This window comes from Pantoea rwandensis (assembly GCF_000759475.1).
GTDB lineage: Bacteria > Pseudomonadota > Gammaproteobacteria > Enterobacterales > Enterobacteriaceae > Pantoea > Pantoea rwandensis_B.
The window spans coordinates 4,252,837-4,310,507 of the sequence record NZ_CP009454.1; the positions used below are offsets into that span (position 1 = coordinate 4,252,837).

Annotated in this window: 58 protein-coding genes and 1 tRNA gene (2 of these 59 only partly in view); 12 read left to right on the forward strand and 47 right to left on the reverse strand. The window is 50.3% G+C overall.

Features of this window, described 5'->3' with window-relative positions:
- From groL to LH22_RS19530, 3 genes are all read right to left on the reverse strand, one after another.
- Window positions 1-1,444, reverse strand: the 5' portion of a protein-coding gene (groL, locus tag LH22_RS19520; protein ID WP_038649541.1) for a chaperonin GroEL. Its footprint begins 209 nt before the window's first position; 1,444 of the gene's 1,653 nt are visible here — the first part of the coding sequence; its start codon is at window positions 1,442-1,444; the stop codon falls past the left edge of the window.
- Window positions 1,445-1,489: 45 nt separating this feature from the next.
- Window positions 1,490-1,783 (reverse strand): co-chaperone GroES, encoded by a 294-nt coding sequence (locus LH22_RS19525; protein ID WP_021507766.1) that lies wholly within the window; start codon window positions 1,781-1,783, stop codon window positions 1,490-1,492.
- A 195-nt stretch (window positions 1,784-1,978) separates the two neighbouring features.
- Window positions 1,979-2,431 (reverse strand): FxsA family protein, encoded by a 453-nt coding sequence (locus tag LH22_RS19530; protein WP_038649546.1) that lies wholly within the window; start codon window positions 2,429-2,431, stop codon window positions 1,979-1,981.
- 375 nt (window positions 2,432-2,806) lie between these two features.
- Here LH22_RS19530 and aspA point away from each other — a divergent pair, with 375 nt between their 5' ends.
- The 5 genes from aspA to LH22_RS19555 all read left to right on the forward strand — a co-directional run bounded on the left by aspA (window position 2,807) and on the right by LH22_RS19555 (window position 8,406).
- Window positions 2,807-4,243, forward strand: a complete 1,437-nt coding sequence (gene aspA / locus LH22_RS19535) for an aspartate ammonia-lyase (RefSeq protein WP_007886584.1) — start codon at window positions 2,807-2,809, stop codon at window positions 4,241-4,243.
- 117 nt (window positions 4,244-4,360) lie between these two features.
- Window positions 4,361-5,662: an anaerobic C4-dicarboxylate transporter gene (locus LH22_RS19540; RefSeq protein ID WP_038649549.1), complete on the forward strand. Its 1,302-nt coding sequence runs from the start codon at window positions 4,361-4,363 to the stop codon at window positions 5,660-5,662.
- An 83-nt stretch (window positions 5,663-5,745) separates the two neighbouring features.
- Window positions 5,746-7,446, forward strand: a complete 1,701-nt coding sequence (locus tag LH22_RS19545) for a protein-disulfide reductase DsbD (RefSeq protein WP_038649552.1) — start codon at window positions 5,746-5,748, stop codon at window positions 7,444-7,446.
- 66 nt (window positions 7,447-7,512) lie between these two features.
- Window positions 7,513-8,091, forward strand: a complete 579-nt coding sequence (gene dicD / locus LH22_RS19550; protein ID WP_038649555.1) for a division control transcriptional repressor DicD — start codon at window positions 7,513-7,515, stop codon at window positions 8,089-8,091.
- Between the two features lie 239 nt (window positions 8,092-8,330).
- Window positions 8,331-8,406 (forward strand) — tRNA-Phe (locus tag LH22_RS19555).
- 281 nt (window positions 8,407-8,687) lie between these two features.
- Here LH22_RS19555 and LH22_RS19560 read toward each other — a convergent pair.
- Both LH22_RS19560 and LH22_RS19565 read right to left on the reverse strand, forming a co-directional pair.
- Window positions 8,688-9,653, reverse strand: coding sequence for a tyrosine-type recombinase/integrase (locus LH22_RS19560; RefSeq protein ID WP_038649558.1), 966 nt, complete (start codon window positions 9,651-9,653; stop codon window positions 8,688-8,690).
- 36 nt (window positions 9,654-9,689) lie between these two features.
- On the reverse strand, window positions 9,690-11,252 hold the full coding sequence (locus tag LH22_RS19565) for a TraI domain-containing protein (RefSeq protein ID WP_038649560.1): 1,563 nt from the start codon (window positions 11,250-11,252) through the stop codon (window positions 9,690-9,692).
- Between the two features lie 205 nt (window positions 11,253-11,457).
- Between LH22_RS19565 and LH22_RS19570 the strand changes: the two genes are divergently transcribed.
- The 4 genes from LH22_RS19570 (at window position 11,458) to LH22_RS19585 (ending at window position 15,085) form a co-directional block, all read left to right on the forward strand.
- A complete protein-coding gene (locus tag LH22_RS19570) occupies window positions 11,458-12,018 on the forward strand; it encodes a hypothetical protein (RefSeq protein WP_038649563.1) in 561 nt (186 codons plus the stop codon).
- A 175-nt stretch (window positions 12,019-12,193) separates the two neighbouring features.
- Window positions 12,194-13,102: a conjugal transfer protein TraE gene (locus LH22_RS19575; protein WP_156102808.1), complete on the forward strand. Its 909-nt coding sequence runs from the start codon at window positions 12,194-12,196 to the stop codon at window positions 13,100-13,102.
- 194 nt (window positions 13,103-13,296) lie between these two features.
- Window positions 13,297-14,505, forward strand: coding sequence for a conjugal transfer protein TraF (locus tag LH22_RS19580; RefSeq protein ID WP_038649566.1), 1,209 nt, complete (start codon window positions 13,297-13,299; stop codon window positions 14,503-14,505).
- A gap of 46 nt (window positions 14,506-14,551) precedes the next feature.
- On the forward strand, window positions 14,552-15,085 hold the full coding sequence (locus LH22_RS19585; RefSeq protein WP_038649569.1) for a hypothetical protein: 534 nt from the start codon (window positions 14,552-14,554) through the stop codon (window positions 15,083-15,085).
- A gap of 849 nt (window positions 15,086-15,934) precedes the next feature.
- On the opposite strand, the gene LH22_RS19590 is transcribed toward LH22_RS19585, so the two are convergent.
- The 19 genes from LH22_RS19590 to LH22_RS19685 all read right to left on the reverse strand — a co-directional run bounded on the left by LH22_RS19590 (window position 15,935) and on the right by LH22_RS19685 (window position 36,871).
- On the reverse strand, window positions 15,935-17,131 hold the full coding sequence (locus LH22_RS19590) for an MFS transporter (protein ID WP_038649572.1): 1,197 nt from the start codon (window positions 17,129-17,131) through the stop codon (window positions 15,935-15,937).
- Window positions 17,112-18,212 (reverse strand): cytochrome P450, encoded by a 1,101-nt coding sequence (locus tag LH22_RS20475; RefSeq protein WP_052059461.1) that lies wholly within the window; start codon window positions 18,210-18,212, stop codon window positions 17,112-17,114. Before LH22_RS20475 ends, LH22_RS19590 begins: the two co-directional genes overlap by 20 nt.
- A complete protein-coding gene (locus tag LH22_RS19600; RefSeq protein WP_038649575.1) occupies window positions 18,205-19,596 on the reverse strand; it encodes a coproporphyrinogen-III oxidase family protein in 1,392 nt (463 codons plus the stop codon). The genes LH22_RS20475 and LH22_RS19600 overlap by 8 nt, the downstream gene beginning before the upstream one ends.
- 9 nt (window positions 19,597-19,605) lie before the next feature.
- The gene (gene speD, locus LH22_RS19605; protein WP_038649578.1) at window positions 19,606-20,004 is read right to left on the reverse strand and encodes an adenosylmethionine decarboxylase; all 399 of its coding nucleotides are present in this window, start codon (window positions 20,002-20,004) and stop codon (window positions 19,606-19,608) included.
- A gap of 892 nt (window positions 20,005-20,896) precedes the next feature.
- Complete coding sequence (locus LH22_RS19610) at window positions 20,897-21,580, reverse strand: hypothetical protein (RefSeq protein WP_038649580.1); 684 nt, start codon at window positions 21,578-21,580, stop codon at window positions 20,897-20,899.
- 125 nt (window positions 21,581-21,705) lie between these two features.
- The gene (locus LH22_RS19615; RefSeq protein ID WP_038649583.1) at window positions 21,706-22,656 is read right to left on the reverse strand and encodes a DUF1281 domain-containing protein; all 951 of its coding nucleotides are present in this window, start codon (window positions 22,654-22,656) and stop codon (window positions 21,706-21,708) included.
- A gap of 95 nt (window positions 22,657-22,751) precedes the next feature.
- Window positions 22,752-23,735: an ArdC family protein gene (locus LH22_RS19620; protein ID WP_038649586.1), complete on the reverse strand. Its 984-nt coding sequence runs from the start codon at window positions 23,733-23,735 to the stop codon at window positions 22,752-22,754.
- A gap of 77 nt (window positions 23,736-23,812) precedes the next feature.
- A complete protein-coding gene (locus LH22_RS19625) occupies window positions 23,813-24,424 on the reverse strand; it encodes a hypothetical protein (protein ID WP_038649589.1) in 612 nt (203 codons plus the stop codon).
- Between the two features lie 80 nt (window positions 24,425-24,504).
- Window positions 24,505-24,813 (reverse strand): hypothetical protein, encoded by a 309-nt coding sequence (locus LH22_RS19630; protein ID WP_038649591.1) that lies wholly within the window; start codon window positions 24,811-24,813, stop codon window positions 24,505-24,507.
- Between the two features lie 149 nt (window positions 24,814-24,962).
- The gene (locus tag LH22_RS19635) at window positions 24,963-25,322 is read right to left on the reverse strand and encodes a hypothetical protein (protein WP_052059463.1); all 360 of its coding nucleotides are present in this window, start codon (window positions 25,320-25,322) and stop codon (window positions 24,963-24,965) included.
- Window positions 25,323-25,408: 86 nt separating this feature from the next.
- Window positions 25,409-25,825 (reverse strand): hypothetical protein, encoded by a 417-nt coding sequence (locus LH22_RS19640; RefSeq protein ID WP_038649594.1) that lies wholly within the window; start codon window positions 25,823-25,825, stop codon window positions 25,409-25,411.
- A gap of 539 nt (window positions 25,826-26,364) precedes the next feature.
- Window positions 26,365-27,255, reverse strand: a complete 891-nt coding sequence (locus LH22_RS19645) for an integrase domain-containing protein (RefSeq protein ID WP_038649597.1) — start codon at window positions 27,253-27,255, stop codon at window positions 26,365-26,367.
- Between the two features lie 1,008 nt (window positions 27,256-28,263).
- Entirely contained in the window at window positions 28,264-29,115 is an 852-nt protein-coding gene (locus LH22_RS20660) for a hypothetical protein (RefSeq protein ID WP_038649600.1), read from the reverse strand.
- 476 nt (window positions 29,116-29,591) lie between these two features.
- On the reverse strand, window positions 29,592-31,112 hold the full coding sequence (locus LH22_RS19660) for a conjugal transfer protein TraG N-terminal domain-containing protein (protein WP_038649606.1): 1,521 nt from the start codon (window positions 31,110-31,112) through the stop codon (window positions 29,592-29,594).
- 10 nt (window positions 31,113-31,122) lie between these two features.
- A complete protein-coding gene (locus tag LH22_RS19665; RefSeq protein WP_038649609.1) occupies window positions 31,123-31,461 on the reverse strand; it encodes a hypothetical protein in 339 nt (112 codons plus the stop codon).
- A 1-nt stretch (window position 31,462) separates the two neighbouring features.
- Window positions 31,463-32,818: an integrating conjugative element protein gene (locus tag LH22_RS19670; RefSeq protein ID WP_205625009.1), complete on the reverse strand. Its 1,356-nt coding sequence runs from the start codon at window positions 32,816-32,818 to the stop codon at window positions 31,463-31,465.
- A gap of 79 nt (window positions 32,819-32,897) precedes the next feature.
- Complete coding sequence (locus LH22_RS19675; RefSeq protein WP_430905175.1) at window positions 32,898-33,863, reverse strand: TIGR03756 family integrating conjugative element protein; 966 nt, start codon at window positions 33,861-33,863, stop codon at window positions 32,898-32,900.
- Window positions 33,864-33,865: 2 nt separating this feature from the next.
- The gene (locus tag LH22_RS19680; protein ID WP_038649615.1) at window positions 33,866-34,273 is read right to left on the reverse strand and encodes a TIGR03757 family integrating conjugative element protein; all 408 of its coding nucleotides are present in this window, start codon (window positions 34,271-34,273) and stop codon (window positions 33,866-33,868) included.
- A gap of 174 nt (window positions 34,274-34,447) precedes the next feature.
- Window positions 34,448-36,871: an ATP-binding protein gene (locus tag LH22_RS19685; RefSeq protein WP_038649618.1), complete on the reverse strand. Its 2,424-nt coding sequence runs from the start codon at window positions 36,869-36,871 to the stop codon at window positions 34,448-34,450.
- 129 nt (window positions 36,872-37,000) lie between these two features.
- Between LH22_RS19685 and LH22_RS19690 the strand changes: the two genes are divergently transcribed.
- Window positions 37,001-37,234 carry a PerC family transcriptional regulator gene (locus LH22_RS19690; RefSeq protein ID WP_038650295.1) on the forward strand — a complete coding sequence of 78 codons (234 nt, stop codon included), beginning with the start codon at window positions 37,001-37,003 and terminating at the stop codon, window positions 37,232-37,234.
- Window positions 37,235-37,325: 91 nt separating this feature from the next.
- Here the strand turns inward: LH22_RS19690 and LH22_RS20775 are convergent, their stop codons facing one another.
- From LH22_RS20775 to LH22_RS19750, 13 genes are all read right to left on the reverse strand, one after another.
- Window positions 37,326-37,478 (reverse strand): hypothetical protein, encoded by a 153-nt coding sequence (locus LH22_RS20775; RefSeq protein ID WP_167540453.1) that lies wholly within the window; start codon window positions 37,476-37,478, stop codon window positions 37,326-37,328.
- On the reverse strand, window positions 37,444-37,989 hold the full coding sequence (locus tag LH22_RS19695; protein ID WP_052059467.1) for a hypothetical protein: 546 nt from the start codon (window positions 37,987-37,989) through the stop codon (window positions 37,444-37,446). The genes LH22_RS20775 and LH22_RS19695 overlap by 35 nt, the downstream gene beginning before the upstream one ends.
- Window positions 37,990-38,287: 298 nt before the next feature.
- Window positions 38,288-38,692 carry a hypothetical protein gene (locus LH22_RS19700; protein ID WP_038649622.1) on the reverse strand — a complete coding sequence of 135 codons (405 nt, stop codon included), beginning with the start codon at window positions 38,690-38,692 and terminating at the stop codon, window positions 38,288-38,290.
- Between the two features lie 11 nt (window positions 38,693-38,703).
- Window positions 38,704-41,502 carry a conjugative transfer ATPase gene (locus LH22_RS19705; RefSeq protein ID WP_038649625.1) on the reverse strand — a complete coding sequence of 933 codons (2,799 nt, stop codon included), beginning with the start codon at window positions 41,500-41,502 and terminating at the stop codon, window positions 38,704-38,706.
- Window positions 41,502-41,918: a TIGR03751 family conjugal transfer lipoprotein gene (locus LH22_RS19710; RefSeq protein WP_038649628.1), complete on the reverse strand. Its 417-nt coding sequence runs from the start codon at window positions 41,916-41,918 to the stop codon at window positions 41,502-41,504. The genes LH22_RS19705 and LH22_RS19710 overlap by 1 nt, the downstream gene beginning before the upstream one ends.
- Complete coding sequence (locus tag LH22_RS19715; RefSeq protein ID WP_038649631.1) at window positions 41,905-42,165, reverse strand: DUF7446 family protein; 261 nt, start codon at window positions 42,163-42,165, stop codon at window positions 41,905-41,907. Before LH22_RS19715 ends, LH22_RS19710 begins: the two co-directional genes overlap by 14 nt.
- An 11-nt stretch (window positions 42,166-42,176) precedes the next feature.
- A complete protein-coding gene (locus LH22_RS19720; RefSeq protein WP_038649634.1) occupies window positions 42,177-43,697 on the reverse strand; it encodes a TIGR03752 family integrating conjugative element protein in 1,521 nt (506 codons plus the stop codon).
- Window positions 43,697-44,602 (reverse strand): TIGR03749 family integrating conjugative element protein, encoded by a 906-nt coding sequence (locus LH22_RS19725; protein ID WP_081946747.1) that lies wholly within the window; start codon window positions 44,600-44,602, stop codon window positions 43,697-43,699. The genes LH22_RS19720 and LH22_RS19725 overlap by 1 nt, the downstream gene beginning before the upstream one ends.
- Complete coding sequence (locus LH22_RS19730) at window positions 44,602-45,246, reverse strand: PFL_4703 family integrating conjugative element protein (RefSeq protein WP_038649637.1); 645 nt, start codon at window positions 45,244-45,246, stop codon at window positions 44,602-44,604. The genes LH22_RS19725 and LH22_RS19730 overlap by 1 nt, the downstream gene beginning before the upstream one ends.
- Window positions 45,243-45,617, reverse strand: a complete 375-nt coding sequence (locus LH22_RS19735; protein WP_038649640.1) for a TIGR03750 family conjugal transfer protein — start codon at window positions 45,615-45,617, stop codon at window positions 45,243-45,245. Before LH22_RS19735 ends, LH22_RS19730 begins: the two co-directional genes overlap by 4 nt.
- A gap of 9 nt (window positions 45,618-45,626) precedes the next feature.
- Entirely contained in the window at window positions 45,627-45,989 is a 363-nt protein-coding gene (locus LH22_RS19740) for a TIGR03745 family integrating conjugative element membrane protein (protein ID WP_038649643.1), read from the reverse strand.
- A gap of 12 nt (window positions 45,990-46,001) precedes the next feature.
- Window positions 46,002-46,247 carry a TIGR03758 family integrating conjugative element protein gene (locus LH22_RS19745; RefSeq protein WP_034948937.1) on the reverse strand — a complete coding sequence of 82 codons (246 nt, stop codon included), beginning with the start codon at window positions 46,245-46,247 and terminating at the stop codon, window positions 46,002-46,004.
- Window positions 46,238-46,555, reverse strand: a complete 318-nt coding sequence (locus LH22_RS19750; RefSeq protein ID WP_038649646.1) for an RAQPRD family integrative conjugative element protein — start codon at window positions 46,553-46,555, stop codon at window positions 46,238-46,240. Before LH22_RS19750 ends, LH22_RS19745 begins: the two co-directional genes overlap by 10 nt.
- Before the next feature lie 276 nt (window positions 46,556-46,831).
- On the opposite strand from LH22_RS19750, the gene LH22_RS21000 reads away from it, so the two are divergent.
- Both LH22_RS21000 and LH22_RS19760 read left to right on the forward strand, forming a co-directional pair.
- On the forward strand, window positions 46,832-48,016 hold the full coding sequence (locus tag LH22_RS21000) for a PAS domain-containing protein (protein ID WP_038649649.1): 1,185 nt from the start codon (window positions 46,832-46,834) through the stop codon (window positions 48,014-48,016).
- Window positions 48,017-48,773: 757 nt separating this feature from the next.
- Complete coding sequence (locus LH22_RS19760) at window positions 48,774-49,262, forward strand: hypothetical protein (RefSeq protein ID WP_038649652.1); 489 nt, start codon at window positions 48,774-48,776, stop codon at window positions 49,260-49,262.
- Window positions 49,263-49,623: 361 nt separating this feature from the next.
- Here the strand turns inward: LH22_RS19760 and LH22_RS19765 are convergent, their stop codons facing one another.
- From LH22_RS19765 to LH22_RS19810, 10 genes are all read right to left on the reverse strand, one after another.
- Window positions 49,624-49,878, reverse strand: a complete 255-nt coding sequence (locus LH22_RS19765; protein ID WP_038649654.1) for a biofilm development regulator YmgB/AriR family protein — start codon at window positions 49,876-49,878, stop codon at window positions 49,624-49,626.
- 64 nt (window positions 49,879-49,942) lie between these two features.
- Entirely contained in the window at window positions 49,943-50,218 is a 276-nt protein-coding gene (locus LH22_RS19770) for a hypothetical protein (RefSeq protein ID WP_038649657.1), read from the reverse strand.
- Between the two features lie 148 nt (window positions 50,219-50,366).
- On the reverse strand, window positions 50,367-50,624 hold the full coding sequence (locus tag LH22_RS19775; protein WP_156102809.1) for a hypothetical protein: 258 nt from the start codon (window positions 50,622-50,624) through the stop codon (window positions 50,367-50,369).
- 825 nt (window positions 50,625-51,449) lie between these two features.
- Entirely contained in the window at window positions 51,450-51,980 is a 531-nt protein-coding gene (locus tag LH22_RS19780; RefSeq protein ID WP_038649663.1) for a GNAT family N-acetyltransferase, read from the reverse strand.
- 451 nt (window positions 51,981-52,431) lie between these two features.
- On the reverse strand, window positions 52,432-52,764 hold the full coding sequence (gene iraP / locus LH22_RS19785) for an anti-adapter protein IraP (RefSeq protein ID WP_038649666.1): 333 nt from the start codon (window positions 52,762-52,764) through the stop codon (window positions 52,432-52,434).
- 455 nt (window positions 52,765-53,219) lie between these two features.
- Window positions 53,220-53,981, reverse strand: coding sequence for a TIGR03747 family integrating conjugative element membrane protein (locus tag LH22_RS19790; RefSeq protein ID WP_038649669.1), 762 nt, complete (start codon window positions 53,979-53,981; stop codon window positions 53,220-53,222).
- Window positions 53,962-56,079, reverse strand: coding sequence for a type IV conjugative transfer system coupling protein TraD (gene traD / locus LH22_RS19795; RefSeq protein ID WP_038650301.1), 2,118 nt, complete (start codon window positions 56,077-56,079; stop codon window positions 53,962-53,964). The genes LH22_RS19790 and traD overlap by 20 nt, the downstream gene beginning before the upstream one ends.
- Window positions 56,076-56,852: a hypothetical protein gene (locus LH22_RS19800; protein ID WP_038649672.1), complete on the reverse strand. Its 777-nt coding sequence runs from the start codon at window positions 56,850-56,852 to the stop codon at window positions 56,076-56,078. Before LH22_RS19800 ends, traD begins: the two co-directional genes overlap by 4 nt.
- Before the next feature lie 2 nt (window positions 56,853-56,854).
- Entirely contained in the window at window positions 56,855-57,229 is a 375-nt protein-coding gene (locus LH22_RS19805; protein ID WP_038649674.1) for a hypothetical protein, read from the reverse strand.
- Window position 57,230: 1 nt separating this feature from the next.
- Window positions 57,231-57,671, reverse strand: partial view of a restriction endonuclease gene (locus LH22_RS19810; RefSeq protein ID WP_052059471.1) — the 3' portion only. 213 nt of this gene lie beyond the right edge of the window; only the last 441 of its 654 coding nucleotides appear in the window; its start codon lies off the right edge, out of view — the gene reads right to left on this strand; the stop codon is at window positions 57,231-57,233.

The following is a 57,671-nucleotide window of genomic DNA, read 5'->3' on the forward strand; positions in this document are numbered from 1 at the left end:
CGTTGTAGCCGTAGTTGCCGTCGCCCGCTTTCACGTTGTTAGCAACAACAGATGGCTCTTCACCGGCGTTAGAAACGATCTGACGCAGTGGTGCTTCCATTGCGCGCAGCGCAACTTTGATACCCACGTTCTGATCTTCGTTCTGACCTTTCAGGCCAGAAGCAGCGATTTTCGCTGCAACGCGAACCAGTGCAACACCACCACCAGCAACCACGCCTTCTTCAACCGCAGCACGGGTAGCGTGCAGGGCATCTTCAACGCGTGCTTTCTTCTCTTTCATTTCAACTTCAGTGGCTGCGCCCACTTTCAGAACGGCTACGCCGCCTGCCAGTTTCGCTACGCGCTCCTGCAGTTTTTCTTTGTCGTAATCAGAAGTGGCTTCTTCGATCTGCTGACGGATCTGAGTGACACGGCCCTGGATTGCGCCCTGATCGCCCACGCCATCGATGATGGTAGAAGTATCTTTATTGATCACAACGCGCTTAGCCTGACCCAGGTCTTCCAGGGTGGCTTTTTCCAGGTCCAGACCGATCTCTTCAGAGATAACGGTACCGCCAGTCAGGATAGCGATATCCTGCAGCATTGCTTTACGACGGTCGCCGAAGCCTGGTGCTTTAACCGCAGCCACTTTCACGATACCGCGCATGGTGTTAACCACCAGTGTTGCCAGTGCTTCGCCTTCAACATCTTCAGCGATGATCAGCAGTGGTTTACCGGCTTTTGCAACCGCTTCCAGTACTGGCAGCAGCTCACGGATGTTAGAGATTTTCTTATCGGCTAACAGGATGAATGGAGCATCCAGTTCGATAGCACCCGTCTCTGGCTTGTTGATGAAGTACGGAGACAGGTAGCCGCGGTCGAACTGCATACCTTCAACCACGTCCAGCTCGTCCTGCAGGCCGGTGCCTTCTTCAACGGTGATAACGCCTTCTTTGCCCACTTTCTCCATCGCGTCAGCGATCAGAGTACCCACGGATTCGTCGGAGTTAGCAGAGATGGTACCTACCTGAGCAATCGCTTTAGTATCCTGGCAAGGAACAGACAGCGCTTTCAGCTCTTCAACGGCTGCAGCAACGGCTTTATCGATACCGCGCTTCAGGTCCATTGGGTTCATGCCAGCCGCAACAGCTTTCAGGCCTTCGTTCACGATAGACTGAGCCAGAACGGTTGCAGTGGTGGTGCCGTCGCCCGCAGCGTCGTTCGCTTTAGAGGCCACTTCTTTCACCATCTGTGCACCCATGTTTTCGAACTTGTCTTCCAGCTCGATTTCACGCGCAACAGAAACACCATCTTTGGTGATGGTCGGTGCACCAAAAGATTTATCCAGAACCACGTTACGGCCTTTCGGGCCCAGGGTAACTTTTACTGCATCTGCCAGTACGTTCACGCCACGCAGCATTTTTACGCGCGCGTCATTACCGAATTTTACGTCTTTAGCTGCCATTTCAAATATCCCTTAAATTCGTTTCGTTCAGTGAATTACGCGTAATTACGCTTCGACAATCGCCAGGATGTCGCTTTCAGAGATGATCAGAACTTCTTCGTTGTCGATCTTCTCAGTTTTGGCGCCGTAGCCTTCGCTGAAGATAACCAGATCGCCAACTTTCACGTCCAGCGGCTTAACATCGCCGTTTTCCAGGATGCGGCCATTACCCACAGCCAGAACTTCACCACGAGTTGATTTGCCAGCTGCAGAGCCGGTCAGAACGATACCGCCAGCAGATTTAGCTTCAACTTCTTTACGCTTGACGATAACGCGATCGTGCAACGGACGAATTTTCATTTGGTAGCTCTCCTTTGAGAAATCCAATCATTCAGTTTTTTGGGTTGAGCCGGACTGCATGGCTTCCGGCCTCGTGGAGAGAGAGATAGGGTCACTAAAAAGGGCTTTCAAGGGGAAAAAAATAAAAAATTTTCGTTTGCGTAACAGATGGCGAAAAAGGCAGCAAAAAGGCGGCTTACGCCGCCTTGGTTAGACTCAGTGATCTTTATCGTGGCCAATACGATCCTGATCCTTTCGTTCGTATTCACCATCCATGGTATAGCCACTGTCCGGCCCTGCGCCGGGTCCGCGCCACACACGCAGATGCGGCATTAATTTCAGCGTCAGGTGCTTCTGTACCGGCGGTAACAGCAGCAGCAGGCCAAGAAAGTCAGTAAAAAATCCTGGCAACAGCAACAGAAATCCTGAGATGATCAGTGAAACGCTTTTGGTCATCTCCGCCGCTGGGCTTTCATTGCGCGCCAGCTTCTCCTGCATCAGACGGAAGTTCTTCATACCCTGGTTCTTCACCAGCGACACACCGATGCACGAGGTGAAGATCACCAGTAGCATGGTGAGCAGCACGCCGAGGGCATGTGCAACCTGAATGAAAATTGAGATCTCAATCCAGGCCAGAACAAAAAAAATCACGAACGGTATCCAGCGCACCGATATCTCCTGTGAGTAGGGCTGCCTCGCTTCTTGCCAGGCAGCAGAAAGGGATGGTCTGTCTGACCGTATAGATAGAGATGGGCATCTCAACCCGTGATTTCAACCGATCCTGCCAAATTTTTCCCACTGACTTAAAATTGCGAACTACATCACATATCGTTATTACCGCTGGGCCAGTAAATGCCCGTAAAGTGATCTGTGCACAAACAATTCTGTAACAACAGAATATGATCGTGCCCGCCAGCCCGAAGATGGATAATATGTCGGCACTGGTATTCCACGACAATATAATTGCTTCACCTGCACAGTAATTGTCGCCCGACCATCCCGGTCGCCCGGCAGTGACACCGCAGAAATAATAAGAAGGTAATCATGGCGAACAACATTCGTATCGAAGAAGACCTGTTAGGCATGCGCGAAGTCCCGGCAGACGCTTACTACGGTGTTCATACTCTGCGTGCGATTGAAAACTTCTACATTAGTAACAACAAAATCAGTGACATACCGGAGTTTGTCCGCGGTATGGTGATGGTGAAAAAAGCAGCCGCGCTCGCCAACAAAGAGCTGCAAACAATCCCTCGCAACATCGCAAACACCATTATTCAGGCCTGTGATGAAGTGCTGAATAACGGTAAATGCATGGATCAGTTCCCGGTTGACGTCTACCAGGGCGGCGCGGGTACCTCGGTTAACATGAACACCAATGAAGTGCTGGCGAACATCGGCCTGGAGCTGATGGGCCACCAGAAAGGTGAATACCAGTACCTTAACCCGAACGATCACGTGAACAAGTGTCAGTCCACCAACGACGCTTATCCTACCGGTTTCCGTATCGCGGTTTACGCCTCCATCCTGAAATTGCTGGATGGCATTAGCCAACTGAGCGAAGGCTTCCAGCGTAAAGCGGTCGAGTTCGAAAATATCCTCAAGATGGGTCGTACTCAGCTTCAGGATGCGGTACCGATGACGCTGGGCCAGGAGTTCCACGCGTTTAACGTGCTGCTGAATGAAGAAACCCGCAGCATTCTGCGCACGGCTGAACTGCTGCTGGAAGTAAACCTGGGCGCCACGGCAATCGGGACTCGCCTCAACACGCCGGATGGCTACCAGCAACTGGCGGTTCAGCGTCTGGCGGAAGTCAGTAATCTGCCAGTGGTACCTGCAGAAGACCTGATTGAAGCGACGTCCGACTGCGGTGCTTACGTGATGGTGCACTCCGCGCTGAAACGTCTGGCGGTGAAACTGTCGAAGATCTGTAACGACCTGCGCCTGCTCTCTTCCGGGCCACGTGCGGGTCTGAACGAAATCAACCTGCCAGAACTGCAGGCCGGTTCGTCAATCATGCCAGCCAAAGTGAACCCGGTCGTGCCAGAAGTGGTGAACCAGGTGTGCTTCAAGGTTATCGGCAACGACATTACCGTGACCATGGCGTCCGAAGCGGGTCAGCTGCAGCTGAACGTGATGGAACCGGTGATTGGCCAGGCGCTGTTCGAATCGATCAGCATTCTGACCAACGCCTGCTTCAACCTGCTGGAAAAATGCGTCAACGGCATCACGGCTAACAAAGCCGTATGTGAAGCTTACGTGTTCAACTCCATCGGTATCGTCACTTATCTCAACCCGTATATCGGCCACCATAATGGCGATATCGTCGGCAAGATTTGTGCGGAAACCGGTAAGAGCGTGCGTGAAGTGGTGCTGGAGCGCGGGTTGCTAACCGAAGCGGAACTGGATGACATCTTCTCGATTCAGAACCTGATGCATCCGACCTACAAAGCCAAACGCTACACCGACGAAAACGAACAGTAATCCGTTCCGGATCAAGTCGCAAAAAAGCACGCTTGTATACACTACGGCGTGCTTTTTTCTTATTGGCGGCTACAACTTTAAGAGTCAGGATCTCCCCCCGACTCAGGAGCGGAACGAATGGTGGTAGTGGAATTACTGATTGTCCTGCTGGCAATCTGGCTTGGTGCGCGTTTAGGCGGCATTGGGATTGGATTTGCTGGCGGTTTAGGTGTGCTGGTGCTAACGCTGTTCTGCGGCATGAAACCAGGTGCGATTCCTTTTGATGTGATCGAAATTATTATGGCGGTGATTGCCGCGATAGCCGCCATGCAGATTGCGGGCGGGCTCGATTACATGGTCGGCCTGGCGGAACGCCTGCTGCGCCGCCATCCACGTTACGTCACCTTCCTCGCGCCACTCGTCACCTATGTAATGACGCTGCTGGCGGGTACCGGACACACTGCGTTCTCGACGCTCCCCGTCATCGCCGAAGTGGCTAAAGAGCAAGGTGTACGCCCTTCACGCCCACTGTCGATTGCGGTGGTCGCCTCACAAATCGCCATTACCGCTTCACCGCTTTCTGCGGCGGTGGTGTTCTTCGCCTCAATTCTTGAACCGCGCGGCGTCAGCTATCTGGCGCTGCTGGGCGTATCGATCCCTGCCACGATGGCCGCGATATTCTGTGCCGCCGTGATCACCAGCTTTCTCGGTAAAGAGTTAAAGGATGATGAGGTTTACCAGGCGCGACTCGCCAAAGGCGAAGTCACCCTGCGAGGCGAGCGCGTCTATGAGATTAAACCCGGGGCCAAGCGTGCCGTGCTGCTGTTCCTGATCGGCATCGCAGCGGTGGTGCTCTACGCCACGGCCATCAGCGACAGCGTTGGGCTAATCAGCAACCCAGTGCTGCCTCGTAACGAAGCGATTGTGGTGTTTATGCTCACCGTTGCCACACTGATTTGCCTAACCTGCAAAGTCGATACTGGCGAAATCCTCAGCGCCAGTACTTTCAAATCCGGCATGAGTGCCTGTATCTGCGTGATGGGCGTGGCATGGCTGGGCGATACCTTTGTCAAAGCCCACCTGGCGGACATCCAGACTGCAGCTGGCGATATGTTGCAGAGCTACCCGTGGATGCTGGCGTTGATATTGTTCTTCGCTGCTACCCTGCTCTATTCACAGGCAGCGACCACCAAGGCGTTGATGCCTGCGGCACTGATGCTCGGCGTTTCCCCGCTGGCCGCAGTCGCCTCCTTTGCCGCGGTTTCGGCACTGTTCGTGTTGCCGACCTATCCCACCTTATTGGCAGCAGTAGAAATGGATGACACCGGTTCGACCCGAATCGGCAAGTTTGTGTTTAATCACTCCTTTATCATTCCCGGCGTGTTGGCGATTGCCTTCTCGGTGGCGTTTGGCTTCCTGTTTGGGAGCCTGATTCTGTAGCGCCGTTACATCCTGAAAACCTCGTGGCGAGGCGGCCGTGCTATCATCGCGGCTCATTCGCCACCGGAGCTGATTACATCCTCATGGCTGCACGACTTTCTCGCCTGATGGGCCTTTGCCTCGCATTGCTGTTTTGCTTTTCAGCACAGGCCAATATCTTCTCACCTCACAATAACAGCCGCTTTGTGCCGGTGGATCAGGCATTTGGCTTCGATTTCAGCCAGCAGGGCAACCAACTCACACTGAGCTGGAAGGTGAAGGACGGCTATTACCTTTATCGTCAGCAGATTCATGTGACGCCGCAGAAAGCACAGATGGCACCGCTGGCTCTGCCGTCAGGACAGCCGCATGAGGATGAGTTCTTCGGCAAGAGCGAAATCTATCCGCAGGATTTACAGGTGCCTATCACTCTGCATCAGGCTGAGTCCGGTGCCACGCTCACGGTGACCTATCAGGGCTGTGCGGCCGCCGGTTTCTGCTACCCGCCCGAAACCCGCTCAGTGCCGCTCACTCCGGTTGCCGCCAATCACGATGCACCCGCCGTGAACGCGCAGCCTGCGCAACAGCGTACGCCACTGCCGTTTTCACCGCTGTGGGCGCTGCTGATTGGCATCGGCGTCGCCTTCACGCCGTGCGTATTGCCGATGTATCCGCTGATCTCCAGCATCATTCTCGGTGGCCAGCGTCGCTACTCTGCTGGACGCCTGTTCGCGCTGGCGATGGTCTATGTGCAAGGGATGGCGTTGACCTATACCGTGCTTGGCATGGTGGTGGCCGCTGCAGGGCTGCGTTTCCAGGCTGCACTGCAGCATCCATACGTGTTGATTGGCCTGTCAGTGCTGTTCATGGTGCTGGCGTTGTCGATGTTTGGCCTGTTCTCACTGCAACTGCCTTCCCGTCTGCAAACACGCCTGACGCTGTGGAGCAACCGTCAGCAAGGCGGTTCATTGCCGGGCGTATTTATGATGGGCGCACTGGCGGGATTGATCTGCTCGCCCTGCACCACCGCGCCGCTGAGTGCCATTCTGCTGTATATCGCACAAAGCGGTAACCTGTGGGCCGGTGCGGGCACGCTGTGGCTGTATGCCTTCGGCATGGGCCTGCCGCTGATTGCGGTCACGATGTTTGGCAATAAGTTGCTGCCGAAAAGTGGTCCGTGGATGCAAAGCGTCAAAGAAGGTTTCGGCTTTGTGATTCTGGCGCTGCCGGTCTTTTTGCTGGAGCGAGTCGTTGGCGATGTCTGGGGATTACGTCTGTGGAGCCTGCTCGGCGTGGCCTTATTTGCCTGGGCGTTTAGCCTCAGCCTGCGCGCTAATGGCAAATGGCGCATTCTGCAAATTGTGATGCTGGCGGCAGCACTGGTGGTCGCGCGTCCGTTGCAGGATTGGGCCTTTGGCAGCAGCGTCACTGCGCAATCTGTCGCACATCTGCCGTTTAAAACGGTGGCCAGCAGCGAGCAGCTTGATAGCGCATTGCAGCAAGCACAAGGCCGCATCACCATGGTCGATCTCTACGCTGATTGGTGTGTGGCGTGCAAAGAGTTTGAGAAATATACCTTTAGCGATGAAGCCGTGCGTGCCGATTTAAGTCAGGTACAGTTACTGCAAGCCAATGTCACCGCAAATAATGCACAGGATAACGCCCTGTTGCAGCATTTACAGGTATTAGGCTTGCCGACCATTCTGTTTTTTGACGCGCAAGGCAAAGAAATCCCTGACTCTCGCATCACCGGTTTCTTGAGTGCCGCCGACTTCCGCGCGCATTTGCACAATCTGTCGCGTTAAACGACACTGGTTGCAGGACACTGCCCGTTCGTGCGCGAGCGGGCCCGCACTCCAGAGGAGAGTCACTTGCAACGTGAACAGATTCTTGAGCATGCGCTGAATGTGCTTGAGCAAAGCGGCCTTGCCGCCACCACTTCCCTGCAGCAACTGGCGGGGGAAACCGGATTAGCACCCGAACATCTTGAACGATATTGGCCCGATCGCGATGCCCTGCTGTATGACGCGCTGCGCTATCACGGTCAGCAGATTGACAGCTGGCGCCGCCAGATACAGCTTAATGAACATCTCACGGCCCAACAAAAACTGCTGGCGCGCTATGACGTGTTATCCGAACACGTGAGCAAAGGACGTTTTCCTGGCTGCCTGTTTATCGCCGCCTGCAGTTTCTATCCGCAGCCTGACCAACCCGTGCATCAGCTTGCCGAGCAGCAGAAACGCAGCTCATGGCAGTTCACTCATGAGATTCTGGTGGATTTGGCACTGGATAACCCGACCATGGTGGCCGATCAAATGGAGCTGATTCTTGAAGGTTGTCTGAGCAAACTGTTGGTGAAACGCAACGTGCAGGATGTCGCCACCGCGCGTCGTCTGGCGGAAGATGTACTGAGCATTGCGCTGTGCCGGCAGAATGGGGCATTAACCTGAACAAAAGGCTGCGGCAGAGTCGTCCGTTTAACCCGCGACAACGTACAATCTTGCCATCAATCTTATTGCCAGTTCAGGTGGAGATACTTCGAGCCTCTTCACGGCCAATACGATCGCCGATGCGCACGTTGAGATTTTGCACGACCTGCCTGAAAAGCAAGCAATCAGTCACGATTGCTACGCTTTTTTGACGAAAGCCGTTGACGGCTGAAAGCCATTAAGGTTTAATGCGCCCCGTTGCCCGGATAGCTCAGTCGGTAGAGCAGGGGATTGAAAATCCCCGTGTCCGTGGTTCGATTCCGCGTCCGGGCACCAACAACTTCAGAGCCTGCCTGTTAAGAGATGAGATCCTTAACAGGCATGACAATTTCCCTGACCGTCATCATGCAGCATGAGGCAATTCGTTCTGCATCTGGGGGTTTAGGGATTAAGAATCCGGATGGTGTTCCACCACCATCCGGATTTCTCACATCCCAACAATTTCAGTTACAGGTATTTACCTTTTCAGCGCGGCTCTGTCAACGATCTGTAAAGGAAAACTGCCTTTTTTTCCCTTTTTCATATCAATCCCTTATGAATTTGCCTTAAGATTACTCCTAAGCAGCATACGCTGATTCAAGGTTCCTTCTGAGGTTATCCATATTCGCTTCAACGTATTCCAGTGTCACGGCTACGCTGGAGTGTCCAAGCAGCATCTGTACGTCATTCAGACTCCTTTCCGGGCGTTTCATCAGGTCTGTGGCTATCGTATGTCTGAACCGATGTGGACTGACATCACAATGACACTCTTTTGACAGCCTTCTGAAAAAGGCCCGAAGGGGAGGATGATCCATATTTTTGGCTTTAGTCATTCTTTTTTTATTTTGAGTAAACCGATTGATATTAAACAACTGATCTCCTTTTTTGGCCCCTCTCTGAACGGCCCTGTGATACAGCTGTTCCAGACGTGGTCTGAGTCTGGCCGTTACGGGAACGCGATGTTCACGATGATTTTTCGAGCCTTCGGCACGCAATTCTATTATTCCGAGTTTTAAATCTATGTCACACAGACGTAGATGAAGAAGTTGATTCTGCCGCATCCCGGTGTATTTGAGCGTCTCAATTACAGTCATCCAGAACCATGCAGGTTCAAGAGCATTAGGCCTCGGGTCATTCACGCCCATGTCTTCAAGTTCTATCTTTCTCTCCATGATTAAATCTATTTTTTTCATTTGCTCGCCAGACAGCGTTTTTTTTCGTTTGATATCCGGTTTAACGATAACCTGATTAAATGGGTTATCCGGGATATTAATCATACCATTGCTGATTGCATGATTATAAATTGCTCGCATGTGAGTTACTTTATTATTCCACGTGCGTTTACTTAATCCCTGGTCATTCAGGACATAACGACGCCATTTCAGGACATCAGTCCGGGTAACGCTTTCTGGAAGAATGTATCCCTTGTTAAACTCGATAAAAGTCTTTACAACTTTCCTGTAACTCCATTCTGTAGCCTCACGAAGAAATTTATTAAGGAAGTAATCTTCCAGAATAGCTTCAAATGTCATAGCATCTTTCATAAAGACCCCATTCAGTTCTGTCAATTTATAAAAAAATTATTTTTTAGCTGAAAGCCATACGCTGTCCGGAGGGCAGCACCCTTTTTTGAAGATAATGTCGGCTTTAATCATGTAGCCTGACACTTTCGTAAAACGACCGCTTTTATCCGGCGAATCGTATTGATGGTAATGGAACAGTCCCTTACCATTTCGTGAATGATGTACGCTCAGCGACTCGAAATTTTTCTGAAGCCGGTCCTTATCAGCTGCTTCTTCACCCTTTGCTGACATGTATCGGTAAAAACAGCCTGGAGAAACAAGAAATACAAACTGTGCCAGTACATGTAAAACACTGTCTTTTTCATTAACGCTTATCGTGCCATCCTCAACGCTGTCCCTGAGCCAGTCCAGATAGATTTCTCCGGGGTGGGCTTCGCTGTCGGAGGATTTACCCGCAGACCGCTCGTCTGGTGAGGGTGCCAACCCGGGAGTTGAGGAGTGAACCGCTCTCTCTGCCGGAGACTGGCCATGTGCCATCAGATCCAGCATTGACATGAGGTTTTCAGTAGAGGCATGGTGGTCTGCTCCATCTGACGAAATCTCCACTTCAGGCTCGGCCTCTGTTTCTTCCCTGCTCAGTGCAGATTCCAGCACCAGACTGAGTTCGGGTAGCGGCACAACTGCAGACATTGTCGTTTCTGCGTGCGGAGCACTATAGGAAACAACCGCACTTTCAATTGGTACTGATTCAGCGATTTCTGTACCCTGACTGGACAACGGGATCGCTTCGGTTTCATATAATTTTGGGGGCGTATCATCTGCCCCTGATGAAACCGGTGTTGGTGACAACTCAGAGGACAGTACTCCGGCTGTGGTGAGCCCTGTTGGCATGCCACAGCTGATAATGACATCACTGATGATGCTGTTAAGTATCCCCGATTCCTTTCGCCTTCCTGACAGGTAAAGCAGTAGGCTGTCTGACAGAGCTGGCCAGCGCTGCAGCCACAGCATACCGGTGTCCGGCAGCAGGCTGAGAGCCATATACAAACCATTCATCTCTCCCCCCTTTTTTTGCACAGGGCGAACCCGCCAGGCCACGTCGGGGACACTCATTCCCGGATACCAGACGCGTCCGTTCTTAAGCCCCCCTTCCATTTGCGACAGCCAGTTGAGGTGATGGAAGAGTCCGGCCCAGTACACAGCACAAACCCAGCCAGGGGCCTGCTCTGACTGCTCTTCAGGCGAGGCTCCCGGTGGCAGCATCATACCGCGCACCAGCCTGACGGCACGCGTGGCCACCGTGAGACTCAGGTCGGTAAATCCCCCGGGGCCTGAAAAGGGGCCGTTCCATGCTGCCGGGCAGGCCTGAACGCGGGCAGCCATCTGCTCTAGGGGACTTAGCCACCATGCGTCTGTTACGGGTTTCGAAAGCGGACTGTTTTCTGACAATACTTTGATGAGCTGACGTCGATCCCTTGATGCTAAACAGGCTGCAGCGCTTTGGGCAGGATGCCAGCCCGCCTCTGACGTCTTTATTTGCTCTCTGATATCAGAGTCAGCCTCAGTATCAACACTGTTTTGCTGTCTGTTCCTGCCTGTTAACCAGTTTAGTCCGCGCACCGTTACCTCCTCAGGTTTCAGCCTGATAAAATGACGTTACGCTAAAAGCCCCTGCCGCAATTGCAATGAAAAACCCGGTATTAGCCGGAGCAGAAATCTCACTTGCTAAAAATCTTCATAACCGGTTCACGGTTTTTGACTGTCAACCACTCACCTTATTGTTTTAATGCCCCCCTCTTTCCTTCTATCGTGCAGAGTTTCATTTATGCAGCAGATGATTGTCTTTATCACCCTGACTTCATGGCTGGTCCTCTCCAGTCTGATGAGCTGCAGCTTTACCGGCGGCAGCAGACATGGCGTTTTTGTCACGGTCTGGGCGCTGCTTGCCTGCATACCTTTCATGCTGAAACCACTTGCCCGCGCAGAACGTCAGTTCAGGCCGGCGTTAACGCTTATAAGCCACAGACGCACGCGAGGTTGGGTGCATCTTGCTCCCTGGCAGCCCACCACGAATCTGACGCCGGAGAAGGTCGGCCAGTTCTGGAACAGCGTTAACACCTCTGCCTGTCAGGCGCTGCAGACTCACCAGACCGTCATCATCTCCTCCCATCTCCTGACCGGTATCCGCGCCCGCAGGGTGATGGCTCACCTGGAGAAAAGCGGCTTTGATGTTCGCAGCCGGACATACAGCATTCCCTTTACCCCGGCCAGGAAGGCAGTGATGCAGCTGGAAATCCTTTTCCGACAATGGCGCTGGCGCACGGAATTTCGAAGTGTCTGGCCTGTGCTGGTTCTGAAACGAAAATCTTCTGATGCGCAAAAATAATTTCCACTATCACCGGACTGCGCAGCAGCTCACACTGGCTACATGCGTGTATTCGATCTGAACGATCGATTTAATCCGTTATACAGGTGCCGCACAGCCAGGTAACGTAATCACAGCGGCTACAAATGAGCCTGACATAAGTCAAATCATGACGTTAGCCAGCACCAGGGAACTTATGAAGCGAAATAATATGACAACCATACTCTCCCGTATTGCGCTGGAGCAGGATGAAGAAATGCAGCAGCTGGTCCGACAGTTTGCCGACGGCAAAAAAACAGCGGGCACGCCCATGGCCATCCGCTTTCGTCCTGCCGTGCGGGAGTTCATCTCGCGGGTATCGCAGAGCCTGGGTATTTCCACCGCCGAGCTGGTCAACGTTTTGATGGAGGGGATAATGCTGGAAACGCTCGCCCCACGTCAGGCCACAGTGACGCGGATTTATGAACGTTTCTGGCAGCTGATGGATGCGCACCGGCTTAGCGTTACCGGGGTGGCCACGCTGCTGTCTGGGTTGAACATGGGGCTCAGCGTACTGGAGAGCCGTGAGCGCACGCTGGACTATCTGACGGCGCCAGTAATCCATCAGTTAGCAGAATGGTTCGGCGTGTCTCCTGACTGGCTTAACGGTTCTGAGGAACAGCCTGTCAAACAGGTGACGTTCACCTGCTGGCAGGATGTCGCAGATCGCCTCCTGCCTGAGGTCTGCGCCGGAACCGTACTGCCTGCCATTACGCTTGTTCGCCAGGAAAGTAGTGTTGACCGTATCGGCGGTAAAAATGAAACGCTCGTCTATATTCGTCAGCTGAAACAGATTAACAGAATAACCCTGAGAGTCGTGACCTGCAGTGGCATTATTACGAATGAGATTGTAGCTAATTACAAGACAAACGATTTTCTGACTTTCTGCGAAACGATGAGGGAAATATCCCGGCTGGGAGATATCGAAACGGCATCAGTGCCTGAGCATATATTCACTCAGTTTATTCGCGGAAATGAATTGCCCGTTTCATTGCTATCAACACTCAGAACTTTTGTCGAAGAACAGAAAGACAAGGGTGTTAACTGTCAGTGGGGTAGGAAATAAAAAAATTAACTAACCGGAAAATATCGCTCGTTTGAATAGCTCACAGGCGTGAGGAAAAGATTAACTCTTAACGATACATTGCTGTTTCATCCCTCATTATTAAATGGCGGCAGCAGAATTTTACCCTTATTTATTGGTGCGTCAGTACCAGGGATTAGCTTTATCCAAAAAATACAACCGATGAAAGGAAATAAATGATGAAAGTATCCATGATTACACACGGAATAACACTGGCGCTGTTTGCGACTGCTTTGCCGGCGGCTCAGGCAGCAGGTTCCTGGACCGAGGCGCGTAATGACGCAATGGGCGGTACTGGCGTGGCCTCATCCAACTACACGTCGGCCGCGCTGGCCAACCCGGCGCTGATGACACGCCATGATGCCAGTGACGATTTGGGCATTATCCTTCCGGGCATCGGGGCACAGATCAGCGATCCGGATAACTTGCAGGACGGCCTTGATCGCGTAAAAGACAACTGGAAACGCCTCAGTGACTTTGCTGGCAGTGGTAACAGTGCAGCACAGTCCGCAGCGCTCAAAAAATCTCTGCAGGACGTCTCAGGTGACAGCGGTCACGCCAGCGCTGGCGTGTCGGCCGTGATTGCCATTCCGAACGACACGCTGCCCTTTGCCCTGGTGGTGAAAGGCTGGGGACAGGCAAAGGCCCGTGCAGTAGTGACCGATCACGATCTGAAGTATCTCGATACCGCGCAGACCGGCATTTTCTCGCCCACGCAAGACGATCTGGACCAGCTCACCTCTCGTGCAGAAGGGGTGGCGGCACTGGTCAGTGAATACGGCCTCGCAATGGCCCATCAGTTTACGCTGGCCGGCACACCGGTTTCGGTGGGGATCACGCCAAAATTTCAGCGGGTCGATACCTGGAACTATAACGTGGCCATTAATAACTACAGCACCTCTGACTTTCACAGCGGTGAGTGGAAACGCTCGGAAAGTGGCGCCAACATGGATATCGGTTTAGCCACGCAGCTGACACCTGAATGGACGGTGGGCCTGACCGGACAGAACTTGTTCTCACGGAATGTGAGCACCCGTGAAGTGAATGGTCTCCAAGACACTTTCCAAATTCGCCCGCAGGCCACGGCAGGTACCTCCTGGAGCAATGGCCTCATCACGCTGGCGACAGATGTTGATCTGACACCATCCAGTGACTTTGCCTCCGATGAAAAAGAACAGTATGCCGGTGTAGGTGCCGAACTCAACGCATGGGACTGGGCCCAGGTGCGCGCTGGCTATCGGGCAGACATGCGCAACAGCGACAACAACGTGTTTAGTGCTGGCATCGGCATTTCGCCCTTTAGCGTGGTCCATCTCGACCTGACCGGTATGGCCGGAACCGACCGCACCTATGGTGCGGCGGCTCAGCTTACCTTCACATTCTGATAATTACGGGCTGCTTCATGCAGCCCTTCACTGAAAGGTTAATAAAATGAAAAAAATGTTCTCTGCTGTCTTCTTTACAACTATCCTTATGGCGCTGACAGGCTGTAGCAATAACGCCTTAAACGAATTCGGCCTCGGCAATCTGAATTCGCTCCTCAATTCCCCCAGCCAGCAGCCAGCGACTGAGAACGCAGAATCGACACGTCGTGACTCGGTGACCTGGACCTCAGGAACTTTTTCGGTTCGAGTTGATGTGGTTGCAATGCGACTAAAACAACACTACGGATTTGTGTCGGATACTGATATCGCCGCTGCGCGTAATAGCGGCCAAGGAAATGCTGGCTGGTCAGCGTCAGCCATATCAGAAGGCGCCAGCTGGGAGGCACAGCCGGGCAGCTACTATCGCATGAGCCGGAACTGGGCCGGAAATGACCGCCTGACGCTCGAAGTTCGGGGGAGCAGTAAAGAGAGCTTCATTACAGCAACCTATATATCTTCCAATCCGGAGCATCTAAAGAAAACCTGGACATCACGTCTGTGGAAAAAAATTCCGGACGTCGCTGGCGGTTCTCTAAAATAAATAAGGGGGGCATTTCATGATTGAGTTATAGACTCAACTTGATGCAATCCGCGACCGGATTGCAGATGCGCAGGATATTGCGGCACGCAGGGTACGCTCCGTTAGACGTGCAGAGCGCAATCTTGAAATTGCAGAAGACAACCTTACTGAGTTGCAAAACAAACGTGATAAACTGCTTATTGCTTCATGGGGAGACATACCGAACTGGCAGGTTATTTTTGACATGGTTAATCCATGTATGAATATAAAGAACAATGGGCCGGGGAAAAAGGCCTTCGCACTGCCGGGATGTATAACTGCAATACAAACCAGGGAGCTTTCTCTGTTGGTTTTACCACAAACTCCGAACATGAGTTGCATCAAAATATCCGCATGGTTGAATTCGTCATGCAATATCTACGGGCTGACCGTAATAAAAAAAGTAATGATTGTATATAACGTCCCGACGGATAATTGTTGCTAAGATTTTGTTTTTAATACAGCGACAGGAAAGTGTGGAATTACCACTGACAGCTTTATGTGCCGCAGTAGTATTATCGAATTCTCAACAGCAGAATAAGCGCTGCGTTATCTGCAAAGCATTTCTGATACCGATATCGTCCCTGAGCCAGAATGCCTTCCCGGAACAGAAATATATCCTTCCGGAGGTGAAAAATGACACTTACCGTGCGGCCTGGCGTGATCTTGACCCGCCATCTCCAGATAGGTATTGTATCTTAAGTTAACGATGCCAGCTGCCGTCGGTATTCCCTCGGGGAATGATATCCCAGCACGCTGTACGTATGATTTTCATTGTAATAGCGTCACTAAAATGAATTTTTTTCGCTATCAAAGAAAATCATATTGCCTTCATCGGCTAGTCGATTTTTTAATTCCAACTAAACTCGATAAAATAATCAAAAAAGCCATCGTTATAAATGAAGAAAATAACCCTAATGCAGCAAAACAACCTGCAATAAGTCCAGAGCTCGCTTCTGCAGTATTCGCTAAGGTAGAAAAAGTACCAAAGCTCTTTCCTATATTATCTTGTGCGGAATAAGATTGAATGGCTGAGACTAATGTTATATCAACAAGTGCGCCTATAAAACCAAGCGCTAAGGCTAAAGCTATGACTAATGAAATATTTATTAAAGAGACAACAGGGAGAGAAAGCATTACGACACCGTAGCAGAACCAGAATAGCATTAACTTATAAACACTTGTGTTGTAGACAATTTTCGTATAAAAAATGCCCCCTAAAATAGTACCGCAAGCGCTAGCGGAGAAGATGTAACTAGTAATTATTTCATTCCCTCCATTTTCAAGAACATATGCTGGAATTATAAATCTTAAAATAGATCCTGTAAAAAGTATACATACCGCTGAGCCGAAGATCGCAATAAATAATTCCGCTTTAGAGTGATAAATCTCCTTAAGATATAGGATATTCTCTTTATAAACCCTTGATAAATTAAATTCAACATCACTCGTCGAGCTTTTATATGTAAATTGCATCAGTATAACTATAGAAGTGAAGTATGTCACAGCATTAAATAGCATAACGTACCGCTTATCTGATAAAGATATAATCAATGTGCAAATTAAAGGGCCAATTACAGATGCTGACTCCTCTATTATTTGCATTATTCCATTAACACGAGTCAAATCTTTTTTGAAGAATAGATTTGGAATTGCCGTCTGAAAACTGGGCTGAAAAATGCTCCTGCCGATTGTGGTTAATATTGAGGCTAACATCATTAACTCGACGTTTAAAAAGTCGCAGTAGTAAAAGATGAAGATTAATGATGTTGCAATTAACCTTATTATTTCGCTATAAATAACATTAGATTTTATTTTTCTATTGTCAGCAAGCCAACCACCCAGCGGACCAAAAAAAAGGAAGGGTATAAATCTGAAAAAATACACTATCCCAATCAGCCAGAAGTTATTGTTAGTAATCTCTAACAGAATAAATACAAATGCAACTTCATAGGCATAATCGCCTGTTTTAGAAATGAATAAAGATGATGCCAACAAATTAAAGTTTTTATTTTTTAATAGCGACATTTTTCTCAACCTCAATTACAAATTTTTCAGCACCTAAAGCTGAAAATCCTTCAGATATTGCAGAAATTGATAATTCAAAGTTTTTACTTCTGTCAACTATCAATTGTACAACCTTTGATGCTATAGACATTGCAACGCCCATCCCAATACATAAATGTACTCCTGCCCCGAATGACAGTGGCCTTTTTTTTCTTCCATGAATGAAGGAAAATGGAGATTCAAAAACGTTAGGATCAAAATTAGCCAATCCAGTCATAAACAATACTTTATCACCTTTTTTAAAGCTAACTCCCTGATATTCGAAGTCCTGATTAAATACACGACCTACAGATAAAACTGGCGGATGAAGACGGGAAACCTCTGTTATGAGGGCGTTGATTGAACAGGGAAATGGAAGCAAATTAAAATTTTTTATATCGAATAACGCGGCAACAATCAATTGCATTGTGGTTTGATGAGCTGCAACGAAAGCTATTGTTAAATCAATAGAGTCAATATCATAAGATTCTTTGCTAATATTAACATTAGAGTCTTGGGATATTTCATAATAAATCTTTAGAAAAGACTCCATTATATCCACAAAGTGATCACGCCCTTGCACCTTACCATCAAATAGATTTCCAACATTTTCAGCGTGGCGAGATATGTTTCCTGAAAAACTAATCCCAGTTAGCAACTCCGCCAGCCTATTATTTAATGCTCCTAAATGCTGCTCGGTAATTACTTTATCTTGAATAAATAACGACAATTCTTCAAAATTGATGCTCTTATAGTTTTCATGAATTATATTAATAACGTTGCTTTTACTGTGATCCCTAAAAATCAGTGACTTAGTAAGCAAAAATTGTGCTTTTTCAACAGTGTATTTCTGGCTATCATCAAATAAATCCAAGGGAACTTGCATCCTGTTCTTCGTCAGAACGCTACTGTTCAATAACTCCACACAGCTATTGTAACCATAGAAAATCCAACTTTTTTTCTCTTCGTCAAATACATACCCCCTAGAAAGAATATCTCTTGAATTCAGTTCAAAATATCTTTTCTTAAACTCGTCTATTAAGTTTTTAGAGACATTAGACATACATTAGCTCTTTTTTTGCGATGAATTTACCTGGTGTATTCAATTGTTCGGTTATAAATCTTTTCATGGCCACCTGATCAGCTTCGGGCATAAGCCAATACATGATATTTGTATACCAATACCATCCCAACTTAGTGAGATAAAAACTTCCGCCGGTATCAATAATTAATTTATTCTGGATGAGGATCTCGATTTTTTCTTGCAAAGCGAACGGTATCTGGTTCATCTTCACTTTATCTTTGCTGATAACCCCATGATACGGAAGGCGTAAAATTATTGGTTTCATCTCATCCAAAATTGGTGGATGCTTGCTGATAGTCGCCATAACCTCTCCCTTCTCAAGAGAAGTCAGGTATTTGTTCCTGCTGGATGTATTGGTTATAACATGTTCTCTTATAGAGCTGACGGCATTGACTCCAAAACCATGTAGGTCATGATCTGAATATCCATAAACATGCTCATGATAAATAAAACTGTATTCGTCAGTTACAACTTCATTGGTGACATTTTTGCATCTAAAATAGCCATGCCCATTATGAGGCATAAATCCCTTACTTCTCATGTATGCATCCACTAACATATTCATAGTGAATTTTCTAGTAGCCGTTGTTAGCGGCAATTCCCTGTTTTGAATTGCCTTATGCAACTTGGCCTGAGTCATAACGTTATCTATTGGATATATGTCAATATTAGTCGTCCCTAAATCAATAGCCTTTTCCAAGTCCCTAATTATATCCTCCTCATCTTGACCATTCATGCCATATAAAATATCAAATAGTACATTATTGAAATTTTTGTTTAAAATTTCTGAGGCAAATTCGATCTGCTCAAATGTTGATGTTAAATTAAATAATTTCCGCCACTCTGGATTGAATGTCTGAAGACCAAAACGAGGATGGGTAACCCCCATTTCTTTTAATGCGTTAACTTTCTCTTCTGTTAGGCTCTTAATTTCTATTTCAAAAGAAAACTCACATCCCTCTGAAAGGTTAAAATGTTTTTTTATAGTTTCACCTATGCGAAAAATATTTTCCGGGGATAGTAATGATGGGGTGCCACCTCCAAAAAATATTGACCTTACAGGAATCGCTTTGTAATCGTTGAAATTTGATTTTATTTCTAATTCTTTGATTAACATTTCGGTGTATTTATCAACCAACTCAGCGTCTTTGTAAGCTCCTCTTGTGAAAGGACAGAATGTACATATAGTTTCGCAGAAGGGTATATGAAAATATAAAGCTCGAGACTTTATATTCTTATTGCTGTTGGAAAGAACATCTTCCAGGCTCAAGTTTGCTATGCTTTTCCCTTGATTTGGGAAGAAGAAATTATATACAGGAAATTGATAATCAAACTTAAATAGGCCATTGTCTTTAATGTTCATAATAAATCCTTAATTGAAAGTTTCTATATTCACACCTTTCTCTATATTGTATTTAGAAACGCTACCCCCCCTTTCAAGATAGCGAACTAGCAGCCTTTTGCTTTCACCTAATTCTTTCTCAATTTCTTTGATTGCTAACAAACAGTCTTTACCACATGTATATAGATCAATACTTATATAATTATTTTCAGGGTATGTATGAAAGGAAAGATGCGATTCACTCAAGAGATACACACCCGTAACTCCTTCACCTCCTGAATCAAACTTGTGAAATATTGAACCAAGAATAGTAAATTCTGTTCGATTCAATATTCCCGTGAAAATTGATTTTAATGAATTCTCGCTTCTCAGTAATTCTGAGTTTTCGAGGACTATATCAAGTACGTAGTGATGACCTGTATCATCCATACAATCACCTTTATGTATTACCAAAGGCAAGGGCAGAGACCTGCCCTTGCCTTTTTTTACCAAGCTACGCCGTTAAAGTCATAGTTTTCAGTTGAAGATTCAGTTACGAACAGTTCGATTGCACTTTCCATAATAAACCTCTCATATTGGGTAAAATTTAAGTTTATGCAGCAGTCAATATCATTAACAACTGCACGGGTAATTATATAAACCAAAATAATGGTTAAGTGATCATACGATTTTCCAATGCGTGATAAATGTCACATAAAATTAAACTATAAAATAGCAAGAAAATAATTTACATGTTTATTATTTAAATCGAAATCAAACGCACGCACCTTGCAAGCCCCTGAAATATATATAGTATAAAGTCAATGTCTTCCTTTTTAGTTTCAATCAATAACCTCTCCTAATTCCAAGGGAGGTTTTAAATAACATCACTGTTAAGATTGACAAACCTTTGACAGGGCTAAAATTTTCCCATTGCAAACGAAAACATAAGTCATGCAACTGTATGATTCGGTTTTATGGATGATCGTAAGCAAGATTTATCTGGGCTTTGATATTTATGTATCAACAGTTGTTGAAATCCTAAAAAAGTTTTAAAGATTATCAAGGGCCGTCTGTTTAATGAGTTCGAGTACGTTATTCGGGGGTGATGACTTGTGTCTTCTTACCCCCTTGGTGAAGAGAATACGCCACCCTTGAGGAAACATTGTTATCTAAAAGCTGATAAATACACGGCCAAAGCTTTCTCTGTGGTCGCTCAGTAAGGCCGGATAAATCGGTTCAGAAAGTGCTACCGTCAAGCTAGCGTGAAACCAATTAAAAATAGAACGTTTTTAAAATGACTAAAAAACGCTCCCGGGGGAGCGTCTGGTTTACAATGATTTTAGGCAACCTCAGTTAAAGCAGTACGCAGTCGATGTGACCAGTTTCCCTGGAAGTGTGCAGGCGTAAGTAATACTCGCCGGCGCTCATCATTCAGTGAATTACCGATCACCACCTCACCGGCCACACCACACAGCGAAAGTTGTATATACGCCATACCGGCTGCCAGCGGATCGATGTCGGTGGCCGAAACCCATAAACAACGATGAGGAGAGTAGCCTGCCTCACGTAAAACACTGGCAAATGCCAGCGTCATACAGCCGGCGCCACAGGCTGGTTCGGAAAGCGTAATAAACGCCTTGTCTCTGAAATTTTCTTCGACGTTGCCAAGCTGTATTCTGGCCATCATTATCGCAACGCTCCAGGGGGTAAAAAACTGAGCGCGGTACTTATCGCCCATCTCAAGCTGCATAAAGACCCGCCCCAGAAAATCACCCGGCTCCTCCTCAAGCCCGTTTAGCACATGGGCCAGCAGATGCGCCATGTTCTCCACGTCGGGCTTTTCATACCGTGACACGATGCGCAGATACTTCTGCTCGCGCTTTTCGCAGAACTGAAGGCGATTTTCCAGTGCAATGACACTGCAGCTGATGAAATCTTCAAACACCTGGTGCCGGCGGTGGTAACGGGCCGTCTGGCTGAAGAGAGAAAGAAAGGCTTTTTCGTGGTTTATGACTTGTTTCATGCGTGCTTCCTCGTGCAGAGGGAACACGCACCCGGAGGGAAACGGTGTTCCCTTCAGGGTGAAAAAAAGCCACAGCTCTCGCTGTGGCCGGTCAGTGAAGCCGGATAAACCGGTTCAGGTTGGTGTTATGCACGGATACTGCCGTAATGTGCTGCGCCGGACGCAGGCACTGCAGCCGTTTCTGGCGTCACCAGATACATACGGGCCCCATCACTGGCTGCTGACTGGCGCAGTTCCTCTGCCGGGTAAGGACCGCTGTCAACGTGGTCGCCCCGGTCAAAGCAGTTGTAGCCTGATGTCCCGGCTTCCGGTGAAATCCAGTAGTGCCGGATTTCACAGTCAAACAGCTGCGACATCTCGCCCATCACCTCGCCTGAAGGCGGATACCAGGGAGATGTAAAGCTCAGAGTCAGTGAGCTGACTTCATCCCGATTCCAGATGGCCTGATGGCCAGCCGGAAACGCCATGCCATACAGCTGCAGATAAAGTTCTGATGTCGTGCAAAGTCCGGTGAACAAACCACTTTCGCCGTTGAGCTCAGTGGCCAGACGTGACGGCATCACCATCAGCATGTCGCAGGGGCAGGTTGCCTCCGGCATGATGCTGAGCCATTCCCAGCGCTCCTGCGGGTCGAAGTGACCGCCGGCGCCGGCAACGCCAAACCAGTCGGCATAGTGCACGGCCATCAGCTGCGCCATTATCTGCCGCGCTGAAAGAGGAACAGCTTCCCACTTCAGCGCATCGATGCCGGACTGCAGCCAGATTTTTTCCATGCGGGAAACCGTTTTAGTGTCGATCCATGCATCCTGCTCCAGCAGCTCAATGAAGTGCTGGAAAGCCTGGTTGGGTGAGGTCTGCGCACCCGCGCCATATGCGGTAAGCATTGGGTAAGGTGTGTATTCCACCGCCCTGACGGGCTTCAGTATGCCGGCACAGCCGGCCAGAAACAGCTTTGTAGCCTGCCGTATGGCCTGCCGGTAAAGCGGTTTTTCCGTGCCGGCAATCCAGGGCTGCATCACATCGAGGCAGACCGATTTGGCGGTGATTTCCAGACGGTTATGGCACCATGAAAACATTGTGAAACTCCTCTTGTCGGTTAAAACGAAAAGAGGGCATCCCCCTGAGGAAGATGCCCTCAGGGGGATGATGGCGGCCGCAGCCGCCGGTTCAGTTATGCCGCCTGTTCTGTATTCCGGTTCAGGGGCTCAAGTAAGTATTCCGAGGCTTCCCGGGCGAAACGACAGGCCCGGAAAATTGCTCGTTTGTCTTCACGCAGCGCTCTCAGCCAGCCGGCGAGGTAGCTTTCGTGCTGCACGTCGCCGGTAATACCCAGTTGCGCGCAGAGAAAAGCACTGCCGGTTTCCGCTATCAGCTCTTCGAAGGCGTACACCGGGTCACCAAACTGCCGTGATGAAGAGGTGATCCCTTCCCGGTTGAGTCGGCTCCCGTGGCCAGTGGCATGCACCAGCTCGTGCAGCAGCGTGGACCAGTAATCCGCCTCCGTAAGGAACTGCGGCGCCGTCGGCATCACGATGCGGTCTGCGCCCGGGCGATAATACGCCCGGTCCTGCCGGCGATGGTCACACCCGACGCAGGTTGCGCTGAGTATCTGTTGCACCTGCTTTAGCTGAACTGCGCTGAGATAAGAGTGCTGCCCGGTCGGTGCAGTATGAGCAACCGTTCCGGTAACAGATTCAGGTAACCCTTCGCACTGATGAACACTGAACAGCTGCAGTTGTTTGATCATGGCCAGTTGCTCCATGACAGGTTCACCGTCCCTAAACAGCAGGTTATCGCTACTGTCCCGGGCCTGTTTCTCAAACGGTTTGTAAATGATGGCCAGCGCGCTGGTTTCGCCCTTTCTTACGTATCCGCCGGCGTCTTTCGCCTGCCGGAAGGTAATCCAGCGGTCGGAGGCGTAACCGTGCTCTTCAGCAGCCATCCACAACAGCGGAACATTGATACCACTGTAGGCACGGCCGGTGACGGCATTCACCGGCAAACTGCTGCCGTGCACGCCTTCAGCCGAACGCCATGGCCGCCGCCAGGGGGGCACGCCGTTCTCCAGCGCAACAATAATTTTGTCTGTGACCTGCTGGTACAGGTCGGGAGTGTTAAGTTCTGCCGCTTTACGCCGGCCAGAAGTCGTTTTCATCAGATGCTGCCTTTTAGTAAGGGGCGCATCCTGTCCAGTGGCGGACAATGCGCCACCAGTGAGTGGAAAATCAGTTATCAGGAGTAGCGTAAGGAGCCGTCTGACATAACGGTACGGATGCGATCAGTTACGCTTGCGACTGCACGATTAAACATCTCCCGATCTGCGGGTTTGGCCCGTTTTGAGTCCAGGCGTATTACCTGATCCAGAACACGCAGTGCCTGTGAACGCCAGCTCAGACGTTCAGCATTACCCACGCAGGCATGAAAGTGGCGCAACGACTGGTCATAAAGCCACTGCACACTATCCCGGTATTGCCCCACCGGCACATACATCTTCAACGGAGGTTGCGTTTCTTTTTGAAGAGTCAGCGCATTACTCAGGTCACTGATAACGGGGGTTATCAGCAGGTCACAATGTTTACTCAGCACCGCATCGAACATGCTCTGTGCCAAGAAAGTTTTGAAAGAGAATTCTTTATCTGGGATCAGCCCGTCGGCGACATCTGACCAACCAGAATCTTTTGACGGATTACAGCCTTCAGCCCAAGCTTTCATCCACTCGCCGGGGCGTCGGTCATCGGGTATGCGGATATAAATCCCCAGGTTCTTTTCGAGTATCAGCGGGCGCTGCATACCCAGATTTTGAGTGAGCAGCGGACGAAGTTCAGTTGATGTAAAACGGATCATGTTCCCTCCAGTTAAGATGAGGAGGAAACCTCCCCGGGAGGGAAGGTCCCTCCGGGAAGTGTCAGTCAGTGAAGAACGATTCAGTCGAAGCGGTAACGCAGTCCGGCCATCTGCTGCGCCATTTGCCGTCCAGCGCGTAAGGCTTTACGGGCAGAGGCAAAATGACCTGTGCTGGCCAGCTGCTGATAGTGCCAGTCGCGTGAACTGTAACCCGTTCTACGCGAAATGATGGCGGTATATCCGTCATCAGACTCGACGACCTCGGCGCGGAAACTGCTGTGACCGCTGCGGTTCGTGAACCATTCTGCCTGTCGCTGCTTCATTGCCACTGTAAGGCTGCTGAGCATGCGGGTGGTACGGGTGATGAGTATCAGCATTATACTGCTCATGGTTTTCTCCTTGATGAATGCGGAGAAAACCGTCACCGCGGATGCGGGAAGGTTATCCCCGCAAGGGTTATCGCGTTTGTCTTAGTGACGCCGGCTTTTGGTGTATGACTCATTCGCAATCCGGTTGAGGCTGAACCCAATGGTCCGGCTCAGTCCATCCAGCGATCTTCGCTTATGAGATTCTCTTCGTCCTGGACCGCGCGCCCGAAAAAAAACGTCCAGGCAGCTTCGTCAATCTCTCTGGCCATATTGCAAAGGCCTTCGAAGAAAGACTTCCAGGATTCAGGAATAAGATTGCGCACAGACAATGCTGCGAGGTCTTGTGCAACAGCAGCCATGTCCCAGACATAGTACGCAAAGCCATCTATGTCGGTTGGAGTGTTAAGGCCAAGGCGACGTAGAGCTGCAATGCTCAGCAAATCACCTTCAGCATTAACAAGCGCCACTTTGTGCGCAGTCAGCTCACGGGCACGAATGTGAAAGGATGTTTCAGGTAAATATTCGTTCATAAAGGATTCCTTAGAATTGAGGAACCCTGTCCCTAAGGGGGACAAAAGTCCCGTCAGGGTGACAAATGATTAAATTGTTCAGACCGTCATGTTAAGTCAGAGAGAGGGTAGCTTTGATAAAACATTTCGCGCAGTTGGTTAGTGGCTTCGTCCAGCGCTTTTTCCTCGCGAGCCCGGGTTATGCCCTGCTGAAAAGCTTCATTCCAGTGTCGGCTGTGGACCTCTGCGCCCAGAAGGATGAGACAGTCCACTGCGTTCTTAACAAAGTCATGTCTGACGTAACCGGATTCCATGGCAAAACCCGTGGAATCTGCAACCCACCTGATAAAAGTCAGGTAATCGGGAAGGCCGTCTGCAGGCATCTCGGGATCGACATCGACCCTGAATTTGTTCATTAAACGGAAGTGAAGCTGTGTTTTGACGTAATCCACTATAATTTCTGCGTCAGCAGAAGAATCACAACGGAGTAAAGTGCCTGGATTGAACACACGGGTGTAATGCATCGGGGATATCTCCGTTAATGAAGGAAACAGCCACCCTGTACGGGAAGTGTTTTCCCGTAGAATTAATATCTGGAAGCGGAGTTGAATGGACCTTGACCCGGTTATCAGGTCCCTGTTTGCAAAGGTTAACAGGTTTGAACCGCCCGAAAGCGCCATCTCTCAGGTTTTAATGGCATTGGCATGTGACTACCCGAAGGCGTTCCTCTCAAATCACCGGAACATTGGCAGTTGTCGATGTGACAACGGTTAGCAATCTAAGCCTACACAATCCGCTCGTTTCCAGCAATACCAGGTAGATAAATTTCTCAATAAACAGTTACTACTGCCAGTTAATAACAAATTAGTGATTGTTAAAAAAGGCAGACAGGGCGCCATGGAATAAATCGAGAAACGCATGGTGACGTGGGTATTCTTCATCATAGTGCATGTGCGCTTCTTGTGAGCAGGCTACTTCGTAATACCCTCGTTCGAGAATAAATGTAGCTCTATCGCTCAGTTTCAAAATAAATCGCATAGTCCAGTGACAGAAAAATGAAATTCTATTCATCACTCTCAACCTTGTTATAAACACGGGCCACATAATGCCCTCTGCCATCCCCATGCCCCAGGTCCATTGATGCAAGAGCCTGCGCCTCTTCTTTACTGAAACCGTTTTTCATATGAAGATTCATCACATCGACAGAATAGGCATAGCGTAAACTGTGCGGTGCATACTTCCCGGTCAATCCGGCTTCACGCACTATATTACGGTACCGCTCGATAGCGGTATGTAATGACGGCTTATCGATTAACTTACCGTTATTTTCATTCAAATATTTTAGCGCAATACTAATTGCGGAAAGAGTAGCATCACGATCCAACACAGTTGTGTCTCTGGGACGACCTCCTTTTGTCCCGAATACAACGCGTATTTTTTCGTTACCAGTAAGTAGCGTTTTTTGCCAGGTTTTTAATGATTTCGCGGACTGGACTGTTTCTTCGGTTCTTAAACCCAGTAACCGGGACAACCTCAATGCACAAGCTACACCTTCATCCTTTTGTTCCACACTCGTCAGCACCTGCCGGAAATAATTATCGGGAATGGCAACCTTTGTTCCGTCACGACTGGTTTCTGAAATGCCCAGAGCCTGGTTGCTCAGTTTTTCGTGAGTCGGGTCAGCCATAAAAGTTTTTCCTGCAACCCGAAGCAAAGCCCGGATGGCCGACATTTCATTCTGGAGAGTACGCTTTGAAATTTCCTCAGATAGGCGGCTTTTCATATACAACTCAATATGTCCGGTCTTTATGTGTTTTACATCTCTAATCTGGACGTTAAGTTTTAATAAACGCTCAGCAAACCTGTCCGCAATTTTCATGCGGTCAGAAACAGTCTTAAAACTTCCCCCTGCCTGTCGGGCAAGCGTTTTTAAATTCTTATTCAGTTTTGCCATAGTCAACCTTCCATTCAAACAGGTGTCAGTGCTTTTCCGTCTGCGTGAACGGAAAAGCACTGACACCGACTGCGCTAGAGCTACAGACGATGAATTTCACCCCGACGGCACGGTTTAAGGTTGCGCTTCCTGCGTCTCGACAGATATCTGTGCATCGGGGCGGCGAAAAGTTGAGTTATTGCGAAGCTCCCCAGGTCTCTGACCTGCTCGCGGTTTTCACCGGGCTGAAATGAATCAGTCTGCTTCCACACACCAGTATGTTTACCGGTGTCGCCATCGATATCGTGTAGATTTTTCTCCTCTTTAAATGAAGTTCTGCCCCCTTTTTTTGGGTAAGACGTTTGGTAGATAAATGAACAAACAGTGAGTGATGTACGTCTTTAAGGCCCTCAAACCTTAAAGTACGTGTTGGTCAGTTGGTAAAAGAGTTGTTGAAACGGCAGTGCGTCAGCTCTGCCAGTTATGCGCTGCGCGCGTCACTTGGTACTCGTTTCACTCGAACGCAAGTGACGCCGCGCTCCTCTGCTCTCAATGCAGTCGTGGAAGATGCCCAAATGTTCCAAATGGTCATACCCACGCCGCAAAGCTTGCAACGGATGCAGTCGTCAAAAATCGAGACGAAACGAAGAAAACAGACAGATGAGTCTGCAGGAAGTCTGTCAGAGACAGCTTGTTTGTGAAGGAATATCCTTTATCGCTGCTAACGCGATCCCCATTTTCAAAGGCTAACGGGTTTACCGCCCGAAGGCACCGTCTCTCAGGTCATGACGGTTTTGGCATGCAATCACCCGAAGGCGTCCCTCTCAGATTGCGGGGACATTGGCATGTTGCTTAACGCAACGTTACAACGAGGGAGATGTTAGATCGGAGCATGATCCTTTTACAAGTTAAATGTCATAGCTATATGTGAATCAAAAAGGTAACGAGTCTGAAGCAGGTGCCTTGAATTAATGTTCATCTAATTCTTAGAACCCTGCGACAAACTCACCGACGATTTTTCAAAAGTCGTTAGAAGGAATTGAACACAGATAAACGTCCCCATGTTGTTGAATAATCCATGCTGAATAATTGCTGTGCGGAATGCAGAGTTAAATGCTTATAACTTTCATCAATATAGTCCCTAATCTTTGCATTACTAATAACAATACTGGAAACAGGAATTTCAACTATACCTGCTGAGTACCTGTTCATTATCACCCATTCATCTCCTTCCATCTTATCTGAAGGAAAGCTTAAGTGTGAATACAGTATGTTCTCTACAGGTATACTTAGCTCAAGCGATATATCCCCATAGCCACCTTTTTGATTGGTATCGGAAAAGGAGTTAAGAATGTCCATTCGTACAGGTATTTTTTCTTTCCCCAGTAAATTAGCAGCAGCTTCATACAGCATAAGTAAGCTACTGTAGTTCATTCTCTCAGCAAAATACGATGATATTCTCACTTCATTTATTTTATTTTTCAGAAGCACTCTGGGCCGGATTTCGCGCCTTAAATTTATATGACTGACCCCTGCGGTATTTAAAACCCCTTGCAGATGACGATAAATATCCGCCAACTCACCGACGATTTCATTTAACTGTGTTTTACTCAGGGAGGCAATAAAAGCATCAACCTCATTACTATACCTGGCGTATATTCTGTCATCATCAATTGATATTTCACGTACATCAAAGGTCATAGATATAAGTCTCAGTAAAATTGCATATCCATTACTTTTCTTTTCGCAAAATCCAGTAATGAATTCGTATTTTTTAATTTTACTGCCATAACCAATACACGCGGATAAAATATCGCTTGTCAAGCTAAATTTATGGTCATTAAAATAGATGTCTAAATCATGTGTTTTAGATGAGGCCATTTTTACACCAGTATATTTTAAAGATAAATTCTAATTTTCCAAACCCACTATATTCATCTAAGGATCATTTTGATAGATCCCGTAATGTGGTGCCTGATGAAACGAACTGTGATTTTTGTACAAAAATTTGCCAGCAGTACTATTTTTTAGTACCGTGAAACGACATGTCAATCTTGGCTTTGCGTTGTGAATGAGGAAGGTCATATGGCTAGTGACTGGAATGAAGAGTTAGATAAATACGAGAGTGGTCGTAGTTTCGGAGATGATCTCAAGGACTCTATCAGGGCCGCTCGATCTGTCACATGTTTGATAGCGTCTAAAAATTCTCACGCTGCCTCTGGCAGGGCAATAAATTCTAAAGATAATGGATGGATTTATGGTTCACAGGGATGGGGTAATTATGTGAACGGCGAAAAAATGGAATATGACAGTGAGGACTAGCACTGAATGATAGAAGTATCATCCAGTGCTTGGGTTTATATTTTCTTGATTTGATTTAACGCAGTGTTTTTAACTTGCTTTCCAGCTTCTTCTCCTGCTTGTTTTGCCTGAACAGACCCTTTTTCCATTGCAGACGAAATAGCAGTACCAAGTTGAACTCCTACCCACGATAACATACCGAGCCAGAATGCCGGGAAAACCACGTACATCATCCCCAGAACCAGATTCATAATCCATCCGTCTCGGGGAGAGCTAAGGAAATCTGCGATAGGTTCACCTGAAGCAAGTCCGTTAGCAGCAAGGCTTGAGTACAAAATGGTTATCAGTCTGTCATCAAGCCAGCCAGCAAGCTCCCACCAGAAGGTGATGAACTGCAGTGCAAACAGCGCAAATGATATAGTAACCACCGTTTTGGGCTCGTAGGCACTGAACATCATCAGCACAGGTATGACAGTAATAATCATCATCTGCAATAGCGCCTGTATCATGGGAAGCGCCTGTTTCAACGCATCGAAGCCAGGAAGTGCCTCTACCTGTTTCATGCCTAAACCTACAGTAGATGCCAGCCGTGAGAGATTACCGCCAATGCCTGACGCTGTATCATCCGCACCGGCCATATAGGTCACCCCTCCGCCTGAAAGTCCGGCGTTACGCGGGCTGACTATCCATCGAAGTACCACTTCCTCCCACTGTTGACCTGGAAACTGCCTCTGCACTTCTTTACGTGTGTAATCACTGAAAGTGGCTAGCACGCGAGTGCGCAGCCCGGATGAGCCACCGGACCACCATGTTTTACAGGTGGGATAGCCTCCCTGACCGGTGTCCGGATAGCCGCTGTCGCGCGTGCTGTCATAGGGCCACTGGCTCCTCGGGGTGGTGGCGGTGTAGTAATCATAGTAACCCGATGTATTCAGGAAATAGTCGCTGCCTATCCAGCCTACCGAGTTAATGGTCGCATCGCTGAGCTGAGTATTGCTGTTTTTGAGGCGGAAATATGCCCGGGAGTAGCACTGGTCGGCAAAATCCTGCACCTCCTGCAGCAATACAGGGTCACGCAGCTTGGTGTTCTGCACGTCAAAGCGCATCTGGCGCAGCTGTGTGCCGCAGGGGATAGATGCAATCATCGCCTGTGTGGTCCCCTTAGACATCATATGCAGCAGATACCACCATATGGGTACCTGAGCGGTACGTCCGTCAAAGTCGTTAACCAGTCCGCTGTAACCGGAGTTTTGCGGCGTCGGCACGCTGATGCCACACTGCTTTGCTCTCGAACTGTCGAACTTGATGGTGCTGATATCCACGGGCAGGAGTGGAATACAGCAGAACAGCATCACCACGAACGAGACGTAAATAGCGTGCTCGATGCGCGGCATAGCCAGAAGCCCCTTGTTCCCCTCATCCGCACCTTCCTCACGCACCTTAAGCCAGACGCCAAGCACTTTAAACACCAGCGGCAGGGCAAACAGTCCCGTGCTGCTGAGGATGGTCCACATGGCGTTATTCATCACCCAACCAAAGAGGACCAGAAAGTATTCCAGATAACTGTTTGCAGTCATGGTCTTTTCCTTATGCCGTGCCGGTCCAGGCCACGCACTCTGTGGCCAGAATAAACAATACGCCGAGCAACTCGGTACGCGGCAGGCGCGCACGGACTTCCGGCCAGCGCCTCAGTAGTTGTGGGCGTACCTTCATGAGCCAGACTCCTGCGATACCGGCATACATCATCAGTCGCCAGGCAAACAACGCCCAGCGGCTGTCATGCAGCCAGCGACGGGTCAGGTGGCCATCCGGGTCGTAAGCCATAAATACGGAAGCCAGGGCAAACATACCTGCAGTAATCAGAACCAGGACGGATACCATCATAATGAAACGGCCTGTGCGGCCGCGGAACCAGGTGCGTTTCATGTCAGTTTGCTCCGGAAGACTGCGTCTGGTTCATCTGGCCAAAGCCCTGGTCCTGGTTGCCGGACTTCTGCTGCAGCTGGTTGTCCTGGTTACGGGTTCCCTGACGCGCGAGCGTGGTCAGCAGGCTGTTGTTGCTGATGGACTTGCGAAGCTCCATTTCATTACGCAGGGCATTCAGTTCCCGATCGAGCGCATCAATACGACGGTCACCTTCGGCAATCGCCTCTGGCTGTTCCGCTGCGTTGGGCTCAGATTCGCCCGTGGTCAGCATGCGTCGCATGGTCAGCGCGGTTTCCACGGTGTCAGCCATCGCCAGCTCACCGGCCAGTCGCTGAACCAGAGCGACCTTGTCCGGGTCATCGCGCAACGACTGGATGACGCCGCGCGTCACGACAAGACTGCCGGTTTTAAGGGCTGCGAGGTTATCAGCCGTTGGCTGCAGTTCTCCGCCGACCAGCTTGCCGAGCTGCTCAAGATTGCCTTTGGTGGCATCTTCCAGCACCGGCGAGAACCCTGTACCGGCAAGCGTGCTACCAGGCTGATTGTCTGAACCGCCGCTGGTGCACTCGCTGGTCTCACGGCAGGTGCGAATGGAACGGTCGCCCAGTACTTTAACCACCGCTGCGGCGGCCGCATCGGACGTTGGCCATCGCTGACATACGGTGCCACTGCAGCCCGATGTGCTTACGCTGCTGTTACTTGTGACCGGCAGGCTGTTCATCATGTTGTATCCTGCCTTCGCGAGGTCCCGCGTCGGCTGAATGGCCTGCTGGCCTTTTCCGCCGCGTTTCTGACCTCCGACCCAGGTCACCCCCTCTTCACCGGTTGCTTTCTGCAGTTTCTGGTCGCTGGAGACGGCATCACCGCCGCTGGAGGCGACAATATCCTTGTACTCTTCGGAGACGGCGGCCTGTTGCCACTTACTCCCCAGCGTATAATCGGCAAGCTTTTTCGACATGTTCTGGCAGTTGAGCTGGGCTTTATCAAAACTGAGTCCCGCCTGCAAAACGCCGTTGGTGAGCATTTCATACAGTCCCGGATTCGCCCGCTGGATGGCCATTGCCGGCATGCTCATGACTGCGCCGGTTGCGCCCTGAATAACGTTACCCATCAGGTCCTTAAAACCACTTGTGACCCCGTTAAGCTGATTGCCCACGGTGGTTTTCAGGTCAAAGTTGCCGCACATGAGGTCGCTGCTCCAGCCGCTGTTCAGACCTAAACGTGACATGTTGCTGCGGCTTGGCGGCGGGGAAATGACCGATCCGCCCCCGATCGAATAGAACAAACCATCATTAATGGCGCCGCTGACCGAAGCGCCCCCTGATGACAGCGATGTATCAACGGCCAACGCCGGCATGGAGATAAGAGAAAAAAGCGTGCACGCCGCCACCAGGCGGAGTACAACCCGTGTCTGCTGTTGTTTCATAGGTTTATCCTCAGGAGAAATCGGTGCTGTAAAGGAAGGTCTGGCCACGGCGCTTGCAACAGCTGTAAGGTTGCCAGAGTGCCCAGGCGTAGTTGCCGTCTTCAGCAATCTGGCCATCAGTGTCCGGAAATACCGCGCAGCTCTGCGAGAGCTGAGGAGATAGTCGCTGCCACTTGTGATTTTTGGTTCCCGTGTTTTCCTGTACCGGATCGGGTGGCCAGTAGCCTGGTGAACGCTGGCCTGTGAGCGGACTGTAGACGTGAAGCTGACCTTCCCGGGTGATGATATCGGCCACGCGCTGAACCACTATTGCCGCGGATTTGTAGCTGTCGGTCTGCGTGACAAAGCCGCCACGTGGATAAACGTTGCCCCACATCGTCCCGGATGTCGTACTGCCAATTTCACGCTGCCCCGGGATTAGGGCTTCCGGATAGAAGGATTCAGGCACGCCGGTGCGCCAGGCGAGCGCATCGAGAGCGCTCGTAAAATACGGCATAAAGGGTGTGGCGGCGCTGTCACACGAGTAGCCCGACACCATACCACCGATGAGTTTTGTCGCCGGATGACCGTATGCATCGCCATAGTAAAAGTGCAGGTTCTGCTTGCGCTCGCCGGGCGCCTTCATTTCCTGGCGGCCGCCACCGGTCGGCACACCGCCCGCGCCGCCCAGAAGGGCGCTTTCGGCGCCGTCGGCCAGGCTGCTGACGGCAGACATTTCGGTCCAGGGATTGGCGCCGGGGCTCAGATAGGCCGACACCACGGCCTCAGGGATATAATGCGTCACCTTGACGGATGTTTTCACCGAGCAGCCAAACGGCGTGCAGAACAACCAGTAGCAGATGCCGCTGATACGCCAGCTGATGCAGTCCTGACTGGCGGCGCTGGAGAGCAGGCTGGCAGTATTGACACTGGCCATCGTGCCCGTGCAGGCCAGCAATGTTGCCAGCGCCAGACGGCGTGGGCGGGAGAAGGACATTTTCACTGGGCTTTCTCCTTCCAGGCATTGAGCTGCTGCGTGGCTGTACCGACGTCGGTGGTGCCGTACACGACCCACCTGTCGTCAAACACCACGGCAGGGTACTTCTCCAGCCCCAGTGTCCAGGCGTGCGTGAGGCCGACGTAAGCGCGTGACAGTTCCTGCTGACGCTGCTGAAAGGCCTGTGAGCTGACGATCGCGCGCGCCTGCTGCTCAGCCTGCGCTGGATCTGCCGGCAGGGGCCCAAACATCTGCGCCTGAAGCCTGTCGGGCGCATCGAGCAGAACGACGGTGACCTCTGACCCGGGATTGCCCGCGACCGGGTGGGCGCTGTCGGTGTAAATAACGGTACCGGCGCATGCACCGGCGGAAAGGAATAACGCTGTGAAGCAGCTGACGTTTAATTTCATGGAGAACACTCCCTGAGTGAATAACCCGCTCAGGGTGCGTTCAATATCGGGGCGGGTCAGTAATTAACTCTGAGCCCGTTAATGATATTTTTTCGCCCCAACGTCAGGTTGACAGAACGGGAAAAGTGCACCGATATGTCAGGTGACAAACCGGGGAATATGCACTGTTTCAGTTCAGTTGCCCCCACTGGTTTCACGCCACTCAAGGTAGTCCATCTCATTCATAAATCCGGCCGCAGCCGCGTTACGTTCGATGCTCCACCGCGTTTCGCCCTCCTGAAGGAAAGGAAGCCAGTCGGAAGGGACAGCCCTTTCATGGGCTGGCTCAATGTCCTGCTCATAAAAGTCTTCCGTTTCGCCATCAGCCCCGAAATTTTCCGGAAAATCACGGGCAAACCACTTTGCCCTGTTTTCCCACGCACGCATGGTCCAGGCGGCCAGCGTCTCTTCATCAGTATCTGTCTCATAAGCCAGGAACCTGACGATCTGGTCACTCAGCATGTCCTCCGTTACTTCAGGTAAAAGCGATAAATAATGCGTTTTTAAGGCATCCAGCCAGTGTTGCTCATCAGTATCCTGCCGCTCATTCGACATGTATCCGGAATTTTCCTCATCTGATGCATACCATTCTTCAAAGGCCTGCTGCTCCCGCAACCGCTGAGCCTGGTTTTCACGGGTCTGCTCAATACCGGTGGCCACAACGCTGTTCCAGTCAGTTTCAGCCGGAGCAGCCGGGGCCGAACCGTTCAGCAGCTGATTAAGCAGACTGAGCCGGGAATTATCTTCCGGCTCTGACGGTGCTTTGACAGCGTCTTCAATGCCTTCGCGGCTGATTACGCCGGGTAGACCCTTTTTCTCCCTCCCGGTGCTGGCCCGCTCTGTCAGATATCGCTCTCGCCAGGCCGTCCCGGTCGCGCGTTTACCCTCACCCTCCAGACTCGTGGTGTATTTCATCAGCCAGACATGCATGTAACGCTGGCGATCGGGCGCACACAGAATGCTGATATCATGAAAGCGCTGATAAAAAGCCTCGTCGTGGCCACAGTCCATGCTGTCACCTTCGTGTGCCACCTCATGCTCCGTCAGGCTGAACAGGAGACTGGCGGTCTGGAGCGCGTCGGATTTAAGCCGGCGCACGATATCGATGTTATAGGCAATATAAGTATCTCCGTCCGTCCACGCATCGGCAGACGTAGACTCACCCAGAAGGATCTGAAAACGTTTGCCGCCATAAGAGCGTGACTGATAGCCAGACTCGCCCCCCGAGCACACGGCGGCATACTGGGCCAGGCACCAGCGCAGTGCTGTCCAGGCCCGACGCGTTTCCTTATCAAGCTGTTTTTCGCTGACCATCTGCGTGCGATCGATAAAGTTGGCGCTGAGGGTATCAAAATCAACCAGCGCCAGGTCGGTCTGCCAGCCGGAACCCCATCGCTGTTGCCCGGGTAACTGTTCACGGAACGCCAGCAGGTTTGCGCGTACGCGGCTCAGGCACTCCATGAATTCATCCGGTTCAAAGCAGCCGAAGCGGGCGAGTGTGACGGGGTGCACTACGGGCGCGATACCAGCCCGGGCAATAATTTCCCCGCGCGGAACATCGCGTGCATACCGTGCGAGGGTAAAACAGTTTTTATCTGTTGCCGCCGGGTAATAGCGGCATTTGCGGACAAAGTGCTCAAGTGTGACGTGGCGTTTTCCGGGCAGGAGGGTGATGACCTCCTCACCGTTCATTAGCTTCTGGAGATCCCCCTCTCCTGCGAGCAGCGCGCGCGCCGTTTTCTCCCGTCGCGCTTCTGTTTTACGGTGCTTACCCTGATTGTCTGAGAAATCGGCGGCAAGCTCGCCAAACCTGGCGGCAACGACTTTCCAGACAGGGCAGGTCTTGCGGAGGATTTCAGTCCGCGAAACGTTCAGCGCAAGAGGCTTTTTGCTGACGATGAGGCCGCCGGTACCCCAGATATGGCCAGGGTCGTGACGCACCAGAACACCCTGATTGTAAATCGACAGGGCGCCGTCTTCCCGGAGACGATACCAGGCCACATCGTCCTCCGCGTCCCATGTCTCCCGTGCTGGCTGGCGTGAAATCAGGGTACCATTGAGGCATACCGAGACGGGGGTATAGCGTACCAGGTCACGTATTTCCTGAATGCACGACATACGCTCCTGGCTGCTCAGCGGTTCATACCATTCCCCGCGGATACAGCAACCCGGCTCAGCCTCCGCAATTTCCTCCAGGTCGTAGTGATATCCCATTACACGGGTATCAACCGACATCTGCCAGCGCTGCGATCGCCAGACTGTGCGGGCATGCGCCATAATCTGGCCGCGGCCCAGACGAAAGCGACCATAGGTCGCATCCCCTTCCTGATGCGGCGTGCCAAAACGGCCAAAGTAGCGCTTAACGCCATCATGTGAAGTAAATCCGCGACCGTCATCGCGGCAGGAGAAGCCCTCCTGGGAAATATCAACAGTGACAGCGCCGGCTGCGGCATCGACGCTGTTCATGATCAGTTCGATAACAGCTTTACCGATCGAACCGGCCTGACTGTAGATGATGTGGTGAATAATTTGCGGATCGAGTTCAAAGGGATAGCGCATTAACAGACTCCTTTTTATGGACTGAAGTCCATTTTCTGGTTATGCGCACAGGGTTAAATAAAGAACTGTGATTGCCATTGTGAAAGAATAGGTGGAACTGTTCAGACATGAGTCATGCCGGTGGAAAAAATGGAACTGAAAGACACAATTGCTGAATCGCTGGAAAGCAGGGGCTTATGGCGACGAGCAGCCTATCGCTGGCTGACCGTGCTGGATAATATTACTGACGATGCCGCACGCGAGGCCATCATCCGCCGCAGAGAGCGCTGTCTGGGTCACGCCGCCAATCTGTCACCTGACGGTCGGAGAAGCGAAACACGGCGACTTTATAAGATTCAGAGCCGGTATAATGACGGTTATTAAGTCGTTGATGGATTTTTGTTAGTGCAGAGGTGTTCGTTATCGAGAAACAAAAAAGGCTCCATACGGAGCCTTTACAACCAGGATGGCTGGATCAGAGAGGTTTTACTTTAAAAGCGCCTGCCTGTTCAGCTTTTGTCTTAACAGTCAGAAAACGCTTTAACATTTCAACCTTACCTGCATGTACAGCGGTATAGTCAATGCCACCCTTCTCATTGGTCCGGGTAGTGTTGCGTTCTAATTGCATAGTATGCTCCTTGAGTTGTAAACAAGAACCCCATTTTTTCGGCATAACGCTTGATGTACCTGTCATAAACGCGCTGCAACTTTTCGTTGTCTGCGCCGAAAAAAATTAGCTCTATCTTTTCAGTGTCAGCGACACGGAAAATCATCTCGACTATCGTTTTATAAAGATAGTTTAGTTTATGTAAGTGAAGATCCAAGCCGCCAGCAGGTTTCCCGAAAGGGTTACCGTCGGCACACGGGTTCTCTTCAGTTGCACGATCATAAAAACTCACGACCTGTATGGAGAACAGGCTTGCTATCTCCTCTCCAATCATCTGATGCATCGTTTCAGCAGCAGCAGGATCAACAGATGGAGGCATGAACAGTAATCTAATCTCAATCCGCCGCTTTGAGCATCCTGACAGGATGAACTCAATATCAACGTAGGCACCTTCCCCGAACCGGTCACCAAGTATGACCAAACCCTCAGAAAAATGCTTATGTTTAGATGCTTCCAGATTGTCTTCATGCATGGTAGACAACCTGCAACGGATGACTGTGTTTAAGCAAGGTGGCTATAATACACACACCAGATGAAAAGTAATACACATTTTCTCCGCCGTTGTCATGACTGAGAGCATGTTGAAAAACATCCATGCTAATCGGTCCATAAATTGGAAAATCGGCGTAATCCTACAAAACTTTAAGAAAAAGTTACATTTTTATTATTAGTAAAATGCGTCCTGAAGCGGGCTCTATGCCGCCCGCCCCCGCAGCCTGCCTGACGGCCCGACAGCAAAAGTCGCTGTCTGACCGTCAGGCAGGGCCAGTTTAATTACATACTACTCCGCCTGTTACCCTGTCTATCTCCTTCAATACCCACAGCAGGTCGGTGGCATCCGGCACGCAGATATTCCAGCGCAGGCTGGCCCCGAACTCTGCCTCATTGGGCCATAAAGTATTACCCGTAACGGTAATCAGAATATCGAGCGTTTTCTCCTGAGCATCAGCCAGATGAACCGCTACGCAGCTGCGACGGCCTACCCGGTGGGGATACACCGAAAGCAGTACCGGTTTGTCCAGGCGGTTAATGATTTCCCGCTGCAGTAAATCCAGCGACACGCTGTCAGCCTGCCCGATTGAGGCCTTCCCCTGAGGCGGAACGTTAAAAATGACAGAAGCGATCAGAGCCTTGTCCGGTACGACCATTGGCGGTGCCATAGTCAGTTTTTTCATGAATTCCCCTGTCAGATACTCAGTCCGCGATTTTCATCAAGTCGGCGCGCAACATGAAACGCAGCCTCAAGTTCACTGCAATTTAATTCGTTCATGATTTGCCGTCTCTCGGCTTTTTCCGGTTTTTCGGTCATCCCTAAAGCCAGATACAGACTGGGCGGAACTGCACGGAACAGGGCCTGGACTTTTTCTGAAAGAATGACCCCTTCGGTATATTTTCGCGGCACCTTGGTGGCAGATAGCAGCATGACACGCTGTTCATCCGTGAGCGTCTTGAAACGGGCAATCTGCTCCACTTCCTGCGGAGGCATCACCAGACAAATCCACCACTCTGCCATATTCAGCATCTTTTTAGCCGTGTCCGGGAAATCCTCAAGGTTCTGGGTGAATATCCAGAGCCATGTGCCCAGCTTTCGCCACATTTTGGCAATTTTAGTCGCATAAGGACCTAGCAGTGGGTTCGTGGTCACAATATGCCCCTCATCGATGGGCACAATAATATCCCTGTCGCTGTACTGGTCACGCTCGGCGATATTGTTGATGGTGTTCAGCAGGGAAATAACGGCTACCGCCATTTGTGCTTCATAGCCCTCACGGGCCAGCGTCCCCAGGTCAACGATCGTCACATCCGCCTCTGGCCACGGGGTGCCAGGACGGTTGAAAAGTTCACCTTCAAATCCTTCCGTGAACATCCGCAGCGCCTCTGACATCTCCTCCGCGCGCGACCGACGCGCAGCGGTGCGTTTTTCGCGGCCGTCTTCACCGTGGCTGATGTCCCGGGCAATATTCTGCAGTGCAAACATCAGGTCTTCAGGCAACATCTGCCGGTCTTCATTGTACGCGGTTCTGGCCGCAATCATGATGGCCTCACGGATCATGCCGCGGTCTGCGCGCGTTAACCTGGATTCTTCCGCAGCTTCTCCACCGGTAATCATCAGCCGGGCGGCAATTTCCATCTCACCCAGCACATCCCGCTCTTCATCTTTATCTTCATCATCATCAATATCAGGAAGCGCATCTTCACTGATGATGAGCGCGTCCGGTTTCACCTGCATCAGCAGATGAGAATCTCCGAACGGCGCAAGCGAGATAACTTTTCCGGGCTTGATGCTCACCCGGTGAACGCTGAGGCCGAGAGACGCGCAGTAATCACCAAAAAGTCCGAAGCTGTTGCCCGCTTCAATCAGAAAAATACGGGGGCGATAAATGGCCATCATCTGCGCAAGCTTAACGAGTGCCGTTGCAGACTTACCTGCACCGGTGGGCCCGAACAGCATCAGGTGGGCATTCTGCGTACGGTCATTCCTGTTGAGTGGGTCGACCGAAAGCGGTCCGCCTCCCCGGTTAAAGAACGTGAAGCCGGGGTTGCCGGTGCCGGTGTCTCGTCCATACACCGGTACCAGACAGGCAAAATGCTGCACGAACATCAGCCGGGTATACCAGTTGTGACGATCCTGCGCCGGATTGAAGCACATGGGTAAGGCGCGCATATAGGTACTCAAAGGACCGATATCATGCTCAGGGTTTACAGGTTCCAGCCCGCAGTTAAGCAGCTTGCTGCTGAGATCGAGATAGCGCCGATCAAGTGAAGGCAGATCCCGCGCTTTGATAAGCAGCGTAACGGCGGCGCGATAAAGCTTATGTTTATTGCCCAGGTAGGTACGTGCCGTGGCGGCGTCTTCACGCGCGCGAAGGGAATCCACGTTTTCACCCATTGAATCGCGGCTCAGGCGGGCAAATGTTTCCTCCAGTTTATCCTGCGGATGGATCACCAGCGTCAGGGTCAGCACCGTCCCCTCCGGCAGCAGATCCATGATGGCATTGATATTATCACCACGTTTTACCTCTCCGGTCAGATGTCCGGTGGAAGGGGCGTTGCGCAGTCTGGCAACGGGGACGGCCTTGTGCGCCACATCATCGAACCACCATACGCCTTTCTCCCCGTCGCTGCGGGGGCGGGTAAACCACAGGCTTTCACTGAAATCATTCAGCAACGGCAGCTCGCCGGGCGCATCGTCGGTGTGTTTTGCGCAGCGGTACAGCGTGGCCTTGTCTACCCATTTCGGATCCGGATTGAACCAGCGCAGTAGCCAGCTGTGGATCTGCTCTCCATTCTGACGCTGACACCGAATTCCGGCGCCACTCAGTGCGGAAGTCAGTCGATCGCATACCTGTTTGAGCAGTACTTCAGGCGCCATCGGGTCACGGTATGGAGATTCAACCCAGCGGTAGATCACCATTCGGGTTCGCCTGATCTGACCGCGCCAGGGCGCACCGGTCACCGCATCATCTACGAAGAGTCCCTTTTCACTGGCCACGTTCTGCAAATGACGGGCCTGCTCGCTGAGCCAGGCTTCCGTAAATGCGGTTCCCTGCGCACCAGGTTTGACATAACCCCGGATATTATCCATGTAGGCAGTCAAATCTGATTCATCCTGGCAATAGAACTGGACTACCCACTGATGGGCATCCAGCTCCGGGAGACTGTCCTGCAGGGCGTTTTCCACCACGTCGCGAATTTCGTCGAGTCGCGAATCCGGACGCCCCTCGGTTCCGACCGGAATGATTTCGTAAACGGCGCCTACCGAAACGCCGTCATCGAGGAGGATGCACTCGTGCGCCGGGAGATATTCTCCCCATGGGATGTGATCGATAATGGACGGGGTTGTACTGTACAGGGTCGCTTCATCACGGCGGGTCAGACGTCCTTCGCGGGTCAGCGGCTCATGTCCGTTAACAGAAAACGGGCCGTCACCGTACTGGTGCGGTGCCTCAGCTTCCGCCCTGCGGCGGAAAAGTGAAAAAGCCATTACAAATCCTCCGTGCGCTCGCCGGGCAACGCGTACTGTACCTGGCTGTAAAAAGGAAAGACGGTGCTGTAACCGGGCACCGGCGTATTGCCCTCAGCGAGATGCGGGAAGACGTACATCACCATGTCGGGATTAGGCAGGCGAGGAAACGTCTGCTGGATTTCGTTTTCCTGCGTGCGGCTGTAACTTTCACGAATCTGCTGAGCGATCGTCCGCTCAGAGTCCGTCACGGGCCGGCGCAGGGTGGTACGACTTTCTCCCGTGGCGTGGGAGGCGGAGGCGCCATCGTTCCACAGCTCGAGCATAGAGCTGTCACCGGGCGGCAGCATCTCATCCTTTGACGTGCTGCAGCCGGCCAGCAGAAGGGGCAGCAAAAATATCAGAGGTAACATACGGTGGTATTTAGCGGTTTGCATGGTCTTCCTCCGTTGTTTCAGCCCCGGTTATCACGGCAGACACCTGCATCACCCGTCCATCCGGAAGGTAATAACGCACATCTTTGCGTTCCCGTGCCAGTTTCTGACCTACCGCGAAAATGGCGCAGTCCGTCACATCGTGGTGAATCCCCTCCCACTTTCCGTTGTCTTTGCGGACAAAGCCCGCATAAAGTCTTCCACCGAGTGGGGTATACCCCACCCTGTATTCTAAATGGGTGTTTTGCATTGAATTCCCCGTCAGTCCATTCCTGTGCCATTACCGGCAAGGCTGAAGTCATATTTAACCTTGCGGCCTTTTTCTTCATAATCGATGGCCAGCTGGCGCGTGATATGTAAAGCGACCTTCTGACCAGGTGGGACATAGATGGCGTCGAAGGTCTGTCCGTAGCGGGCTTTAACCCAGTCGATCGTTTCCCTCATACCGCCTGAGAGCGCTTTGCCCAGCACGGCCTGACCGGCATCACCGGTGAGAGACGAAGTCACGCCACCGTAGGCGTTGGTCTGGGTGGTATTCTGGTTCTGCGCAAATGCGTCCCCCGCAGCTCCCGCGGCGGCAAGCCCTGCGATGGTCGGCAGGTAGGTTGAGGCGTTGCTTTTACGCGTACCGGAGATGCATGGAATACCGTTATCGTCTGAAAGCCATCCGATGCTGCTGTTATTGCCGTTCGCGTTACCACTGTTCTGGGTGCCGCCACTGTTCTGGCCATCGGGAGAAGGCAGCGTTCTGACGGTACCGTCGGTAAAGACAAACGTAATGCTGGTAATGGAGCCGCGCACGCAGGACAGCGTCCAGTCACCAGTGGCGGTCCCGGATACAATAGCGCCCTGCACGTCGGGCAGTTCGATGCCATTAGCCGTCAGGTTGTCTTTACCAATCATGACTTTAAAGGGATAGGGATCCGTGACTTTGCCATCAATCGGAATACGCCCCAGGAGTGCTGTCATCGCGCGGCTCCCGACCAGCGTTGAGTTCTCCGGTAGCGTATAGACTGGATCGGTGGCCTTTTGTGCATCAGTGAGTTGAGTCTGCACCGCTGCGGCAGTATTGCCGGCAGCCTGTTTTCCCGCCTGACCCACATCACCAAACGATGTGGCAAACGAGAAACCCGTTGCGTTATTTTTATTGGTTTCAGTTACTGCCTTTCCGCTGGCATCAACGGCAATACCGTCTTTAGGTTCTACCCACTGCAAACCGTCTGGAGAAGGGGTGCTTGCTGCACCGGGATTGAGTCCATTGTCGTAACCCAGCCCTATCGGTATGTCACCGCCCGGACCGCTGCTTTTTGCACCTGCATTTGTACCGGCCCCACCGTCCTGCAGCTGATCCATGAGCTGCTTAACCTGCGTTCCGAGATCGTTAACCTGCGCGCTGAGCTGAAGGCGCTTCTGTGCCTCTTCAGCGCGAACATTGCTGACAACCTGATTAATTTGCGCATCAACGTTGCCGTTAGTGGTTTTGAGCGCCTTGTTTTCGTCACTGAGTTTTTTATTGTCATCAGCAAGTGTGTCCAGGCGATCCTGTACTTTACGGAAGTTGCCCACCACCGTGCGCAGCGTATCCTGCGGCGTATCACCTTCAATACCGAGCGTTTTAAGGTCTTCTGGTGACAGGTCTTTCAGTGCAGCATTCGTTGGTGCGTGTGAACCGGTGGAGGGCTGGCCACCGCCTGAGCAGGATTTCACGCCGACGACAATGGCGCTGGCCAGCACCACCGGCACAGCGACCCTGACAATGAGATTAGAGGAAGGTGCTTTCATTATTTTTCTCTCCGCTTACGGCCGTCAGCAGGCTGCAGTGACGGCGGTTCGGCGATAAAGGCTCCCTCCGGACGCCCGGACGTTACCAGATAAAGCACCGTGGTATCCTCTGGCGTGCCTGCACGCCCCAGCCAGCGGTGCTGGAAGGCCGCCGTAATGAACTGGCCCTCAAGCGCACGCGGATCGAGGATGACCTTGCCCGATGAACGATTACGCACCTGCAGGGCAATGACGCTACTGCCCTGAAGGCTCCAGGCTGCCATTGGCGTGACGGAAACGGGCTCAGAGGGCATGAGCGTGGTAATGGACGACGGCAGTTTGAGGGATACCGGACTGATACCCGGCACTGCTTCTACCGTGCGCAGCGGACCATACATGTTCTGCGCCGCATAGCGGGTCAGGACCACCGGCAGCGGCGCATTAAGTTTCGCCGGCTTACTGCCTGCCTTAGCTGTCTGATTATCCGTTTGCTGAGCGCTACGACCGGTGCTGTCCCCGTCACTGCTGATGGACTGCTTGTCACGCGCAGTAGCCGTGGCCACCTCACCGTCATACACAATTTTCACCGGCTCACGTGTGGTTTTACCCGGCGCTGCAGACACGTCGAGCAGAATAAGTTCCCCGTTCTCTTTATCCTGAAGCTCAAGTCGCGTCACCGGGAACGCTTCGCTGGCATCGAGATACACCGCGCCACCCGTGCTTTGAATGCGCAGTTTGCTGTTAAGCGTGGGCGGAAAACCCACTCGCACGTTTTTATTTACGAATACGATGCGTTCCTGCCCGACGGTAAGCGGGACCTGAAGCGGAATACGCTCCCACTTCATCAGTTCCACCGCACTGGCCATACCAGGGAGAAACAGGCCAGAGAGAAGAACAAGAGAGTACTTTTTCAATGTATGCCTCATCACTTTTTCTCCGGCTCAGGCAGGGTGACAGCCTCCAGGCGCTGGGGCGTGGCCGCATAACAGTCCAGCGCGAGACCGAAAGGGTTGCGCTCCGGATCGCCTTCCCAGCGCACCACTTTCAGGGGGTAGCGGACCAGCGCGCGCTTAACCGACTCAGTGTGGTAGTACTCATCTGCCACCAGGTCGAGCTGTGCAATCCAGTGGTCCTGATCGAGAATGGTGACGCTGCGGTTTCTGTAACCACGGCGCGGGATTTCATATACCACGCGAACGCGATCACGAAGCTCATCACTGTTCTTACGCATCTCTGCGTCTTTGTTCAGAAAGTCCTGACAGGATGGTGTGAGGTACGGGCTCATCTGTGCGATTTTGGCCGGATAATCCACCTCGCCATTTTTTGGCCAGGAATTCAGCTGCTGAAAAATATAAAAGGCAAAGCTGTAGACGGTTGAAGGCGGTACCTCCCACCATTTACGCGTACTGCCGGAACGCAGGTCCGGCGGATTGTGAATGGTCAGCTCGGAAGGAGCACGCATCCAGCCAACGCCCGTGACCAGCAAACCGGCAAACAGCAGCACACAGGCGATGCGCAGGGAAATAATGTGATTGTCGCGTGCCGTCATGCCATTACGAAAACGACTCATCGCTCACCCCCGCGCGTAACAGCCCGGGTACGTTTTACCTCCCATGCACGGCTGTCCAGAACCATCGAGCGTGACAGGCGGGCCCTGCAGCGAATTTCTTCCAGACGCTGCCAGATGTAGTTCTCCGGCTTGCCACGCTTGTAGCGAGCAATCCAGCCTCCCCCCAGGAAAACCACGATGAGTGGCATCAGCAGCATGCAGGTAGGAAACGCCAGCCACCCGATAAAAGGCACCACCGCCAGCGGCACTGCCAGAGGGACACCGGCAATGACACCAGCAATGGCCGCCAGCAGAAACTCACCAGACGTAAAACCTTTCCACACCACAGGGGGGTTATTCAGACGGTCAGGAAGGAAATCGATGACGGCCATACACGCTCCTTACAGAATGTCTGAGGCTTTGGTGGCCAGATATATGACTGCCAGGATGAGCATGATGCCCACCACTGCGTAAAGCAGGAATTCTGTCCAGGAGCCTTTGCCCTTTCGGATGTCGTGGAAAGAAGTGATGATGGCATGCGCAACGGCCAGAAAAGCGCTTGTACATATAAGCAGGCCCAGTGCCAGTCCGGCCATCTTGGCGTAGCCCATCATGGTGTTGTAGGTGCCACCACCACCTCCTGTCGTGGGCTGCTCAACAGAGGGAAGGTCTGCCAGAGCCTGTCCGGCAGACAGTAATCCTGAAAGCAGTAGCCCCGCCCGCGCATAAGCAGAGTGGTAAAACCTGAGTAACTTGGATTTCATTGATTTATCCTTTCAGTGGAAAAACAGAAAGAGCATCGACAGGTAAAGCACGACCAGCCTGACGGCGAGCTCATTGAACTGACGGAACGTCACGGATTTTGATACGACCCCGCGATAGGCCTGAACCAGCGCCCAGGCGCAGAAAAGCAGAATTACGACCGCAAGCGTGCCGAGAATGAGAGTATTCAGCTGCCCAGGAGTCAGGCTGCTGCCGGTCCCCGCGCTCCAGCCGTTCAGTTGCGCACCGTTCATCGCCATGCGGGTTCCTCAGCACGATACTGGCCGGTAACTGAGGACTGGCGGGATGCAGGCTGTGCCCGAGAAGGTTCAAGATAGGTCGTTATACCCTGCTTCATGGTGGAGATGTCGCGCGTTGCCTGCTGGTAATCGAAATAAAAACGGGCATCCTCGGTCTGATTGGCCACCACACGCGCCCGGTCCAGACCGGCCTGCACCTGATCCAACTGACGTAAAACCTGCGCCAGCTCGTCTTTTTCTGATGCATGGCACTGCAGAACGGGAAGTGTGGCTATCAGCAGTACAATGAGTTTTCTGGTGTGACGCATGGAGTTCTCCCGGTTAACTGGTCGTCGGGAGATTGACCTAAAGGCGAAGACCTTACAGCAGTAAATTCTTTATGGGGATTGAAAAATAAATGTGTATGTGGGGGGGGGGGGGGGGGAAGGCCTCGTTAGTAGTGTGTTACTTACGCGGGTATTTTGTTCATCGTTGAATGACTATGTTGTAAGAGTTTACAGCAAGGATACACTTCTGTGCGTTGGTGCCGATAACATCCCTGGGAATTACTGATTTTTGTTCACAACAATTAAACCGGGAAAAAAATGTTAAAATTCTTCAGAAAATCTTGTCAGGCGGAGAATATAATGCCTGTAACAGTTGCGGAGGTTTTACCACAATCCGAAGACATACCATTAAAACCGATGCCGAATATGCTCAACTGCGTTCTGGACATGATCCCTCAAATAGTCTGGTCCTGTGAGGGAAAGGAAATAACAGAAAATTCACCGTTATGGTTATCTCCTGATGCGCCGTTTGTTTTCCATAAAACACAATCCTCAACAATTAATCTTTCAGATTTATGTTCACTTATTCACCGGGATGATATTGGTCGCTTCAAGCATTTTATAAGAAGTGCTTCCGTTACTAATTCTACCTCACACAATCATGAAAGATTCCGCATTTCATCACCAAGTCAAAGCGAAGAGTGGTACGGTGCGACCATCAAACGTGAGCGCTGCCCAGACGGATTAACGCAGAGGATCAGTGGAACATTTTTGAATCTCACTGATGAAATTGCACGCCAAGGTGATTATGACATTGTCCAGACGCGTTTTAATCTTTCACGTGAAATGCTCAATGACGGACTATGGGACCTGCAAATTATCGGCGGTGACCCCCTCCACCCAAAAAACGTTTTTTGGTGGTCCCCTCAGTTCCGCAAATTACTTGGCTTTGAAACCGTTGAGGAGTTCCCGGATGTTATTGACAGCTGGGCATCGCGTCTACATCCGGATGACAGCCAATACACTATCGACGCTTTTATAAAGCATCTGAATGATCGCAGTGGGGCAACCGGATACGATGTTGATTATCGATTAAAACTTAAAAATGGCGAATACCGCTGGTTTCAGGCCCGTGGTCAGACAAAAAGATCTGCAGATGGCACACCTCTTCGGGCTGTAGGGGCACTCATAGACATTCAGCCACGTAAGGACAGAGAAAAACATGCGGAACAGGAGCAAAGACGAGCAGAAATGGGAGCAGAAGCGGTAAAAGAAATTGCGCAACTGGTGTCTGAAAATGCGAGCATTGCTGCTCAGATAAAACTTGTTTCTCTCAATGCCAGTATTGAAGCCGCCAGAGCAGGTGTGCAGGGGCGAGGATTCTCAGTCATCGCCAGTGAGATAAGAGAACTGGCAGACAGGACAGCCGAAATAACTGCTAATATAAGCCGACTTCAGGGCAGGCTGAACATATCAGAAAATAATAGCGACAACTTAAAGTAAATTAGAACATCCTGGCCGTCATTAATTATAAATTCATCAATTTCTGACGGCCAGTTGAAGACGATTCCCTGCGTCCGAATTTAGCTGTAACGTTGAGTGATATCTTATGAAGGAATTTCTAAATGATATAAGAAACTATGAGACGCTCTGCAAAATCACTATCCGAATCAATGAGGCGCCCTGATGTTTATGAAGAGAAGCAAATGATACCAACCATCAGTAATCCTTATGCTTTGCCTTTCCGCTAAAATAATTATTGAAAGATCGTTCCGCAGTTAGACAAGAACTGCTAGATTGCATGTAGCATTAAATGAATTATGCTGCATGTCACTTCATGTTACCTGTGGTTTTAATTTGCAGTATAGATATGAAGAATGTGAAAGACTTTTTTCTTGGGTAGTCTGAGACGTTGAGCTGATGTTCCGTTCTGCAGAGGTAAGTTTCGTGAAAATTGCAGCCAATCCCCCCCCTAAAGAAACTCTTTATTCATTCAGCGGAAGGGGTATACATTGTTCTTTCGATATGAACACATTACTGAAGATCAATTATTGTGTCATATGAGCATTTTCGTTGTAAAGGCCGGTCGGGAATTCGCCATTCTGGTCAATAATTAGTTTAATGACTTACTGTTTACAGAAGGATGCTTTGGACTAATTTTAAAGGGGGCGTATCGCTAAAACATTAATGTTGATTTTTTTAACTGAGCTTGAGTCAAAGGAAGGGCTGGGCATTAAAATTCGCAACTGTGCGGTGAAATGTGAAAAGAATAACAGCGCTTACTTTATTAAAGTATAAAAAATGGGCTGATAACGAATTGATTAATAATATCATTAATATTGATATTCAGCACTACAATAATGAAAGAAAGAAAATGATAAAAACAATGTGTCAAATTCATAAGGCTGACAGAATTATACAAGCTAACATTCTAGGAGACAAAAATATTTATATTTGTCTTAACGCACCTTTCACGCCAGACCCCTATGAACTTTTAAAAAACATGAGGGCATGCAATAACTGGTTTATAAATCATATTGCCCCAATGTCGCTTGAAGAATTTGATGAGATAATATCTTTCAACCGGGTTAATGGTCGACCTGAAGAAGCAAAGGTTTTCGAACTAATTGAGCGGGTAATCATCAATGCTACACGCCAAAGGGCATATGTCAGCTGGCTCATTACTGAGTGTGGAGGGAAAGCACCAAGTGGGGTAATAACCGAGTTTCTAAGAAAGAATTATTCATGATGCAGCTCTCCCCTTTCGAAAAAAATTATAAATCAGGCGACTGGAGGAATTCCCCAAATTTTTTTGGTTTGTGTTATAATATTGTAACATCCTTGATTAAGGAGAGAGTGTGTCTTTAAATATAAAAAACCAGCACATACATCAATTGATAGGAAAGGTAACTGCTGAACTACTTAAGCAAGGACAATCGGTTGAGGTACAGGATATTATCTATGGCTTATACTCCCTTAGCATACGCACCAGTGACCTCACCACACGAGAGTTATGCCAGCAGGCTATACATCACATGTCTGCAAAATTGCATTGAACCAGCGTCATTATGCCTATAAATCCCTCCCGATTTTTTACGAAAAGTAGGCGGTCAAAACCCCTCATCATCCGGGGTACCGCCCACGACTAATTCGAGCGTGCTTCTCAGCAAATCCTGCCTTTCGTGGTCTTTTTCAAGCTCCAGCTCAGTCAAAATTTGAAGAATTAAGCTTTTATTAGTTACACGGCTTCCTCTCTTCATAAGCTGCAAAGCAATACTGTTAAGCAACTCTCTTTCCGGGAGCGATGAGTGACATTCCATATTGAACTGTTTGAGGATGTCATGTTCGTTGCTCTTCTGCTGCATTTCTTTTCCTGTACCTTATGCCGGCTTGCGCCGGCGCGTTTAAAAAATGATGATACAGATAAGCTTAGTGCCGAGTCATGGTGTCAGCATATAATGCCATTAGAAAATCCTTTTTATCGGAAGTCCTCATTGGGGGACTTTCGGAAAGAGAATCCTTAACAAGAGAAATGGCGGAAAATGTTGCCTGCTTTCTTTTGGCATCATTTTCAGTCATCAGAATTCTCTCCAGTTGTAGTAACAGGGCTGTACGGGTAATGGGTATTTTTTCTTCTAGAATAATCATTACAGCCTCGCCAATAATGATATCAGTCAATCCGTCGTCGTCGACAGGATGGTACATGATAGCTCCTCCAGTTCGAGTACATACATGGCACTATTTTGGATGTATTGTTGTAGAGTGATAGTATACCCACGTAAGCTTCTTTCATACCTTTTATGATTCTGCATGATAACCCGGACCAAAACCATGAAACATTTTAGATTCGCAGTCAATCCCGGCCTATCGCATCAGCCATAGTTCTTAATTTGTGACTATCCATCATTCTTCGCTTCTCAGATGGTTGTCTTTGAAGAGGAAGATCCTGAATCCGATGATCCCATATACAACAGGCAAGCTCTGCTAATTTTCTTAACTTATTGGTATCAGATAGCGGCTTGCCATGACCTTTTTGATTGAAATCCTTCAACAATTCAATAAGTTCCTGCGTCTCAAATAAATAGTCACGTAATGGCATATCGTTCTTCATTATGCTTGATACTCCCAGAAAAAGCCCGGATATGGCTAAGAGGTGCAATCTTGAGAATTTTCACATTCCGTTAAGTTAAATAGCGGTAAATCTCATGATGCGTGTTTAATTAGTTTTTAACACTCGGCTGGTTGACAATACCCGATGGTAGGCTATTTTCAATAGCGCTGGTTAGAAAAATCCGAATTTGGATAAGTGTAATTTTTGTATCAATTCACCCGGGCACATGCCCGGGTACTTTATTGAGGCTATGAACCAATAAAAAATCTTACCATCAGCCTTCATGAAATTAAGGGCGCTTAAATCGGAATGGATTAAAAATATCAATTAGATCAATGCGCTACGGTTCATTGTGTTGTTTTTCTTGTATCAAATTACTATTACGTTAGCCAGTTACACCCCCACACTTTTTACCTCATCCTATAAAATTTCAACCACTAATTTTAAGACTTAGCTTGAATTCAAATCATAACATTAAACATAATTCCGCCGGGAAATCTTATGGTTGAATTAATTTCGTGGAAAATTATTAGCAGGGTGTTAAAGTTGTTGTGCGATATCTTCTGTCGCGAATTTCATATCTGTGTTTTTAGCCCGCTATGATGGCGGGCATTTTTTATCATGTGCCAGTGTCTAAGAAGAGATTCGTGATAGCTTCAAAATTCATCATGGCAATATAAAATCTTAAAGCAAGCTCGACTCAAGCTGGTCTGCGTGCTTTTTCAGATATGCAGTTTTCCTGTCTCATAGAGTTTTCGTCCACTTAAAACTCAAAAATCTAAAAATTCAGTAGACTTCTCGTAAGTTTAGAAGCTTTGACGTATATCAGTTTCCCAGCCAGTCACTTTTCTTGATGGAGTACAACAGGCTGGGTGAGGCTTTTTCTACGTCGTGAACTTCTCTGATAAAGCGGAGACCGGACTTTTTCAGCACACCCTGCGATGACAGATGATGCGCTCTGACAGTGGCTGAAATTTCCTGAAGATCCAGATTACTGAACCCAAAAGCCACCGAAAATCTCGCAAATTCAGTTCCATAACCTTTTCCCCAAGCAGCAGTCTCAAACCTATAACCTAGATTATTCACCGTCATAAGCTCTATGCTTCGAAGAGTCAGCCCCCCAAAACCTATAAGGGATGAAGGCGTGTTTTTCTCCGCAATGGCCCAGCATCCGAATCCATGATGACTCCAGTGTCTCAGCCAGTGTTTCAGAACATTTCTGGCATAATCAATGTCCGGATAAGGACCTGCGGGGTTAAATGTATTTGTTGCCGGATCACCATAAATTCTATACAAATCAATCAGGTCACATTCTTTTACTGGCCTCAACAGAAGCCGTTCAGTTTGAAGCAGCATTAGGTACTCCTGAGTGATGTCCTATGCCCGTTATATTACTAATTACACAGTTTGCAAGTTGACTGTCGTAAAACTTACATTCCTTCTGGAAAATATTCTCAGTTATCTACACCCTCGATTTTAAAAAAATCAGGGTTCATACTGTTTAAACGGGAAGGTTGGTGAAGTTGAGTTGCTGATGTATGTTGAGCGTAATGGTTCAGATTCCTCTTAATTGACCAGTTACACGACCATATTGGTTAGCGCAGGTGAAAACAAGAACTCTGGCTTACCGTATAACAGAACCCTCAACAACAGTTTAGTTAGTAAACGCCACTTCGCCCCTCACTCTTCTAAATTCTGTTGGGACTGTTTTACAGTCTATGTCATCTCTATATCGCTAAGGCCATAGTGAGTACAGACAGGCTTAGGCTTAAGGTACTTTGTGCTTTAAGTCAGTAGTGACCGTTAATTAGTCTGGTTTTTTCAGCTCCTCTATAGCAGCCTGGTCAATCACATTGTCCGCACTGTCTACAGCGCGAGAAATATTTAACAAGCTTTGAAACTCGCTGAGCAGGATTGCGGCGTCTGATTTGAGTAGTTCATCTGATTCAGTGGATTCGATAACCGTATTAATAGCCTTATTCGCACTTTCGATCATTTCAGTAACGCCCCCTTCTTTACTTACTGCCAGAACGAGTGCGCTGATAAGCAGAGACTGGGCTTCAACACGGGCAGTTAACTGTTTCATTCCCGCATCAATTTGTGAAATTTTAGCAAGCATGCTGAGCACAACATTCTTCATCGCGATAACCTCTCAAAAAAAGCATCTTAACCTTTTGTTAAAATCCTGTAGTCAGAACGACTCTGAAAATGAGCCGGACTATCTAGGGTCTCATTATTACCCAAAGGCTAAATTCCCCAGAATCTTAATTGGGTTATTGCCATGATTATTTTATGGTTTATGCGGGACTATACCTCCTGAGTCAAGTGCAGCCCGAAATGAATCAGGAGTATTCTCTGGCTTGTGGGCAGTATTTCAGGAACCTTTTCAGGCTAAGTATGTAGCGATACAGTTCACGAACATGATTGACCTGGCTTCATGTGAGATATTGGGCTTCGGTTAAGCAAAAGTTACTTAGGCGTCAGTCAGCCGATTTTGCTGAAAACAGCAGCCACTTTCCCTGCTAAATAAGTCTACAAAAATTAGTCGCAATCACCCTTTCTGTTAATTACACAGCTGGGTGAGTGGTAGATCGCTCATATATATTTTTTAAATGAACCGGTCACTACAGCCAGTACTGCACCAACAAGTAATGCTGATGGGAGGAGTAACAGGTTTGGCCATACTGCAGTAGGCCATGCCAGATAAAGCATGCAAGGTCCGTACAGCGCGGGTTTGATGAAACGTTTTGCGTGGTGATAGACAAAGCTTGATTCATAACCCGCACCGTAGCGCCGCAGGTCACGCCGGACCAGTCCGTCAACCACGCCCGTTATGATCACCAGTGCAAAAAGAGGTAGACTCAAAAAGAGGATCATGACCCGGATAAAGAAAATCAGCGTGACCCAGACCGTTGCCTGAAGATAGACCTCAAGCCAGCTGACCAGTGAGGCGCCAACGCCGTTCAGCGCCGGAATAAGGCCACTTCCCTTTTTACTCAGGGAGTTGAACGACTGCAGCCAGCCGCTGAATCCGCTGTCCACAAAAAGCCACTGCCATGCCACATGTACCCATCGACTGACGGTCTCGACCGGCGCGCTCATCAGCAGGCTACGGGTGTACCCCTCTGACAGCCACCGGCTCTCTGCCAGCATGACGCGGTAGCTGTGTGCAGCCCCTTCATCGGGCCAAAGCAGAGCAATGCAGGCGTACTCAATCAGCAGGCTGACCAGCAATGAGCCCAGCAAAATGCCAATAAGACCCATCGGAAAATCCCACAGCAGCATGCCTATCGGGCCAGACTGCCGCTGACGAGCTGGCTGGCTGCGCTGCCCGTTTTCACTGTCCTGCTGTGACATCCGATCCCCCCGTAAACACCAGGTCACCGCCCGTCCACCACGTTTCACCCGTGTGGTAGTTCTTCTCCATGCTGTCAGCGAGATGTTTCAGACTGGCAGGCATATGCGGGTCGTCGTTATCTGCCGGCAATGGCATACGAATTTTCCATAGCTGGCCGCCTTCCAGCAGCGCAAAAGCCTGCCCCTTGGGCAGGTTGATGATATCGGCAGGGCTTATCATTGGCGTTTTTATCAGGCTCACCTGATCGTTGACGTTACTGTTGAAATCCGTGCCTTCGCCAGGACGGGACACGTCGGTAACCCCGGAAGTAAGCGTTTTCTGGTAGACGTCCACTTCCGGAAGCTGATCGGTGAGCAGCATGGCGGTATTCTTCTCACGCACACGGAGCATCACCAGGGTATTGAAGTTGCCCACAACCTGATTGGCTTTGGCCGTGCTGCCAATGCGGGCCTCAATATCAGACAGTGTCTGCGTATAAGCCGTCACCTGAAAACCGGCGCCGCCGCCTTTGTTTATGAGCGGGATGAATTCATCCCCCATCAGTTCGTTAAACTCATCGCAGTGCAGGTTAATGGCTACTTTTGACGACTGGCCCTCATCTTCATCACCGAGACCGAATTTATAAATGTGACCGCCTTCGGATACGAGGTCAGCGAACATGCTGTTACCCACGGCGGCGGCCACAACAGGATCTGAGAGGGCGTCGAGCCCGACATAGACCACGCCGCGCGATTTGATGATGTTGTGCCAGTCCAGAATCGGCCGGGGGTCGTTGAGGTCAGTGTAATCCGGGGCAAGAAGCGCTGCCGTTTTACCCGTTGTCAGCTTCTCCAGTAATGGCAGCAGTGAGGCGACAATCTTATCGAAATAGGTCCGGTCATACTGAACCGCGCTGCGAAGCCCGTCCAGCACGGGGTCCCAGAGCTTTTTACCCTCAGGGCTCCCCAGTACCTGTTCGGACACCCATATCTTTGCGCCATTGGGTCTGCCCTGAAGATGGCGAGGCAGGTCCTTGTCGCTTACTCCGTTGCTCAGCAACGCCTCGACAGAGTTCATAAGCTGCGGCGCTTTTTCACTCAGCAGATTATCGACATAGGTTTCATAGAGTTCACCGATGTTGGTGACATAGCGGAGAATGAGGCTGTAGTCTGGCCGCTGCCCCAGAGCGACCAGCGCGCGCGTGATGATATTAACAAAGCGCCAGGCGAACTCACGAAATGCGGCAGAGTTACCCTCACCAGAGAGCTGACCGGCCACGCGGGATGCCACCTCAGATATACGGCTGAACCTTCCTACTGCGTTGTAGCGTGCGCTGATATCAGGCCAGCCCAGGTGAAACACCCAGAAATTATCCTGACGCCCCGCTCGATGAGACTCTGCGTACATTCGACGTAGCAGGTCCGCATCGCCTTTAGGATCAAATACGATGACAACCTCATGCTCGCCGGCCGCATTTTTCCGCCGGATATCCTGCGTAATGAGCAACTCTGCCAGCCGGGTTTTGCCCACGCGCGTAGTGCCAATAACCAGCATATGCCCTACGCGCTCACCAAGATCATAGGTGGCAGCGGTTTCATCAGGTTCGACACCATGATAAACCGGACTGCCGCCAACCGGAGGCAACGGACGGAAAGGGTTAAGAGCTGAATCAGTCCGCGTCAGGCGGCACAGCCAGGGGAGGCTGTACTCCATCTTTTTTTCCACGTCACGCGCCATGCGATACAGCACTGAAGGCTGAACATACACTTCACACTCCGGGCGACGCGCTTCCATCAGCCGCTGCGTGTGGCGAGCTGACCACCGGAACCCCTTCCCTAAAAACAGGTGGCGGCGGCTGACGGGTATCTGTTCACTGGTGAGAACATAACGGGGAAGACGGCGGATGTTGCGGCGATAGCGCAGTATCTTCAGGCCCTGCCGGGTGCGCTTCAGGGCCAGCACTCCAAAACCCGCAGCAGTCACCCAACTGACGGAAGGCGCAAGCGCCACCGCCCACGGGGCTGTCAGACAGATGCAGGTCGCGCTTGCAGCGACGGTTGCGGAATACATTTCTACGGCCGGACGGAGCAAAGACTCCATGACGTAATCATTACTCATGGGCGCCACCATCCTGACAGCCTGTGAAAAAAGCCGGTGCGGCCGGCTGACGCACGCTGATCACGCCACATGCGGAGTTCATGGAGAAGTCTCCAGCCATCTTCCGGATTTGAGACAACACGAGCGGCAGTGACTGAACTGACGGCGGGATTATCACGGTACTCCCGCTGCCAGGAGCCCGAGCTGAAATACAGCGAGCTGGAATACATATCAGTTTTCCAGCCTGCAGTATCCTCACGGCCGCGATGGATGTGGTTGACTTCAAGGTCCATATAAAAACCCTGGGCGGTATGCTGACTCAACTCATCACGAAGCGCCATATACACGGCCAGCAGGGGTTCATCGAACTCGTAATGACTGAGATGCACCCCGTGCAGATACGCCATTTCCCGCTCATGGAACAAAAAACGCGCCAGACCGCTGCGATGATTGCCGTCGGCGCCAATATACCAGTCTATGCCGTTGTAGCTGTTGTAATACATGGAAGGCTTTTTACGTTCAGTCTCCAGGTAGTACCCCGGGTTGCGTTCGAGCATGGGGATATTGCGGTCCATGCGTTTACCACGATGCAGAAAATCATGCCAGGTGAGTCCCTGATAATCCGGGTGTTCAGTTCCCTTAATGCAAAACACGTTAATGCTACCCTGATCCGTCCAGTAATGCCGGCGCAAAAAACCACCGTGCAGCCGCAATTTGTGGTCATCCCATACGCCAATAATGTCCCCTGCCCAGTGCGGTGGATTAGCGTCCATTCTCGTCAGAAAGTCACTCATGCTTATTGACCTCTTCCTTTACCGGCATTTTCTGGCCAGTCATGATGGGACCTGACGATTTTACGGACCTGATATACCAGCTCGAAGAGCAGACCGGCGAGGCACAGCGGTATATACGAGTCGGGCACCAGACGCAACGTTCGTAATAACCCTGCGTTCAGGACCTCGGGCGTGTAGGCCGGGCTGATAAAGACCGCTACAGGCACTGCAGCCATAACGACCGACACCAGGCAGCTGAAAAGGATAAGTGGACGAAAGATAATGACCCTGATTGCACACTGGATCAGGTTTCCAAGGACGGTATAAATCGTTCTGGCCCTCTCCGATTCCAACATGTCACAGATAAGTTCGGAGGGGGGCGTGTTAGGTTTGCGCATATCAGCGTTCCTTTCGGGCAGAAGGTGACAGGGCGAAAGCCGGTGTTGAAACAGTACGTGTCAGTGTCTGTCGCTCAGGTGAAACGTTGAGCTTTTCCATCCATCTACGGTCGCCTGCCAGCAGCCTCAGCAGTTGCTGACCGCTGATGAGCCTGATGCCTGGATAGCGGAGGAATGCCTCTCTGCTCACTTCACCCGTGCGCCCGGTGTGCACAAACAGTCCCGACGCCCGTTCAGTTTCGGTCAGCAGACCGAATGCAGAGACGTGCGCGGCGTGGATGGTATCGCTGTAGCGCTTGGCCTGAATCAGCCAGCGCTGACCGTTTATCCAGACCTGACCGTCAGCACCACCGTCACCGTTGTATCGTGCGTTGCGTTGTATGCGCAGTCCCTGTCGGGACATCGCCGTCAATAACATTTCCTCGAAGACGTACGGGTTCAT

Coding starts and splice junctions, on each gene's coding strand:
- LH22_RS19525 (WP_021507766.1), bottom strand. CDS start 1,783: ATGAAAATTCGTCCGTTGCACGATCGCGTTATCGTCAAGCGTAAAGAA.
- aspA (WP_007886584.1), top strand. CDS start 2,807: ATGGCGAACAACATTCGTATCGAAGAAGACCTGTTAGGCATGCGCGAA.
- LH22_RS19540 (WP_038649549.1), top strand. CDS start 4,361: ATGGTGGTAGTGGAATTACTGATTGTCCTGCTGGCAATCTGGCTTGGT.
- LH22_RS19545 (WP_038649552.1), top strand. CDS start 5,746: ATGGCTGCACGACTTTCTCGCCTGATGGGCCTTTGCCTCGCATTGCTG.
- LH22_RS19560 (WP_038649558.1), bottom strand. CDS start 9,653: ATGAAAGATGCTATGACATTTGAAGCTATTCTGGAAGATTACTTCCTT.
- LH22_RS19570 (WP_038649563.1), top strand. CDS start 11,458: ATGCAGCAGATGATTGTCTTTATCACCCTGACTTCATGGCTGGTCCTC.
- LH22_RS19575 (WP_156102808.1), top strand. CDS start 12,194: ATGAAGCGAAATAATATGACAACCATACTCTCCCGTATTGCGCTGGAG.
- LH22_RS19580 (WP_038649566.1), top strand. CDS start 13,297: ATGATGAAAGTATCCATGATTACACACGGAATAACACTGGCGCTGTTT.
- LH22_RS19585 (WP_038649569.1), top strand. CDS start 14,552: ATGAAAAAAATGTTCTCTGCTGTCTTCTTTACAACTATCCTTATGGCG.
- LH22_RS19590 (WP_038649572.1), bottom strand. CDS start 17,131: ATGTCGCTATTAAAAAATAAAAACTTTAATTTGTTGGCATCATCTTTA.
- LH22_RS20475 (WP_052059461.1), bottom strand. CDS start 18,212: ATGTCTAATGTCTCTAAAAACTTAATAGACGAGTTTAAGAAAAGATAT.
- LH22_RS19600 (WP_038649575.1), bottom strand. CDS start 19,596: ATGAACATTAAAGACAATGGCCTATTTAAGTTTGATTATCAATTTCCT.
- speD (WP_038649578.1), bottom strand. CDS start 20,004: ATGGATGATACAGGTCATCACTACGTACTTGATATAGTCCTCGAAAAC.
- LH22_RS19610 (WP_038649580.1), bottom strand. CDS start 21,580: ATGAAACAAGTCATAAACCACGAAAAAGCCTTTCTTTCTCTCTTCAGC.
- LH22_RS19615 (WP_038649583.1), bottom strand. CDS start 22,656: ATGTTTTCATGGTGCCATAACCGTCTGGAAATCACCGCCAAATCGGTC.
- LH22_RS19620 (WP_038649586.1), bottom strand. CDS start 23,735: ATGAAAACGACTTCTGGCCGGCGTAAAGCGGCAGAACTTAACACTCCC.
- LH22_RS19625 (WP_038649589.1), bottom strand. CDS start 24,424: ATGATCCGTTTTACATCAACTGAACTTCGTCCGCTGCTCACTCAAAAT.
- LH22_RS19630 (WP_038649591.1), bottom strand. CDS start 24,813: ATGAGCAGTATAATGCTGATACTCATCACCCGTACCACCCGCATGCTC.
- LH22_RS19635 (WP_052059463.1), bottom strand. CDS start 25,322: ATGAACGAATATTTACCTGAAACATCCTTTCACATTCGTGCCCGTGAG.
- LH22_RS19640 (WP_038649594.1), bottom strand. CDS start 25,825: ATGCATTACACCCGTGTGTTCAATCCAGGCACTTTACTCCGTTGTGAT.
- LH22_RS19645 (WP_038649597.1), bottom strand. CDS start 27,255: ATGGCAAAACTGAATAAGAATTTAAAAACGCTTGCCCGACAGGCAGGG.
- LH22_RS20660 (WP_038649600.1), bottom strand. CDS start 29,115: ATGGCCTCATCTAAAACACATGATTTAGACATCTATTTTAATGACCAT.
- LH22_RS19660 (WP_038649606.1), bottom strand. CDS start 31,112: ATGACTGCAAACAGTTATCTGGAATACTTTCTGGTCCTCTTTGGTTGG.
- LH22_RS19665 (WP_038649609.1), bottom strand. CDS start 31,461: ATGAAACGCACCTGGTTCCGCGGCCGCACAGGCCGTTTCATTATGATG.
- LH22_RS19670 (WP_205625009.1), bottom strand. CDS start 32,818: ATGCCGGCGTTGGCCGTTGATACATCGCTGTCATCAGGGGGCGCTTCG.
- LH22_RS19675 (WP_430905175.1), bottom strand. CDS start 33,863: ATGTCCTTCTCCCGCCCACGCCGTCTGGCGCTGGCAACATTGCTGGCC.
- LH22_RS19680 (WP_038649615.1), bottom strand. CDS start 34,273: ATGAAATTAAACGTCAGCTGCTTCACAGCGTTATTCCTTTCCGCCGGT.
- LH22_RS19685 (WP_038649618.1), bottom strand. CDS start 36,871: ATGCGCTATCCCTTTGAACTCGATCCGCAAATTATTCACCACATCATC.
- LH22_RS19690 (WP_038650295.1), top strand. CDS start 37,001: ATGGAACTGAAAGACACAATTGCTGAATCGCTGGAAAGCAGGGGCTTA.
- LH22_RS20775 (WP_167540453.1), bottom strand. CDS start 37,478: ATGCAATTAGAACGCAACACTACCCGGACCAATGAGAAGGGTGGCATT.
- LH22_RS19695 (WP_052059467.1), bottom strand. CDS start 37,989: ATGCATGAAGACAATCTGGAAGCATCTAAACATAAGCATTTTTCTGAG.
- LH22_RS19700 (WP_038649622.1), bottom strand. CDS start 38,692: ATGAAAAAACTGACTATGGCACCGCCAATGGTCGTACCGGACAAGGCT.
- LH22_RS19705 (WP_038649625.1), bottom strand. CDS start 41,502: ATGGCTTTTTCACTTTTCCGCCGCAGGGCGGAAGCTGAGGCACCGCAC.
- LH22_RS19710 (WP_038649628.1), bottom strand. CDS start 41,918: ATGCAAACCGCTAAATACCACCGTATGTTACCTCTGATATTTTTGCTG.
- LH22_RS19715 (WP_038649631.1), bottom strand. CDS start 42,165: ATGCAAAACACCCATTTAGAATACAGGGTGGGGTATACCCCACTCGGT.
- LH22_RS19720 (WP_038649634.1), bottom strand. CDS start 43,697: ATGAAAGCACCTTCCTCTAATCTCATTGTCAGGGTCGCTGTGCCGGTG.
- LH22_RS19725 (WP_081946747.1), bottom strand. CDS start 44,602: ATGAGGCATACATTGAAAAAGTACTCTCTTGTTCTTCTCTCTGGCCTG.
- LH22_RS19730 (WP_038649637.1), bottom strand. CDS start 45,246: ATGAGTCGTTTTCGTAATGGCATGACGGCACGCGACAATCACATTATT.
- LH22_RS19735 (WP_038649640.1), bottom strand. CDS start 45,617: ATGGCCGTCATCGATTTCCTTCCTGACCGTCTGAATAACCCCCCTGTG.
- LH22_RS19740 (WP_038649643.1), bottom strand. CDS start 45,989: ATGAAATCCAAGTTACTCAGGTTTTACCACTCTGCTTATGCGCGGGCG.
- LH22_RS19745 (WP_034948937.1), bottom strand. CDS start 46,247: ATGGCGATGAACGGTGCGCAACTGAACGGCTGGAGCGCGGGGACCGGC.
- LH22_RS19750 (WP_038649646.1), bottom strand. CDS start 46,555: ATGCGTCACACCAGAAAACTCATTGTACTGCTGATAGCCACACTTCCC.
- LH22_RS21000 (WP_038649649.1), top strand. CDS start 46,832: ATGTTAAAATTCTTCAGAAAATCTTGTCAGGCGGAGAATATAATGCCT.
- LH22_RS19765 (WP_038649654.1), bottom strand. CDS start 49,878: ATGCAGCAGAAGAGCAACGAACATGACATCCTCAAACAGTTCAATATG.
- LH22_RS19770 (WP_038649657.1), bottom strand. CDS start 50,218: ATGTACCATCCTGTCGACGACGACGGATTGACTGATATCATTATTGGC.
- LH22_RS19775 (WP_156102809.1), bottom strand. CDS start 50,624: ATGAAGAACGATATGCCATTACGTGACTATTTATTTGAGACGCAGGAA.
- LH22_RS19780 (WP_038649663.1), bottom strand. CDS start 51,980: ATGCTGCTTCAAACTGAACGGCTTCTGTTGAGGCCAGTAAAAGAATGT.
- iraP (WP_038649666.1), bottom strand. CDS start 52,764: ATGAAGAATGTTGTGCTCAGCATGCTTGCTAAAATTTCACAAATTGAT.
- LH22_RS19790 (WP_038649669.1), bottom strand. CDS start 53,981: ATGTCACAGCAGGACAGTGAAAACGGGCAGCGCAGCCAGCCAGCTCGT.
- traD (WP_038650301.1), bottom strand. CDS start 56,079: ATGAGTAATGATTACGTCATGGAGTCTTTGCTCCGTCCGGCCGTAGAA.
- LH22_RS19800 (WP_038649672.1), bottom strand. CDS start 56,852: ATGAGTGACTTTCTGACGAGAATGGACGCTAATCCACCGCACTGGGCA.
- LH22_RS19805 (WP_038649674.1), bottom strand. CDS start 57,229: ATGCGCAAACCTAACACGCCCCCCTCCGAACTTATCTGTGACATGTTG.